The sequence below is a fragment of the Micromonospora sp. A200 genome (assembly GCF_029893845.1).
GTDB classification, from domain to species: Bacteria; Actinomycetota; Actinomycetes; order Mycobacteriales; family Micromonosporaceae; genus Micromonospora; species Micromonospora purpureochromogenes.
Map to the genome: position 1 here is coordinate 1 of NZ_JARXXY010000035.1, position 57329 is coordinate 57329.

The following is a 57329-nucleotide window of genomic DNA, read 5'->3' on the forward strand; positions in this document are numbered from 1 at the left end:
AACCCACGCCAGCGGGGCGCCTGGCCAAGGCTCTGGCGAACGCTGTCGTGCAGGCCGATTCCAGGGGCGATGTCCGGCAGGCCGTCCGGATCCTCAACAGCGCACTGGCCCGCCCCCAGGCCGGGGACGATCCGGTCGCACAGATAGAGGTCCTCGTGTACCGCGCCGAACTCGCGATGGTGCTGCACGACCTTGATACCGCAAGCGAGATGCTGGCCCGTGTCGAACGCGTCGTGCTGAACGCGGATGAATCAGAACGGGCGGCCTCCGCGTTCCGGAACGCCGCCGAACTCGCAGCGGCGCTCAGGTGATTCGGCAACGCAGGCGGGTTTCGCCGGCCAGTCAACCTTCGGGCTGTACCCGTCGTCCTTGGTGGGGACGGAAGGAGATCGGGTGCGGCGGAAGAAACGCTTCGACGGGTTGGACGTCCTCGTCGCCGAACGCGGCGGTGCGCTCCTCGCGACGGCGGTACTGCTGACCGGCAGCCGGGTCGCTGGGGAGGACCTGTTGCAGGTGGCGCTGGAGCGGCTGATGCGGAATTGGAGCCGGGTACAGGGCGACAAGGAGGGGTACCTGCGTCGCACGCTGTACCACCTTGCGGTTGACCGGTGGCGGCTCCGCGGGCGCCGGCCGGAGGTGTTGGCCGAGAACGAGCCGCCGGGCCAGGCGGACGGTACCGAGGCGCTGCACCTCCGGCAAGCACTCATCCAGGCGCTGGCCATGCTGCCGCCGCGGCAACGGGCCGTGCTGGTGCTCCGTTACCGGGAGCAGTTCAGCGAATCCGAAGCCGCCGAGCTGCTCGGCTGCTCGGTTGGCACCGTCAAGTCGACCGCCTCCCGGGGGCTGGCCCGGCTACGCGAGCTCACGGCCGCCTGGGCGCTCGAAGACGCAGGCATGAACGGAGTGGGTAGATGACCACTGACTTGGAAGATCAGCTGACCGTCGGGATGCGGGATGAGGTCGCCGGCTTGGCGTTCACCCGTGACGTACTGGGGGAGGCGACTCGACGGCACCGGCGGCGCACCGCCTTGCACCGCACCGCGTACGCCGTTGGCGCCGTCGGTGTGGCCGGGGCGCTTGCCGCGGCCATGACCGTGGGCACCGGCGGCACGGCAGTCTCGCCCGGGCCGGTTGCCGAGCGGCCCACGGCGACGACGGCCGACACGCCGCGGCTGCGGCTGGCCGCAGCTGCCGCGGCCAGCGAGAACATCAGTTACCGGGTGAAGGTCACGACCACCGTGAAGGACAAGCTCCCGCCGAAGAATGAACTGCCCGAGCCGGTGAGCCCGAGCTGGGTCACCAAGGGAGCCTTCGATCCGGCGACGGCCACCGGCTACCTGGAATCGCCGTACACGGGTCTGCGTCCCATGGTCGCCGCAGGTTTCGAACATGAGCGGCTGGTCAACGGCGTCCGGTACATCGGTACCCGGGACGGCTCCGCGCCTGACAACGGCAAGATCGTTTGGAGCCGATACCCGGGCCAGCAGGCCAACCTGGACTACGACCTCGTGTTGGGCGGTGGCCTGGCCGCTTCGGCGGATCCGCAGGGGCTGTTCGGTGCCCTGCGGCGGGCCGGGGCCAAGGTCACCGAGACCCCCGATGGCGCCTACCACTTCGAGGTCCAGGTGAAGGACGTTCCCTCGCGGGGCGCCGTCGACCGTCTCGTGGGCGAGGTGACGCTCGGCGCGGACAAGCGAATCGCGAAGGTGGCCTACGACCGTAAGGTTTCCGTCACCAGGGGTAAGGTCTTCACCTACCACCTGCACGTGGTCACCGAACTGTCCGACTACGGCACGCCAGTGCAGGTCGAACCCCCGGCCCACTTCCATACGTGGTCGTCCAAGTAACTGATTCGGGACGAAGCGCCTCGGCGATGACGACGGCCGTACCCGAGCGAGCCGAGCAGCACCTGTGTCTGATGATGCCGCTCTGAAGGCCCTATGCGGCCAGCCTCGTGACCCCAAGGACAAACATGAAGGAGACAGGCCCGACTACGAGCCCAGACAGGTACCCGATACCGAGCGCCCGTGTCTGCCGGAAGAACAACGACACAAGTGCGCTCACCAGCAGGAAGCCGCCGAGCGCTAAGCAGGCCAGCGCCCCGAGGGTGTAGATGTTGAACCCGCTGTCCGGTGTGGCGGTGGCCGCGAACACCTCCACGTACTGATGAATGAGTGCCAGCGGAGCAAGCGACAGGGCCGCTCCGGGAACAGCCCCGATCAGGCACGGCACCACCGCTGCCACGGTTGGGCGCGGAGGTGTCGGCACCGGTGCCGCCTGGTTTCCGGCTGTGGGCCCGAACCAGTGCCAACGCTCGTCTGATCCGGACATTCGCGGAGCCTCCCACGCTAACCGTACCAATGGCATGGCAGCCAAGGAGGGACGCAACGACCGATGCTGAGTGACTTTCTGGGTGACCACGGGCGCGAGCAATGTCGGACGCTGGTGGACCTTGGACAGGCGAGTCGCAAGGCTCAAGCAGTTCATCGACTGCTGGTGGTCTCTTCCGGACGAAAGGGGCCAACCACGTCAGCGGGGTCGCCGGCGGAGGTTGACCGCCATGGGAGTGAGCATCGAAGGGCAAGACGTAGCCTCAGTGCACGCGGGGAGCGTCCATCATCCCTGGTGGCACGACGCCGGCGACGTAGGACGTTACGCCGACTATCCACAGCAGAATCAGGACGGCGACTCCACTCAGCGCTCCGACGCCAGCGCCGCGAAATCTGGTGCGTAGTAGAAGCATTGCCACCACAACGGTGACAACCGCTGGACAGAAACCGACGAACGCCAGAGCGAAAAACCACTCTCCAACGTTGTCGTTTCCTACCGGCCCCCACCCGAGTCTCCGCAGCGACAAGGCGTGGGGAAGCACGGCAACAAATGCCCCACAGACACGCGATATCCACCCGTCGCGCAACAGGGGGATCTCCACGCGCTTCAACGTACGGTACGCGGCTAGGTCCCGTCCGGAGGCCGGCGGGCGGGGCCGTGCCCGCCGCGTGCCCGATGCAGCGGTCAACACTGGCCCACACAACGTCTGATTCCGGCCCCTTCCCGCAGGTCAGGCGGTTGGCTACGTCCGTTTTGAAGGCTGACGGGAACGGAAAGCGGCCCTATTGCGTGCGCTCAGGGTGCATGTCGCCCGGCGTCACTGGGCGGCCAGGGACGCTCATGCACAATTGTCCCGGCTCAGCACCGCACACCGGGCAGGGGCGGTACGACTCGACGGGCCCCGGATCGAGGTCCCTCGCCTGGGCCGCTCGGGCGATGTCGTCGGCCGCCTGGTGCAGCTCAAGGTCGCGATGTCTCACGGCAGCCTTGTGGATTCGCTGGAGCGCGCTTCGCGCCAGCTCCCCTTGGTCAGTCATCCGACTGACCTTCCCGCCGTGCGCGCCGTCACACACGCTGTTGGCCTGCGGCAACGCGCGGTGCCGGCCTGCTCCAGCAGGTCGAAGCACTACTGCTCGCAGCACCGATGCGCGAGGTGGACCAGGTCGGCACAGGTGACGGGAGGGCCGGCCAAGTTCCGCCTCGACGTCCGATTCCGGCCTCTTTCCCCTGGTCGGGCGCGCTGGGCGGGGTGGTCGGTCTGCCAGCGGACGTCGGGCAGGCAGCGTGGCCCGACGCTGATGAATGGCTGCTGTCCCATCGGGTACGCGGATTGCGGTACGCGAAGGATCAATTGTCCGGTGCGGAAACGCGCACGACTGATCTGACGTACGCGAGAGGGGATGCCGGCGATGAAGGACAGGATCCTGAAGGGGTTGCGGAGGAAGGCGAGCGCGATCGTGGTGCGCCGCCGAGCCAAGGATTCCGTGATCAGCAAGCCGACCGGCGCCAGAAGGCCCGGTAGGCGTTTCCAGTGAGAGCGCGACCGGCCGGGGGCTGAATGGCCACCCGGCCGGTGGCGAGGAGCTGTGTCCTTCCCGGTCGTCGGCCACTATGGCGGGATGCCGGACCTCGTGTGGGAGGAAGTCAAGAACTTGGTGCCAGCGGCCGCCGCAGAGCCGCTCCACTGTGACCCACCCGTGGCCGGGCGTCTCTAGGCTGAGGAGAGCCGTACCCCTGGGGGGACGAGATGCGGATGCGCCCGGTGGCTGTCACGACGGCCCTGATCCTGGTCGTGTGGGGTCTCGCGGGCTGCACCCCGCGCCTGCGCGGCGAGCTGGGCGTGACCGTCGACCCGCAGGGACGCGTCGTCGGCCTGATCGCGGTCTGCCCGGATGCCCAGTTGGACCACCTCACCCTGACCGACGTCTCGCAGGGCGGGGTACGGGTGACGCTCCGGCCGGCGGGCGACGCGCGCCCCGACAGCATCGCGTTGAGCGATCCGGGGGACGCCTGGACGGACGATTGGCCGCAGCAGCCCACGCCGGGGCAGGAGCCCCGGGCGTTGACCGCCGACCACGAGTACGTCCTGGCCGGCGTCCTGACCGGTACGGGCTCCGGTGACGGAAAGCTGGACGGCGTCAGCTTCGTACCCGAGCAGGTGCTGGCCGACCCGCAGATCCGCTCGGGAATGGTGCGGACCTGGCGCGCGGGGGAGGTGGTCTCCGTCGACGAGTTCCGCCGCCTCGACCAGTGCTGACGGTTATGCCGAATGCCGTCGCGTGGCGCCCGGGCACGCCGCCTGGACCGGCCCCGTCCCTCAGTGGCAGAGGGACTCGATGAACGGCTCGAAGTCGGGGAACTCGGCCCGCACCGCCTCGATCACCTCGGGCGCGGTCTGTCGCGCCTGCGGCGCGTACCGCTCGGCGATCGTGGTGCGACGGGCATCCGGGCGGGGCCGGTGCTCGTGCTGCGGCCACATCGTCGCCTCCATCGGGCCGAAACCGCCCGCGAGCAGCCAGAGGTAGGCCGCCAGGTCGCGGGCGACCACGGACATCTCACCCTCGGAGCCGAGGAACACCACCGGCTGGCGCTCGATCGGCTCGCCGGGGCGGACCAGCCAGCAGGCCGCCAGCCCGCCCGTGCCGTCCTGGCCGAAGATCCGGAAGTCGACCCCGTCCATCGAGGGGTTGCCGCTCCACGCCTGCCACCATTCGGCGGTCTCGGCGAGGGTGAGGAAGGCGTCGTACGGCTCGAAATCGATGCCGTCGCCGCCGGCGTAGTCGAAGCCACCGTCGTGGGCCTCCCGCAGCGGGGCGGGGAGCGTGAGCTGTTCTCCGGTCACCGCCGCACCCTAGCGGCGGCCCCCGACCCGCCCGCTCAGCTCGTAGCCTCGGCCGGGCGCCGGACCAGCAGGTAGCAGCGCTGCGTCTCGCCCTCCTGCGGGTGGTGTGCCCGTTCCAGCCGAGCCTCCTCGGTAAAGCCGGCCTCGCGCAGTGCTCCGGCGACGGTCTCCACCTCGTGGTAGTGGAAGTCGACATCGACCTGGTGGCCCCACCAGTCGGTCAGCCGCTGCACCTCGGCGCCGATGTGGAACGCCACCAGCAGCGAGCCGCCGGGCCGCAGCACCCGCCGCATCTCGGCGAACGCCGGCCGCAGCTCCGCCGGGCGCAGGTGGATGACCGAGTAGAGCGTCACCGCCGCGCCGAAATCGCCGTCCGCCGCCGGCAGGCTCAGCAGGTCGCCCTGGCGGAACTCCACCTCCGGGTACCTGCGCCGGCCGGCGGCGACCATCGCGGGGGAGAGGTCGACGCCGACGGCGCTGACGCCGCGCTCCGCCAGCCAGGCCGCCACGTGCCCGGGCCCGCACCCCAGGTCGGCCACCGGAGCGTCGCCGGCCCGCTCGACGAGGGCCGCGAGCAGCGCCCGGTCGAGGGGCTTGCCGGCCAGTTCGTCGCCGATGCGTTCCCAGTACGTCTCGGCCACCGTGTCGTAGCTCCGGCGTACCCGGTCATGGTCGGTCGCGCGGGGCACGCCGTCGGAACTGTCCGGGACGCTCACCGGTCCACGACCTCGACCATCCGGCCGTTCTCGTAACGGAACCGGCGGGGCGGCCGTAACAGCTCCAACATGGCGGCACGCTCGGCGGCCTCACGGCCGGTCGGGTCCACCACCCGGAAGCCGAGCAGGGCGACACTGTCCGCGTCCAGATCGTCGGGCTGCCGGCGACCCTCCAAGACGAAGCCGAACAGGTGGCGCAGCGCCTCCTCGCCCAGCGTCAGCGGGTGGTAGGGCAGCGGGTACGGCTTGTCGTCGCTCCACCCGGGCACGGGCCGCACCGGGTGCTCGCCCGCCCGGTACGGCAGCTCGAAGGCGTACGGCGTGCCGATGTCCTCGCCGACACCGCCGCCGGGGGAGACGCTCAGTGAGCGGACCAGCTCGCCGTCCTCCCAGACCGCGAAGGCCAGCCAGTCGACGACCGAGTGCATCGCGTGCAGGACGACCCGCCGGCCGGCGGCCAGCCCCAGCAGGTGGGCCGGCAGCTCGGATGGACGGTCCACCATGAACCGCTGGTCGCAGAGGATGTCCACGCCGGGCAAACTCGCCGCGTAGGTCACGTCGTCCGGCGGGTAGCTGCCGTCGGAGAGGGTGCTGCCATCGGTGGCGCGCACGTCGAAACCCGGGTGCGCGCGGCGGACCAGTTCGGCCGTGCGGCGAGTGTCAGGTGTGCCGCCGCGCCGGAGTGCGGTCGGCACGTCCCCGTCGGCGAAGGCCAGCAATCCGGTCTTGGCACCCATCCACCACTCCCCGTCGGTCTTACGCGATGCCGGCGACGCTAGCCGGAAGCTACGACAGCTGGGGGGTCAGGAAATGTAGTGGAGGATCACGTTGTGCACGTGGTGGCTCTTCTGCGCGCCCCGAAACTCCACCTCGTAGGTGTGCGTGCCCACGTGGACGGCGATCGCTCCGGTGGAGAAGAACGAGCCGCCCCACGACTTGTTGCTCACCACGCTCACGCTGGTGATCTTTGAGTACGGGATGCTGGTGATGGCGTACCGCTTGCCGATGAACGACCGGTCCTGGATGATCACGCGCCGGTCGGTGAGCCCGATGAACCCGGTGCCGGTGCCGACGGCGTCGTAGACGGCGATGATCTGCTCTCCGTCGAGCAGTCCACTCTGGATCTGTTGGAACTGCTCCTTGCGGTCGTACGTCGCATTGGCCATGGATCCCACGGTAGGAAGCGGACGCCAGCCGGCCCGGTCGACTAGTCTGCACGCCGCACGGGGGACACGGGGGAAGGAACGCGACATGACCACGGACGACACCAGGTCGAGGCAACCGGCGTCGCCCGGCCTCGCCGAGGCGGCCGCGGGCGAGTGGGAGCCGTGGGCGGGGCCCCGGCCGTCGCACGGGCGGATGAACCGCCTGGCGGTCGCCGCTTTCGTCCTCGGCCTGCTCGGCGGCGTGCTGGGAGCGGTGGTCGGGGTGGTCGCGCTGCACCGGATCAGGCGGACCGGGGAGCGGGGCCGGGGTCTGGCGGTCGCCGGCCTGGTGCTCTGCGGCGTCTGGGCGCTGGCGCTGGTGCTGGTCCTCACCGGGGTGGTGTCCCGGCCCGACCCGGCGGTCGGCGTCCGGGGGCTGCGGGCGGGTGACTGCTTCCGCGTCGACGACACCCCCACGGGTACGCGCACCGCGCCGGAGGAGGTCACCACGGTCCCGTGCACCGCGCCGCACGACGCGGAGCTGGTCGACCGCCTGCCCGCCTACGTTCGGCACGCCGGCGAGGCGTACCCGGGCACGGCCGCGCTGTCGGCGCGGGCCGAGACGGCCTGCCGGCAGCAGCAGCGCAGCTATGTCCTCGACCCGCTCTCGCTCCCGCCGGACGTGCGGCTGCGCTGGTACGTCCCGTCGCGGGTCGAGTGGCCGACCTATCCGCAGATCACCTGCTATCTGGCCGCCGGGTCGACGCCGTTGACCCGGCAGCTGCGCCAGGACGCCACGGTGGTCCGCCCCGAGCAGTTGGCCTACCTGATGGCGACCCGCGAGCTCGACGAGGCCCGGGCCGTCCTCGCCGCCCAGGGCCCGACCGCCCCGCCGGCCGAGCTGCGCGCCATGGTGGCTCGGACGGCGACGGCCAACGGCCGGTTCTGGCTCGCGCTCAGCGCCCAGGCGTGGCCGGCGCAGGTCAAGGAGCCGATGGAGAAGCTGATCGCCGAGGCGCAGGAGGCCGCGGCGTACTGGCGGGACGCCGAGAAGGCCGCCGACCGTGACCAGACGCTCCGGCTGGTGGCGCAGGCCGAGCAGCGTCGCGAGCCGCAGACGGAGCTGGCCGTACGCCGGGCCCTGGGTCTGTCCACCCTGCAGGGCGAACCGGCCCGCTGACACGCGCGAGCCCCGCCGGTCGCATCGGGGGACGCGGGGCGGCGGGGCTGCGGAGGTGCGGTCGTCAGTGGTTGGTGCGCGGGTCGTCGTCGCGGCTGCGGCTGCCCGGCTTCGTCAGGCCCCGGCTGACCAGGTAACCGATGGTCAGCAGGGTCTCAGGAGGGGACGACGGACCGTCGCCGACCGGCCACTCGGCCGGCCCGGTCCCGCACGTTCCGGCGAGGCCGGGCGGCACCGGCGAGCCCTAGGCTGGGAGCGCCGCCGCCGATCACCCCGGCGGTGGGGGACGGGGGCCGACGATGGAGACGTGCCACCAGGCTGCGGCCTCGACGGGTGGCGCTCAGGAGGCGGTGACCGCCCGGTACGCGTCCTCGATGCGGGCCGCCAGCAGGACCTCGCCCTCGGTCAGCGGCTCACCGTCGCCGTGCCCGACCCGGATCTGGGTCTCCTCGTCCCGGCGACTGATCTCGGGACGTAGCCGGAGCGCGTCCGCGACCACCTTGACGCGTTCGGTCAGCGCCGCGTGCTGGGTGTCGTCCATCACGAGGGTCCGCCGGATCTGCTCACCCTCGCGGGTCCACCCGGTGAGGAGCGTCAGCGCGTCGCTGAGGTAGTCGTGCTTCGACCGGCTGTTGAACAGCCCGCGCATCACCGCACCTCCCAGGCGTCGTTGCCGGCTTGTGGCCAAATCGTCGCCGTCCCGTGTCCTCGCGATGTCCCTAGTCTGTCGTCAGTGAGACGGTGTGTCCACGCCCACACTTCCGTGTTCTGCTGACCTACCGGTCGGGGACGGTACCCAAACCGACGATTGATCTGGCACGCTGGACGCCCGTGCGGACCGAACGGGTAGGCGGAAGCGGACAGGCCGAGCGGCGCGAGCCGAAGGTGGTCGTCGGGGCGGCAATCATCCGCGACGGGCGGGTGCTGGCCTGCGCCCGGTCCGCGCCGCCCGAGGTGGCCGGGATGTACGAGTTCCCCGGTGGCAAGGTCGAGCCGGGCGAGAGCGAGACCGCCGCGCTGGCCCGTGAGTGCGCCGAGGAGCTGGCCGTACGCGTCGAGATCGGCGACCGCGTGGGTCGCGACATCCGGATGGCCCACGGCCGCTCGGTGCTCAAGGTGTACGCGGCCCGGCTCCTGCACGACGACCAGCCGAAGGCGCTGGAGCACCAGGCCATGCGCTGGCTCTCCGCCGCCGAACTGGACACCGTCACCTGGCTCCCCGCCGACGTTCCCATCGTGGCCGCCCTCCGCCCCCTCCTGCTGACCGCCCCCTGACCGCCGGGGTCCGCCCGGCGGAGTTGTCGCCCCGACACGCCGACCCGGGCGACAGCTTCATGATCAACGAGCTGGACGACCCCGGGGGAAAGCGACAGGGGGGCGAAAAGGGGACGGGGGCCGGCGGCTGTCGCCGCGGCCCCCGTCGATGCTCGTCCTGATCAGTGCTTCTCGTCCTGGCTCGGGTGAGCGAAGTTGAGGTGCTCCGGCGGCAGCGGGAAGGTGACGTCGTCGCCGAACGGCGACGGTGCCGCCGCCCGGTCGAAGGTCAGCTCCGTCAGCGGCAGCCGGCCGGTGGCGTCGACCGCCGCGGCGGTCGGGTGCGGGACCTCGCGGTGCCAGTTCACACCCTGCTGGGCCTGCACCTCGGCGAGCGGATCGTGCGAACCCCCCGCGTGCGAGTGGACCCCAGCCTGACGAGCGCCGCTGTGCACCGCGGACTCCTTCCCCGCGCTGCCCGCGGTGCTCTGGGGCGTGTCACCCCGACGGAAGATCTTGCTACCAAGCCACACGAGGGGATCGTACCTGCGGTCGACGATCCGCTCCTTCATGGGGATGATCCCGTTGTCGGTGATCTTGATGTGCTCGGGGCAGACCTCCGTGCAGCACTTGGTGATGTTGCAGAACCCCAGCCCCTGCTCGGCCTGCGCGTGATCCTTGCGGTCCGTCTTCGCGTCCAGCGGGTGCATGTCCAGCTCCGCCGCCCGGATGAAGAACCGGGGGCCGGCGAAGGCCTGCTTGTTCTCCTCGTGGTCGCGGATCACGTGGCAGACGGTCTGGCACAGGAAGCACTCGATGCACTTGCGGAACTCCTGCGAGCGCTCCACGTCGACCTGCTGCATCCGGTAGTCCCCGGGTGCCACGTCGGCCGGCGGCGCGAAGGCCGGCATCTCCCGGGCCTTCTCGTAGTTGAACGAGACGTCGGTGACCAGGTCCCGGATGACCGGGAAGGTGCGCAGCGGGGTGACCGTGACCGTCTCGGCCTCCTCGAAGGTCGACATCCGGGTCATGCAGCTCAGCCGCGGCTTGCCGTTGATCTCCATCGAGCAGGAGCCGCACTTGCCCGCCTTGCAGTTCCACCGGCAGGCGAGGTCGGGCGCGTCGGTGGCCTGGAGCCGGTGGATGACGTCGAGGACCACCTCGCCCTCGTTCACCTCGACCGTGTAGTCCTGCAGGTCGCCGCCGGTCTCGTCGCCCCGCCAGATCCGGAACTGTCGCTTGTTGCCCATTACTTGCCCGCCTCCTCAGCGAGGGCGTCGAACTCCGCGAGCTCCTCGTCGGTCAGGTACTTGGCCAGCTCGGCACGGTCGAAGAGGCCGATCAGCTCCGGCCGCATCGTCGGCAGCGGCTTGTGGTCCAGGCGTACGGTGTCGTCGTCCAGGGAGCAGACCAGGTTGACCTGCCGCCACTTCGGCTCCATCGCCGGGAAGTCCTCCCGGGTGTGCCCGCCGCGGGACTCCTGCCGCTCCAGCGCCGCCTTCGCGGTGCACTCCGACACCACCAGCATGTTGCGCAGGTCCAGGGCCAGGTGCCAGCCCGGGTTGTAGCGCCGGCCGCCGCTGGCGCTGACCTTGGCCACCCGCTCGCGCAGCTCCGCCAGCCGGCGCAGCGCGTCGACCAGCTCACCCTCGCGCCGGATGATCCCGACCAGATCTCCCATTACCGCTTGGAGGTCCTGCTGGAGGCTGTACGGGCTCTCACCGGTGTCCCGCTGCAGGGGCGCCAGCGCCGTCTCCACCGCCGCCTCCACCGCGCCGATCGACACCTTCGGCCGCGCGCCGAGCTGGTCGGCGTACGACGCCGCGTGCCCGCCGGCCCGCTTGCCGAAGACCAGCAGGTCGGACAGGGAGTTGCCGCCGAGGCGGTTGGAGCCGTGCATGCCCCCGGAGACCTCACCCGCGGCGAAGAGCCCCCGCACGGTGCCGTACGCGGCGCCCGAGTCCGGGTCCACCTCCACGCCACCCATCACGTAGTGGCAGGTCGGGCCGACCTCCATCGGCTCGGCGGTGATGTCGACGTCGGCCAGCTCCTTGAACTGGTGGTACATCGAGGGCAGCCGGCGACGGATCTCCTCCGCCGAGCGGCGCGAGGCGATGTCCAGGTAGACGCCGCCCGCAGGCGTACCTCGGCCGGCCTTGACCTCGCTGTTGATCGCGCGGGCGACCTCGTCGCGGGGGAGCAGCTCCGGCGGGCGCCGGTTGTTGTCCGGGTCGGTGTACCAGCGGTCCGCCTCCTCCTCGGTCTCCGCGTACTGCTTGCGGAAGACGTCGGGGACGTAGTCGAACATGAACCGCTTGCCCTCGGAGTTCTTCAGCACGCCACCGTCGCCGCGCACCGACTCGGTGACCAGGATGCCCTTCACCGAGGGCGGCCAGACCATGCCGGTGGGGTGGAACTGGAGGAACTCCATGTTGATCAGCGTCGCCCCGGCGCGCAGCGCCAGCGCGTGACCGTCCCCGGTGTACTCCCAGGAGTTCGAGGTGACCTTGTAGGACCGGCCGACGCCGCCGGTGGCCAGCACCACCGCCGGCGCCTCGAAGAGGACGAACTCGCCGGACTCCCGGTAGTAGCCGAACGCGCCGGCGACCCGGTCACCGTCGAGCAGCAGCTCGGTGATCGTGGTCTCGGAGAAGACCTTGATCCGGGCCTCGTAGTCGCCGTGGTCGCGCTTGTCCTCCTGCTGGAGGGAGACGATCTTCTGCTGGAGGGTGCGGATCAGCTCCAGGCCGGTGCGGTCGCCGACGTGCGCCAGCCGCGGGTACTCGTGACCGCCGAAGTTGCGCTGGGAGATCTTCCCGTCCTTGGTGCGGTCGAAGAGCGCCCCGTAGGTCTCCAGCTCCCAGATCCGCTGCGGCGACTCCTTCGCGTGCAGCTCGGCCATCCGGAAGTTGTTGAGGAACTTGCCGCCGCGCATGGTGTCGCGGAAGTGGACCTGCCAGTTGTCCCGGTTGTTCGCGTTCCCCATGGCGGCCGCCGCGCCGCCCTCGGCCATCACGGTGTGCGCCTTGCCGAAGAGCGACTTGGAGATGATCGCCGTCTTCTTGCCCGCCAGCCGGGCCTCGATCGCCGCGCGCAGGCCGGCGCCGCCGGCCCCGATCACGACGACGTCGTAGTGGTGTCGTTCGATGCGAGTGGTAGTCGTCATGTCCAGGCGCCCTCTAGTTGATGAACCGCAGGTCGTTGAACCAGCCGGCCGCGACCGCCATGACGTAGAAGTCCGTCAGGGCGAGGGTGCCGAGGGTGATCCAGGCGAGCTGCATGTGCCGGACGTTCAGGGCGGAGATGAAGGTCCAAGCCTTGTAACGCATCGGAGCCTTCGAGAAGTGCTTGAGCCGCCCGCCGATGATGTGCCGGCAGGAGTGGCAGGAGATCGTGTACGCCCACAGCATCACCACGTTGCCGAGCAGGACGATGTTGCCCAGCCCGAAGCCGAAGCCCTTCGGCGAGTGGAAGGCCAGGATCGCGTCCCAGGTGTTGATCAGCGAGATGATCGCGGCGGCGTAGAAGAAGTAGCGGTGCAGGTTCTGCCCGAGCAGCGGGAACCGGGTCTCGCCGCTGTACGCCTTGTGCCCGTCCGGCACCGCGCACGCCGGCGGCGACAGCCAGAACGAGCGGTAGTACGCCTTGCGGTAGTAGTAGCAGGTCAACCGGAACAACAGCAGGAACGGCAGGGTCAGCGCGGCGTCCGGGATGATCCACCAGCCGGGCAGGAACCGGCCGAAGTGCGAGGCACCCTCGATGCACCGGTCGGTCACGCACGGGGAGTAGAACGGGGTCAGGTAGTGGTACGCGTCGACCCAGTACCACTTGTGCATGAAGACCCGGACCGTCGCGTACGCGACCCAGGCGCTGAGCCCGAGGAAGGTGAGCAGTGGGGCGAGCCACCATCGGTCGGTCCGCAACGTCTTCGCCGCGATGGCGGCGCGCGCCCGCGCCCCCAGCGGCTTCGTTGCCGTTGATGTCATTCGAGTCGTCTCCCTTACGGGGCCCTCGCGGGCGGCGGATCACGTTCCGTTCGGTCAGCGGACCGGTGGGACTGGGTCCACTGCCACGTCTTTGCGCACACCAACGACCGCACCGGCATGACGGCGCAGCTAAGTGACACACGTTACGCCGATCTCCACGGCCCGGCCGCGCAACGCAGTGTCCCGTGTGTCCCGCAGGTTGGAAAGACCCGGAGCATGATCAATGTGCGCTGGCCGGAAAAGATCGTCTCCGGTTGACGCCGAACGGTCAGCCGGAGACCCCGCCGATGGTCCTGCCGGCCAGCGCGGTCACCGCGTGCCGCTCCGACTCCAGGCAGGATTCCACCAGATCCGCCATGGCGGCGAAGAGCTCCTGCCGGCCGACCGCCCCGAGCTGGTCCTCGGCGGTGAACTCCTCGGTGAGTTCGGCCAGGCGCCGGGTCAGCTCCCGGATCTCGGCCTCGGCGTCGCGCCCCCGGCTGAAGACCAGCGCCATGCGCTGCTCGGCCACCTCGGTGTACGCGCCGAGTCCCCGCACCGTGTCCAGGGCGAGTGCCGCGAGGCGCGACCACTGTTCACCGGAGTGGCGAAACAGCGCTGCGGCCTCGGTGAGCCGGTCGCCGACCAGGGGTGCGGCCTCGTCGAGGAAGTCGGCGTAGACCGGCCGGGTGGCGCCGGGCGCGGTGTACTCCACCTCCAGGCACTCGTACAACCGGCGCACCCCGTGGAAGAAGGGCACCGGGGCCCCGAAGCGCCGGGCCCAACCGGTTCTGGTGCGGGTGTCGCGCAACTGGTGGGCGAGCTTCGCCATGCCGCTGAAGCCGAAGTTGGTGTCGAAGCTGTTGTGGAGGACCGGACCGGTCAGGTGTGCGACGGTGGTGGCGACGGCGTCGCGGATCGCGGTCGGCAGGTCGGTCCGCTGGCGGGTGGCGGTGACCGTGACGGCCTGGTGGCGCCCCTTGCGGTGGGCCGACCAGGCGGCGGCGAACGTCTGCACCGGGAGCTGGCGGGGATGCGGCCCCTCGTCGTCCAGGTGGAGGACATCCCCGTCGACGCCGGCGACCACCACCGGATAGGGGTCGTTGCCGGGCCCGGTTCCAGTCCGTGCCACGGGAGTCGACTGCGGTCCACGGTGGCGAAGACAGGTCGGCCTCCGCCCAGCGCCGTCCGGAGCCGGTCGATCGCCGGTCCCGCCTTCGAGCTGTGTTCCTCGACGTACGGCAGGCCCAGCCGGTCCAGCGCGGCCGGCACCCAGGGCTGTGGATGGTGCTGGGCCACGATGGTCAGCAACGGGGGCAGGTCGCGGTACTCGAACACCGCGTACATGAATCCCACACCGCCGCCGAGCCCGGCGAGCATGGCCTCGGTGTACGGGGCGTCGGTGTGCGGCGCGCGCACCCCCTGTGCCGCCAGCACGTGGGCGAGCAGCCCCGACTCGCGGTGCTGGCGGGGACCGAAGGTGCGGTAGCCGGGCACGAGGCCCGGCGGGAGCACCCGGTCCGCCGACGGCTCGGCGTGGGCCAGCACCTGGCGGCGGGCGCTGGTCCAGCTCTCGCCGGTGGCCGCCATGCGGGCCCGTACCCGCTGCTTGAGCTTCTTCTGTTCGGTCATGAGCTACGCCTTCTGGACAGCGCGACCGCCGTACCCCACGCCAGCGTCGCGTCCATCCGGCGGATCGGCCCGAACGACACGCGTCACTCGCGATGGCAACGGGCCACCTTCGCCCCCGCTCGGCCAGGCGGCGTGGGCGCCAGGTCAGGAGGTCCGGCACGCGAGCGTGCCGGCGACCACGATACCCGAGGTCAGCCGGAGGCGCCGCCGGTGAAGTTCCACGCCGCCAGGCGCAGCGCCGGCGCCTCCCACCAGACCCCGTCCAGCCGGTCCGGCTGGCGGACCGGCCGTCGCCCGAGGCCGAGCACCGCGCCCGGCGCCAGCGCCCGCGGGTACGACTCGGTGAACCGGAAGTCGCGAACCGCCCGGGTCGGCACGCCGTCCTCGACCAGCCACACCCCGTTGCGGGTCAGCCCCGTGATCACCAGGCTCTTCGGATCGAGCACCCGGGTGTACCAGAAGTCGCTGACCAGCAGCCCGCGCTCCATCCCGGCGACCAGCGCGGCAGTGTCCCCGTCCGTCACCGCCCCGGGCGTGACCTCGGCGCCGCCGTCGGGCCGCCCGACCGGGCCGGTGGCGGCGAGCAGGCGGAGGTTGCGCGGGATCGGGCCGAAGGTGGAGGCGCCGACCATGCCGTGGCCGGTGGACCCGGTGCCCACCTCGGCGCCGCTGCGCCGGTCGTGCGCCACCGCGCGGGTCACCCCGGCCTCGACCAGCGTCAGCGCCCGCCGGGCGCTGCCCTCCAGGTCGTACGGGAGGGCGGAGGCGTGCAGCGGGTCGTCGACCAGGGTCACCGACGGGTCGAACTGGGCGGTGCCCAGCTCGGCGAAGGACTGCCGCTCGGCGTACCGCTTGCCGTTGAAGCCGTACCAGGAGAAGTTCTGCAGCAGATCGCCCACCGCGGCCGGCTCCAGCACCACCTCGTACCGGCCCGGGGGCAGCTCCACCGGATCGGCGGCGGCGCGCGCCTTGCCGGCGGCCCGGGTGCCCAGCGCCGCCCCGTCGAGGTCGGCCAGGCGGTCGGCGCAGAGCCGCGCCACCCCGTCCGCGCCGCCGGCCCGGGCGATGCCGTCCATCGCCGCCTCGGTGGTGCGGCCCTGCGCGGTGTGGCCGGCGGAGTTGGCGAACGCCCCGGACCGGTACGACGTCCGGCAGTAGCCGGCCGCCTCCAGGCCGCCCACCGCGTCGACGAAGGCGCGGACCCGGTCCGCCCGCGCGTCCGGCTCGGCGTAGGCGGTGTCCTCGTCGAGCAGGCCGCTGGAGCGCACCGCCATGGGCGGGGTCAACCCCGGCCAGGCCGGGTCCGGCGGGCAGAGCCGCGCTGCCGCCACCGTCCGCTCGACCAGCGCGTGCAGGCCGTCGGAGTCGACCAGGCTGCCACCGCCGGCGGCGGTCCGGCCGTCGACGTGCAGCCGCAACCGCACCGAGATCCCGGACTCGGCCACGTTCTGGTGGATGAAGGAGTTGGCGAACCGGGTCAGCGCCAGGTCGTGCCGGGTCACCGCCACCTCGGCCTGCGCGTCGGGGCCGGCCAGCCGGCGGACCAGCTCCACCACCTGACCGGCGACGTCCAGCTCGGTCATGCTGCCACCCCTCCGTTCGCGACTGCGGGACTCGCTCGCTGCGCTCGCTCATTCCTCGCGCTCACGCACGGACCCCCACTCGGACGTCGCGGAAGCGGGCCGGGGCGGCCGGGTGGCCGGTGTGGCCGACCTGGCCGGGCTGGCCCTTCCCGCAGTTGGGCGTGCCCCAGGCGACGGTCTCGGAGGAGAGCATGTCCATCGAGCGCCAGAAGAGCGGGCCGATGCCGGTGTAGGTGGGGTTGCGCAGCATCCGCCCGCGCCGGCCGTTCTTCACCTCCCAGCCGATCTCGCAGCCGAACTGGAAGTTGAGCCGCTTGTCGTCGATCGACCAGGAGCGGTTGACGTCCATCAGCACCCCGTCGTCGGTGGCGGCGATGATCTCGTCGAGCGTGTGCGGGCCGGGCTCCAGGCCCACGTTGGTCATCCGGACCATCGGCAGCCGGGCCCAGCCGTCGGCCCGTACGCTGCCGCCGTGGTCGAGACCGGCGACGGCGGCCGAGTCCCGACCGGCGAGCACGCCCACCCAGCGCCCCTCGCGGACCGCGTCCCGGCGGACCGCTGGGGAGCCCTCGTCGTCGAAGCCGAAGCTGCCCAACGCGCCCGGGATGGTCGGGTCGATGGTGACGTTCATCAGCTCGGAGCCGTAGCGCAGCGAGCCGAGCTGGGCCAGGTCCAACCAGGACGTGCCGGCGAAGGCGGCCTCCCAGCCGAGGATGCGGTCCAGCTCGATGGCGTGGCCGACCGACTCGTGGATCTGCAGGGCGAGCTGTTCGCCGCCGAGGATGAGGTCGGTCTCGCCGGCCGGGCACTCGGGCGCGGTGAGCAGCGCCCGGGACTCCTCGGCGATGCGCGCGGCGTGCGCGGTGAGGTCCAGCGACTCGACCAACTCCCAGCCGGTGGTGCCGTACTGGCCCCGGTAGCTGGGGTAGGAGCGGCGCTGGGTCTCGCCGTCACCGATGGAGGTGGCCGAGATGCCGCCGCCGCACTCGCGGATGCGCTGGTCGATCCGGTGCCCCTCACTGGAGACGAACCACTTGGCGGTGTCCCAGATCTGGTAGAGCCCCTCGGCCAGGTCGGCACCGTGCTCCCGCATCGTCGCGGTGGCCCCGACCAGCAGGTCGCCCTTGTCGGAGAGGGCGACCCCGAGCGGGTCGACCCGGCACGACGAGGCCCAGCTCGCCACGGCCGTTCCGGTCGGCACCAGGTCGATCGGCGGGCCGGGCACCCGCGCGCTCGCGGCGGCGATCGCCGCGGCGCGCCGGCCGGCATCGCGGGCCGCGGCGTCGGACAGCTCCGGTACGGCGTGGAAGCCCCAGCTCGATCCGACCAGCGCCCGCACCCCCAGGCCGATGCTCTCGTCCTGGACCAGCTCCTCGATGGCGCCGTTGCGGGCCGACATCGACTCGTAGCGGCGGTGCATCACCCGGGCGTCGGCGTACCGGGCGCCCGCGTCGAGGGCGGCCTGGACGGCGGCGGAGGCCGCGTCGAACTCGGTCATGCGCCCGACCCTAGGCGAGCCGGCCGACGTTCGTCAGCCGACGACGCCACCCCTCCCGCACCTGCCCCGTGCTCGGCACCGTTTGCGGCGTGTCGCGGTATCGACCTGCGGTGATGCCGCGACACGCCGCAAACCCTGTGGATCATGCCGGCGGTGCCGGTGGGTGCGCGCCCGTTGTCGACTCGTTACGCTGTGGGCCGCTGACAGCTCCGCGGCTTGTAGCTTATTTTCACCCTCGAAGCTTTGTTGTAGGTTCTCTACAACCTGAGGGAGGCGGTCGTGGACAGTCCGGAACCCGTGCCGTCCGGGCAGTCGGAGGACCGCCCCGGCGTGCCGGAGCAGCGCGTCGCCGAGGCGCCCCACCTGCGCGTCGACGACCTGCGGGTCAGTTTCGCCACCACCGACGGCGTGGTCCGAGCCGTGGACGGGGTCTCCTTCGACGTGGCGCGCGGGCGCACGCTCGGCATCGTCGGCGAGTCCGGCTCGGGCAAGAGCGTCACCTCGCTGGCCATCCTGGGCCTGCACGACGCCAAGCGGACCACCATCACCGGGGAGATCACCCTCGGCGGTCGTCAACTGGTCGGCCTCGGAGACGAGGAGGTGCGCCGGCTGCGCGGCCGGGACATGGCGATGATCTTCCAGGACCCGCTGTCGGCACTGCACCCCTACTACACGGTGGGCCGGCAGATCGCCGAGGCGTACCGGGTGCACCACCCGGGGGCGGGCCGGCGGGAGGCGCGTACCCGGGCGGTCGACATGCTCGGCCGGGTCGGCATCCCGCAGCCGGCGCGCCGCTTCGACCAGTACCCGCACGAGTTCTCCGGCGGCATGCGGCAGCGGGCGATGATCGCGATGGCGCTGGTCAACGACCCGGACCTGCTGATCGCCGACGAGCCGACCACCGCCCTCGACGTGACCGTGCAGGCGCAGATCCTGGACCTGCTCACCGACCTGCAGGCCGAGTTCCACTCGGCGATCATCCTGATCACCCACGACCTGGGTGTGGTCTCCCAGGTCGCCGACGACGTGCTGGTGATGTACGGGGGTCGGGCGGTCGAGCGGGGCACGGTCGAGCAGGTGCTGCGGCGCCCGCAGCACCCGTACACCTGGGGGTTGCTGTCGAGCGTGCCCTCGCTGCACGGCGACGCGGACGCGGACCTGGTGCCGATCCCCGGCACGCCGCCCTCGCTGATCAACCTGCCGTCGGGCTGCGCGTTCCACCCGCGCTGCCGGTACGCCGGCCGCAACGGTGACCGTTCGCGCACCGAGGTGCCCGAGCTGGGTCCGGCGGGCGAGGCCGGCCATCTGGTCGCCTGTCACCTGTCGGCGCAGGAGCGCACCCGGCTCTACCAGGAGGACGTGGCACAGGTGGGGGTGGCCCGATGAGTGAGACCGAACCCCTGCTGCGGGTACGCGGGCTGACCAAGCACTTCCCGGTGCGCACCGGACTACGCAGCCGGGGGCTGGTGCGGGCGGTCGACGGGTTGGACTTCGACGTGCGGCCGGGGGAGACCCTGGGCCTGGTCGGGGAGTCCGGCTGCGGCAAGACCACCACCGGCCGGATGCTGGTGCGGCTGCTGGAGCCCAGCGCCGGGACCATCGAGTTCGCCGGCCGGGACATCACCCACGCCCGGCGGCGGGAGCTGCGGCCGCTGCGGCAGGACCTCCAGATCATCTTCCAGGACCCGTACGCCTCGCTGAACCCCCGGCACACCGTGGGCCGGATCGTGGCGATGCCGTTGCAGGTCAACGGCATCGACCCGCCCGGCGGGGTGCGCAAGCGGGTGCAGGAGCTGCTGGAGCTGGTCGGGCTGAACCCGGAGCACTACAACCGCTACCCGCATGAGTTCTCCGGCGGGCAGCGGCAGCGCATCGGCATCGCCCGGGCGCTCGCGCTGCGGCCCAAGCTGATCGTCGCCGACGAGCCGGTCTCCGCGCTGGACGTCTCGATCCAGGCGCAGGTGATCAACCTGCTCCGGGACCTGCAACGCGACCTCGACCTGGCGTTCGTGTTCATCGCCCACGACCTGGCCGTGGTGCGGCACTTCTGCCAGCGGGTCGCCGTCATGTACCTCGGCCGGATCGTCGAGGTCGGCGACCGGGCCGACATCTACGAACGGCCGCAGCATCCGTACACCCGGGCCCTGCTGTCGGCGATCCCGGACGTGACGGCGCTCGGCCCGGCCGGGCGGATCCGGCTGGCCGGCGACGTCCCGACGCCGCTGGACCCACCGTCGGGCTGCCGGTTCCGGACCCGCTGCTGGAAGGCGCAGGACGTCTGCGCCACCGAGGAACCGGCCCTGGTGCCCCGGGACGGCGGCCGGCAGGCCACCGCCTGCCACTTCCCCGAAGGGGAACCGGCTGGCACGAGCCCCGAAGGGGAACCGGCCGGCACGAGCCCGGAGGCCGGCCCGGTGGCCGCCGCCGGCCCGGTGGTCCCGGTGCGGCCGGCGGAGTCGGTGGAGTCGGTGGAGTCGGCGAGTTCGACGGCTCCGGCCGGGTCGACGCCCCCGGCCGGGTCGGTGGGCGCGAGCGGCGAGGAGGTGGCGAAGTGAGTCTGTCCCCGATCGAGGGCGTGGCGCTGGCGGAGATCGAGTCCGGCGGCGACGGCGACGCGCCGCGGAGCAGGGGCGTCGTCGGCCGGTCACCCGGCCAGCTCGCGCTGGCCCGGCTGCGCCGGGACCGGACCGCCCGGGTCAGTGCCGCCCTGCTGGTCTTCTTCGTGGTGGTCGCGCTGGTCGCCCCGCTGCTGTCGATGGTGTACGGCGTCGGTCCCGGCGAGGACTTCAAGGACAAGCTGGACCGGTGCTGCGGCATGCCGCTGGGCTACCTGGGCGGCATCTCCGGCGAGCACTGGTTCGGGCTGGAGCCCGGCACCGGCCGGGACATCTTCATCCGGATGGTGTACGGCCTGCGGACCTCCCTGCTGATCGCCTTCTCGGCGGCGGTGCTCAGCACCGCGCTCGGCGTGACGCTCGGCGTCGTCGCCGGCTACCTGGGCGGCTGGGTCGACGCGGTGATCACCTGGATCACCGACCTGGTGCTGGCCATGCCGTTCCTGATCATCGCGCTGGCCCTGATGCCGACGCTGGTGCTGCGCTTCTACGGCGAGCGCGCCGCGGTGCCGGAGGCGTTCGGCGTGGCGATGCTGATCGCGATCTTCGCGGTCTTCGGCTGGACCAGCACCGCCCGGCTGGTCCGCGGGCAGGTGATCGCGCTGCGCGAGCGGGAGTTCGTGGAGGCCGCCCGGGCCAGCGGCGCCGGCCTGGGGCACATGCTCTTCCGGCAGCTGCTGCCGAACATCTGGGCGCCGATCCTGGTGGCCTTCTCGCTGGCGGTGCCGCAGTTCATCACCAGCGAGGCGGCGCTGGCCTTCATCGGGGTCGGCCTGACCGACGAGACGCCCAGCTTCGGCCGGATGATCTACCGGAGCCTGGACTACCTCCAGACCGACCCGGCGTACGTCTTCTTCCCCGGCGTCACCATCTTCGCGCTGGTGCTGGCCTTCAACCTCTTCGGGGACGCGCTGCGCGACGCGCTCGACCCGAAGTCGTCGCGGTAGGGGTGCCGACATGGCCCGTTTCCTGATCAAGCGGATCTTCTCCGCCGCCCTCACCCTCTTCGTGGTGAGCGTGCTGACCTTCCTGATGTTCTTCGCGCTGCCCCGCGACCCGGTCAACGGGATGTGCCCGAAGAACTGCAACCCGGAGCGGCTGGAGCGGGTACGCCAGGAGCTGGGGCTGCGCGACCCGCTCGTCACCCAGTACGCCGGCTACATGAAGGGCATCTTCACCGGCCGGGACCTGGGCAGCGCCCAGGGCGGGCGGTGTGACGCCCCCTGCCTGGGCTGGTCCTACGTGGCCAACGAGGCGGTCTCCGACACCATCGCCCGGGTGCTGCCGGTGACGCTGAGCATCGTGATCCCGGCGGCGATCCTCTGGTTGCTGCTCGGGGTGGGTCTCGGCATGATCTCCGCGCTGCGTCGGGGCACCTGGGTGGACCGGGCCGCGATCGGCTTCTCGCTGACCGGCGCCTCGTTGCAGCTCTACTTCGTCGGCGCGGTGCTGCTGCTGGTCTTCGTCTACACCACGCGGCTGCTGCCGGTGCCCGGCTACACGTCGATCCTCGACAACCCGCTGAAGTGGGCGAGCGGGCTGGTGCTCGCCTGGGTCGCGCTGGCCTTCCTCTTCTCCGCCATCTACGCCCGGCTGTCCCGGGCGCAGATGCTGGAGACGCTGTCGGAGGACTTCGTCCGGACCGCGCGGGCCAAGGGCCTGGCCAAACCCCAGGTGTACGGGCGGCACGCGCTGCGCGCGGCGATCACCCCGGTGGTGACCATCGCCGGGCTGGACGTCGGCGGGGCGCTGGGCGGCACGGTGATCACCGAGCTGACCTTCGGCCTGACCGGGCTGGGGCGTACCGCCGTGGACGCGGTCAAGGGCGGTGACCTGCCCACCATCATGGCCACCGTGCTGATCTCGGCCTTCTTCGTGGTGGTCGCCAACCTGGTGGTGGACCTGCTCTACGCCGCGATCGACCCGCGGGTCCGGCTGGGCTGACGCCGTCGCGGGTCGGGAGCGGACACCCGCTCCACGCGTCGTTGAAATTTATCGACAACTGTTACACAACTCGAAGGTTTTCTTCTTTACGATCCTCGGGACGTCGGCGGGTCCCCGCCCGGCGCCCGCAGAGCACACGGTGGAGGAGGTACGACATGCGACCACGGGTGGCGGCAGCCGCATCCGGCGCTATCGCACTGGTTGTGGCGTTGGGCGCGTGCACGAAGAACACGGACGACGGCCCGGTGGTGGACAACAACCGGAAGCAGACCGGGGTGATCGCGACCGACCCGAAGGACTCCCAGGGGCCGGCGGCCGAGGTCGAGGGGGCCCAGAAGGGCGGCACCTTCAGCATCATCCGGGAGACGCCGATCTCCCACCTGGACCCGCAGCGGACGTACTCGTTCGCCGGCCTGATGGCCAACCCGCTCTTCGCCCGCTACCTGACCACCTGGAAGGACGACGGCAAGGGCGGCCTGGTGCTCGTCGGCGACCTGGCCGAGACGCCCGGCACCAACGTCAACAACGACTGCAAGGTCTGGGAATTCAAGATCAAGGACGGGGTGAAGTTCGAGGACGGCAGCGCGATCACCGCCAAGGAGATCGCGTACGGCATCGCCCGCTCCTTCGACCCGGACCTGCCCGGCGGCCCGACCTACATCCAGGAGTGGCTGGCCGACAGCCCGCAGTTCGACACCAAGTGGGACTTCAAGAAGAACAAGACCGGGCTGCCCCCGGGCCTGACCACGCCGGATGCGAAGACGCTGCGCTTCGAGTTCGCCAAGCCCCGCTGCGACCTGCCGTTCGCCGTCTCGCTGCCGACCACCGCGCCGCTCAAGCCGGAGATGGACACCGGCGTCAACCTCGACCAGAAGCCGTTCTCCTCGGGCCCGTACAAGGTCGCCAAGCACCAGGTCGGCGTCCAGCTGACCCTGGATCGCAACCCGAACTGGGACCCGAAGACCGACCCGGTGCGGCATCAGTACCCGGACCAGTTCGTCTGGACGTTCGGCCCGACCGCCGACGCCGCGAACAACCGGGTGATCGCCGACAACGGCGCGGACCAGAGCGCACTCGCGTGGAACTTCGTGCCCGCCTCGCTGGTGGCCAAGGTCGCCGGTGACGCCAACCTGAAGTCGCGGACCATCCTCTCCCCGACGCCGAGCGCCAACCAGCTGGTCATCAACACCCAGCGGGTCACCGACCTCAAGGTCCGGCAGGCGCTCAACTACGCCATCGACCGGGACGGCCTGATCAAGACCATCGGTGGCTCCACCGTGGCGGCCCCGCTGACCACGCTGATGCCGCCGGCGACGATCGGCTACAAGGCGTACGACGCGTACCCGGCGGGCGCCAGCGGCGACATCGACAAGGCCAAGGAGCTGCTCGGCGGCCAGACCCCGCAGCTCGTCCTCGGCGCCTCCGACGACTCGGAGGAGCAGGAGATGGCCACCCAGATCAAGAGCAACCTGGAGAAGGCCGGCTTCAAGATCACGATCCGGAACATCCCGGACGACGCCAAGCTCGACGAGATCAAGAAGAAGAACAATCCCTGGGACCTGTACATCGGCAACTGGGCGGCGGACTGGCCGAGCGGCGCGTCCATCCTGCCGGTGCTCTACGACGGCCGGTCGATCAAGGCCGAGGGCAACAGCAACCAGTCCTACTTCAACGACCCGGCCATCAACGCCGAGTTCGACCGGATCCTGGCCATGTCCCCGGCCGACCAGGGCCCGGAGTGGGGCAAGCTCGATGAGCGGATCATGAAGGAGCACGCCCCGGTGGTGCCGCTCTACGTCGACGTGGCCTACGTCGTGCACGGCTCCAAGGCCGGCGGGGTCTTCATCTCCAGCGTCTTCGGCTACCCGTCCTTCGTCAACGCGCACGTCAAGCAGTAACTCGCGGTAGGGACGGGCCCCGGTCGACAACGGTGTCGGCCGGGGCCTTCCGCGTGTCAGAGGTGCGTACGCAGGAAGTCCAGCTCCAGCCGGAGCAGCCGCTCGGACAACCCGTCGGCGGCCAGGTGGCTGGCCCCGGTCAGCGGCAGCACCGCGTGCGGGCGCCCGGTGGCCAGCAGCGCCGCCGACAGCCGCAGCGTGTGCGCGGCCACCACGTTGTCGTCGGCCAGGCCGTGCACCAGCAGCAGCGGCCGGGCCTGCTCCGACCCGACCAGCGGCTCGGCGGCCAGCTCCACCAGCGAGTGGTGGCCGTACACGTCGATCCCGTCGTCCGGCAGGCCCAGGTAGCGCTCGGTGTAGGCGGTGTCGTACAGGTGCCAGTCGGTGACCGGGGCGCCGGCGATGCCGCAGCGGAAGAGCTCCGGGTGCCGCAGCACGGCCAGCCCGGCCAGCCAGCCGCCGAACGACCAGCCCCGGATCGCCACCCGGTCCAGGTCCAGGTCCGGGTGCTTGCCGGCCAGCGCGGTCAGCGCGTCCACCTGGTCGGCCAGGATCACGTCGGCCAGCCGGCGGTGCACCGCCTTCTCGAACGAGGGCGCCACCCCCGGGGTGCCCCGGTTGTCCACGGTCACCACCGCGAAGCCGGAGTCGGCCCACCACTGCCGTTCCAGCCAGGCCGCCCGGGCGGCCACCACCTCCTGGTGCCCCGGACCGCCGTACACGTCCAGCAGCACCGGCAACCGGGTGCCCTTGACGTGGTCGCTCGGGTAGAGCACGCCGGAGGGCAGCCGCCGGTCGGTCACCCGGACCAGCATCGGGCGCGGGGCGTACGGCGGGGTGGCGGCCAGCGAGCGCAACTGGGCCACCTCCCGGTCGCCGCGCCAGACCGACCAGCTCGTCCCCGCGTCGTCCAGCGAGGCGGTGCCCACCACCAGCACGTCCCCGCCGACCGCGGCGGTGTGCCAGCCGGGGGTGCCGCTCATCCGGCGGGCGTCCACGCCGCCGCCGATCACCGTGCGGACCCGGTACAGGTGGCGCTGGCTCGGCTCGCCCTCGCTCGCCTCGACCAGCAGGTCCGCCGGGCCGCCGCCGGTGGGCAGCCGCCCCACCACCCGGCGGACGTAGAGCGAGGGCGGGGTGAGCAGGGTGCCGTCGGCGAAGAGGCAGCGGGCGTCGTACCCGTCGTGGGCCAGCTCCCCGCCGACCAGGACCCGGCCGTCCGGCAGGTGCGCCGGGGTGCCCGGGATCGGCTCCACCCAGCGCGGGTCGGCCAGCTCGGCGTGCACCTGGGTCTCCCCGGTGCGCGGGTCCACGGCCAGCACCAGGCCGTGCTGCTGCGAGCGGCGCAGCACCGTGATCAGCGGCCCGCCGTCGGCCCAGCCCACCGAGGCCAGGTAGGGGTAGGTCTCGCGGTCCCAGTGCACGTCGACCCAGCCGTCGTCGAGGTCGAGCAGGTGCAGGCTGACCTCGGCGTTCGGCCCGCCCGCCCGGGGGTACGCGACCGTGGTCGGCGGGCTCGTCGGGTCGGCCGGGTCGTGCAGGTGCCAGCGCGGCAGCCGGGACTCGTCCACCCGGGCGGCCAGCACCGACCGGCCGTCGGGTGCCCACCAGTAGCCGCGGAACCGGTCGAACTCCTCGGCCGCGACGTGCTCGGCCAGCCCCCAGGTCACGCCGGAGTCCTCGCCGGCCAGCAGGGTGTCGGTGCCGTCGGACTCGACCACCCGCAGCTGGCCCCGGCGGACCCCCTCGGCGGCGTCGGTGACGTACGCCAGCCGCTCGCCGGTCGGGTCCGGCCGGGGGTCGATCACCGGCCCGACGGTCTCCACCTCGACCACGTCGCCGTGCACCAGGTCGGCCCGGAACAGCCGCCCGGCCAGCGCGAAGACCGCCACCCGGCCGGCGGCGTCCAGGGCGTACGAGCCGATGCCGGCGCTGCTGAGCCGCAGCCGTTCGCGCAGCGCCCGCTCGCCCGGGGCGAGCGCGCCCGGTTCGGCGTCGGCGCCGAGCAGCGCGGCCGGGTCGGCGATCAGCCGCTCCTCGCCGCTGGCGACCTCCAGCGACCAGAGTTGCTCGGCCGGGTCCTCGGGACCGCCCGAGCGGAGGAAGACCACCCGGGAGCCGTCGTCGGCCACGGAAACGGCGCGCGGCGCCCCGTGGCTGAACCGACGGGTGCGGGCGGCCAGCTCGGGAAAGTCCACAGCTCCAGATCGTAGGGCGGCTCGCGACGTGATGTGGCCGACCTGGGCGGACGCGTCAGGGTCGGCCGGCGAGGACCGCCGGTTAGAGTGACGGACGTGACGACGCTGCCCGATCGACGCCTTCTGCTGGTTCACGCGCACCCCGACGACGAGTCCATCGGCACCGGGTCGACGATGGCCTGGTACGCCGCCAGCGGCGCTCACGTCACGCTGGTCACCTGCACTCTCGGCGAGGAGGGCGAGATCCACGTGCCGGAGCTGGCGCAGCTCGCCGCCGCCGAGGCCGACCAGCTCGGCGGCTACCGGATCGGCGAGCTGGCGGCCGCCTGTGCCGCGCTCGGCGTCACCGACCACCGCTTCCTCGGCGGCGCCGGCCGCTACCGCGACTCCGGCATGATGGGACTCGCCACCAACGAGCACCCCCGGGCCTTCTGGCAGGCCGACCTCGACGAGGCCGCCGGGCACCTGGTGGAGATCATGCGTGAGGTCCGCCCGCAGGTGATGATCACGTACGACCCGAACGGCTTCTACGGCCACCCCGACCACATCCAGGCCCACCGGGTGGCGATGCGGGCGCACGAGCTGGCCGCCGCCGAGGGCTGCGCCCCGGCCAAGGTCTACTGGACGGCCATGCCGCGCAGCGCGCTGGAGGCCGGCCTGACCGCCTTCACGGAGGCCTCCGACAACCCCTTCGACGGCATCGACAGCGTCGACGAGCTGCCCTTCGGCACGCCCGATGCGCAGATCGCCGCGCGGATCGACGCCACCGACCAGCATGCCGCCAAGGAGGCGGCGATGCGCGCGCACGCCACCCAGATCCCGGCCACCTCGTGGCTGTACTCGATCGCCGGCAACTTCGGCGCCGAGTTCATGGGCGTGGAGTACTTCACCCTGGCGGTGGGCGAGAAGGGCCCCGGCAGGGGCCCGTACGGCTGGGAGGACGACATCTTCGCCGGGCTGGCCGCGGACGGCACCGACCGCTCCCCGGTCGCGGTGGCCGGGCTCCGGTGACCCTGCCCGCCGCGCCGATGACGGTGGTCGAGGAGCAGGTCACACCGCCGCCCCCGGGCCGGTCCACGCGGCTGCTCGACGTCGCCCTGCGGATCGCCGGCGGGCTGGTCTCGGTGGTCGGCGGGGTGCTGGTGGCGCTGCTCGGGCTGCTGCTGTCCACCGTCCGGGTGGGCGGTCACCTGATCGGGGTGTCGGTGCTGGTCACCATCGGTGCGGCGATCGCGGTGAGCTGGTTCGCGTACGCCACGGTCGGCCGCAAGTGGGCGGTGGCGCTGCCGGCGTTGCCGTGGTTCGTGCTGATGGCCGTGGCGGCGGTCCGCACGACCGAGGGCGACCTGCTCGTCGCCGGCGACAACTGGGTGGGGCTGGGCATGATCACCGCCGGGGCGATGACCTTCGCGGTGATGGCGTTCCGGCAGATCCTCAGCCCGCCGCAACGACGTCACGACGGGTGATGACGCCGCACAGCCTGTGGTGGTAGACATTCCTGCCAGAAGGCTCGCCGGTGGGGCGGGCGATACGGCGGGAGGCGTGCGATGGGGAATCGGTGGCGCGCGGTCGGCGTGCTCGCGGGGGCGCTGTTCGCGGTCAACGTGGTGGCTCGGGTGATCATCAAGCTCGGCTTCGACGGGAACGACACCGCCGCCGACCGGGTCTCGCTGGGCATGTTCGTGGTGATCGGGCTGATCCTCGCCGGGGTCGTCTTCGTGCAGGGCCGTACCCGTCCGGTGGGCGCCTGGGGCACCGACGTGGGCGCGGGGGTGCTGGTGGCGCTGCTGCTGACCGTGCTGGTCGGGCCGCTGCTGGTCGGCAACAACCCGTTCGGCGGGGGTGCCGGGCTGTTCTTCGCCCAGATCTGGCTCTACCTGCTGGCCGCCGGGGCCGGCGTGGCGGTCGGCTACCTGCTGCTCACCGCGCTCGGCCTCGACCACCGCTCGCAGCAGCTCAAGCGGTACGCCGAGATCAAGTCGGCCAAGCCGCGCCGGGTCGTCCGCCGCTGAGGCGTCGAGTTCTCCGGTCCCGATCGGCCGGGCTTGGGTCCCGGCGTGTCGTGGCGTCGGTGGCAACGTCGGTGTGAGCGATATGCCTGAGCGGCATATTTATGACTCTCAGGCATATCGCTCGTACGGGTGTCCGTCCTCCGGCCGGCCCCTTCTTTGGTACCCCGAACGACCTGCGGGAATCGTCCCTGTGCTCAGCCCGGAGCGACCCGGGTCAGGTAGGTGTGGTGGGTGGTGAAGCCCAGTCCCCGGTAGAGCGTCACCGCGGCGGTGTTGCGCTGCTCCACCTGGAGGAAGGCGTGCGTCGCTCCCTCCGCCACGCCCCAGTCGACCAGGGCCCGGACCACCCGACCGGCCAGCCCGCGCCGCCGGGCCTCGGGCACCACCTCGATCAGGCTGAGCCCGAGCCAGCGTCCCCGCCCGGTGACGGTGCCCCGGCCGATCGCGACCAGCGTGCCGTCGGCGTACACGTGGGCGAAGCGGACCCGGCCCACGGCGGTGAGCACGTGCCGGGCGGCGTCCGGGAGGCCGCCCTTGCGGCCGGCGGCGATCGCGAGGCAGTCGTCCGACGGCGCGGCGGCCAGCTCGACCGGCGGCGAGCCGGCCGGGGCCGACGCGGCCGGCGGCAGCGCGGCGAGGGCGACGGTCTGCACCAGCACCGGTGGCCGGCTGCCCCAGCCCCGGGCGTCCAACTCCGCGCCGACCGGCGCGGCCAGCGGGAGCGGGGTGTTCACCATGGCAGGTTGCCCCTGGTCGGCGTACCAGCGCTCCACCGCGTCCAGCGCGGCCGGCAGCGGCCGGTCCGGGTCGCCCACCGGCAGCGCGGAGTTGGCCCGGCCGGACCAGCCGGCGGCGGACCGCAGCAGCCAGTCGCCCAGCCGGTCCCGGACGGCGGCGGGCCACGCCTCGTCGGAGGCCAGCTCCAGCTCGATCACGGCGGAGGCGGTCGGCCGGCGGGTCGGCGGCACCCGCTTGGCCCGGTGCACCTCGGTCACCGGCACCCGCAGCCGGCCCTGCGTGGTGGCGAGAGTGAGATGGGTCTCGGTCAGCTCGACCAGCTCGCCGAGAGCGTCCGAGAAGAGGGCACGGCCCTCGCGAATCCCCACAATGCGGCGCACCACGATCCGGTGGCCCACGTCCTGCTGTCGGAGCACGATCGACCTCCTCCCCGGCGAGATACTAGGCTCTTACCGTCGCGGGTGATCGCGGCGAGTCTTGCGGAGGAGAAGACCGGTGACCTACATCATCGCCGAGCCGTGCGTGGATGTGCTCGACAAGGCATGCATCGAGGAGTGCCCGGTCGACTGCATTTACGAGGGCAACCGGATGCTCTACATCCACCCCGACGAGTGCGTCGACTGTGGTGCCTGTGAGCCGGTCTGCCCGGTCGAAGCGATCTTCTACGAGGACGACGTCCCGGAGCAGTGGAAGGACTACACCGGGGCCAACTACGAGTTCTTCGAGGACCTCGGCTCGCCGGGTGGCGCGTCGAAGATCGGCAAGGTGGAGAAGGACGCGACGTTCGTCGCCGCCCAGCCGCCGCGCGGAGAGGGCCACTGAACCGGCCCGCGCCGGTCTCGTCGCGGCTGCCCGAGTTCACCTGGGACACGCTGGACGCCGCGGCCACCGTGGCCGCGGCGCACCCAGATGGTCTGATCAACCTCTCGATGGGCACGCCGGTCGACCCGGTGCCCCCGGTGATCCGGCAGGCGCTGGCGGACGCGTCCGACGCCCCGGGATACCCGCTGACCGCGGGCACCCCGGCGCTGCGCGACGCCATCGCCGGCTGGGTGGCTCGCACCTGTGGGGCCGGGATCGACGGGCTCGGCGTCCTGCCCACGATCGGCTCCAAGGAGCTGGTCGCCTGGCTGCCCACCCTGCTCGGGATCGGCCCCGGTGACGTGGTCGTGGTGCCGTCGATCGCCTACCCGACGTACGAGGACGGGGCCCGGCTCGCCGGCGCCACCACCGTCCGCGCCGACTCGCTGACCGCGGTCGGCCCGACCTCCCGGGTACGCCTGGTCTGGGTCAACTCGCCCGGCAACCCGACCGGTCGGGTGCTGCCCGCCGCCCACCTGCGCAAGGTGGTCGACTGGGCCCGCGAGCGGGGCGCCGTGGTGGCCAGCGACGAGTGCTACCTGCCGCTGGGCTGGACGGCCGACGCCGAGCCGGTCTCGGTGCTCTCGCCCGAGGTCTGCGGCGGGTCGTACGACTCGGTGCTGGCGGTGCACTCGCTCTCCAAGCGCTCCAACCTGGCCGGCTACCGGGCCGGTTTCGTCGCCGGCGACCCGGCGCTGGTGGCCGAGCTGCTCAAGATCCGCAAGCACGCCGGCATGATCGTGCCCGCGCCGGTGCAGGCCGCCATGGTGGCCGCGCTCTCCGACCAGGCGCACGCCGACGAGCAGCGGGAACGCTACCGGGCCCGGCGGGAGACGCTGCTCGCCGCGTTCACCGGGGCGGGCTTCACCGTGGAGCACTCGGAGGCCGGGCTCTACCTGTGGATGACCCGGGGCGAGGACTGCTGGGCAACGGTGGACTGGCTGGCCCGCCGGGGCATCCTGGTCGCCGCCGGCGTCTTCTACGGCCCCGGCGGGGCGCAGCACGTCCGGGCCGCGCTGACCGAGTCCGACGCGCACGTCGCGGCGGTCGCCGCGCGGCTCGCACAGGCCTGACGGGCCGATGGGCGGGGCCGGCGGGGTGGTCCGGGCGGCGGTGGTCGGCACCGGGCTGATCGGCGGTTCGGTGCTGCTCCGGCTGCACGCCGCCGGGCTGGACGTGGCCGGCTGGGACCCGGACGAGGCGACCCGGCGGCAGGCCCGGCGGGTGGGCGTACCGGCACCGGACCGTCTGGTCGACGCGGTGGCCGACCGGGACGTGGTCTTCCTCTGCGGGCCGCTGCCCACCCTGCCGCGGACCCTGGTCGAGGTGGCCGCGGCGACCGCCGAGGACTGCCTGCTCACCGACGTCGGGAGCACCAAGGCGGAACTGGCCGCGTTCGCCGCCGCGCAGGGGCTGACCCACCGCTTCGTACCCGGCCACCCGATGGCGGGCACCGACCGGGCCGGCCTGACCGCTGCGCTGCCGGGGCTCTTCGACGATGCGGCCTGGGTGCTCTGCCCCGCGCCCGGCCCCGGCCTGGCCGCCTTCCGCCGGCTCACCGTGCTGGTGATGGAGGTGTTCGCCGCCCGGGTGGTGCCGATGGCGGCCGACCGGCACGACGCGGTCGTCGCGCTCGCCTCGCACGTGCCGCACCTGCTCGCCGGCGCCCTCGCCGGCGCGGCCGAGCGCTCCCCGCTACGTGACGCCGTCCTCGGCCTCGCCGCGGGCAGCTTCCGCGACGGCACCCGGGTCGCCGGCACGCCACCGGAGCGGACGGCGAACATGCTGCTCGCCAACCGGGCGGAGGTGCTGGCCGCGCTGACCTCGGTCACCTCCTTCCTGGACGAACTGGCGGCCGCGCTGCGCGACGACGACCGGGCCGCGCTCACCGCCCGGCACGGCGAGGGCCGCGACGCCCGGGCCGCGCTGGCCGGCCGCGCGACGGTCGAGCTGCGGCGGGCCTTCCCGCTGGCCGGCGGCGGGGACGCGGAGCTGCGCTTCCTGCTCGAGCTGGGCGCGGCCGGCGGGTACCTCGACGGGTGCCGGACGACCCGCGACCAGGTCGAGTACGTGGCCCGCCGGTTGGCCGTGGAACCGGGCGGCACACCGGGCCCGCCGCTAGGGTGAGGGCGTGACGGACGGACCGGTCGTGGCGGTGCGCGGTGAGGCGTACCGGGAGGTCGCGCCCGAGCTGGCCCGCTTCCAGGTGACCGCGACGGCCCGCGAGCGGGACCGGGAGGTCACCCTGACCCGGCTCGCCGAGCGGGCCGCCGCGGTGCGGGTGCTGCTCGACGAGCACGCCGCCGCCGTCGACCGCCGGGAGGCCGGCGACCTGCGGGTACGCCCCGAGACCAACCGCTCCGGCGAGCGGGTGGTCGGCTACCACGGCAGCGTCACCACCAGCGTCACCGTCACCGACTTCGCCGTCCTCGCCGAACTGATGCTCCGCCTGGCCGACCAGGAGCAGGTCGAGGTGGCCGGCCCCTGGTGGGCGTTGCGGCCGGACAGCCCGGCCCACCGGGAGGCCCGGCACGCCGCCATCGCCGACGCGCTGCACCGGGCCCGGGAGTACGCCGAGGCGTTGGGCGCCCGGGTCACCGCCCTGCTGGAGCTGGCCGACGCGGAGGAGGGGTTCGCCCCGATGGCCGGCGCGGCGTTCTCCCACCGGATGGAGAAGGGCGCGCCGCCGGAGCTGGAACTCGACCCGCAGCCGCAGACCGTGCACGCCGTGGTGCGGGCCCGGTTCACCGTCAGCGACCCGGTGCTGCCCTGATGCCCGAGGCCACCCCGCTCTCGCTCGACGACCTGGTGGCCCGGGCCCGTGCCCTGGCCGAGGCGGGGCCCCGGCAGTTGCTCGGCATCGCCGGGGCGCCCGGGGCGGGCAAGTCCACTCTCGCCGAGCGGATCGTCGCGGCGATCGGCCCGAGCGCCCGGCTGGTGCCGATGGACGGCTTCCACCTGGCCCAGGCCGAGTTGGAGCGGCTGGGCCGCGCCGCCCGCAAGGGCGCGGTGGACACCTTCGACGCCAACGGGTACGTCTCGCTGCTGCGCCGACTGCGACGGCTGGAGCCGACCGCGGTCTACGCCCCGCTGTTCCGCCGGGACCTGGAGGAGCCGGTGGCCGGGGCGATCGAGGTGCCGCCCTCGGTCCGGCTGGTGGTGACCGAGGGCAACTACCTGCTGTTCACCGACCCGCCGTGGGACGACGTGCGGGCGCTGCTGCACGAGGCGTGGTTCGTCGACCTGGACGCGGAGTCGCGGCTGCGCCGGCTCGTCGCCCGGCACAAGGCGTACGGGCGGACGCCGGAGCAGGCGACGGCCTGGGCGTACGGCAGCGACGAGACCAACGCCGCCCTGGTCCGCGGCACCGCGAACTACGCCGACCTGGTGGTCCGCCTAACCGACCCCCCGCCGGGGTGACGGGACGCCGCGTCGCAGCAGCCGGGCGACCATGGCTCGTTCCTATTCGAGGGTGCGCACCGGGCGGGCGGGATTGCCGACGGCGACCACGTTCGGTGGCACGTCCTTGGTCACGACGGCGCCGGCGCCGACCACGGTGTTCGCGCCGACGGTCACCCCGGCGAGCACGATGGCCCCGCCGCCGAGCCAGACGTTGTCGCCGATGGTGATCGGCTTCGCCGCCTCCCACTTCTCCCGGCGCGGGCCCGGCTCGATCGGGTGGGTGGGGGTGAGCAGCTGCACGTTGGGTCCGACCTGGACGTCGGCGCCGATGGTGATCCGGGCGACGTCGAGGAAGACCGCGTTGAAGTTCACGAAGCAGCGTGGACCGAGGTGGATCTGCCAGCCGTAGTCGCAGTAAAAGGGCGGACGGATCGAGGTGTCCTCGCCGAGCGAGCCGAGCAGCTCACGCAGCGCGGCGAGGCGGCCCTGCGGGTCGGTGGCGGCGGTGGTGTTGAAGCGCTCCATCAGCTGGGCGGCGCGGTCGAGGTCGGCGATGATCTCGGGCTCGTTGGCGATGTAGGGCTCGCCGGCCAGCATTCGTTCCCGCATGGACGTCACCCGGCGATCATCGTTGGCCCGGCCCCCGCCAGGGGCGGGGACCGTCATATTCCGGACTTTCCTTATGCATACCCGGTATGTAATTCTGGTCCCCGTCAATGCGACTCCCGTCTATGAAGACGCTTCCCGAGGAGGATCCGTTGCACAGAACCAGAAGGAAGACCGTCGCGCTTGGGCTGGTGCTCGGCCTGGCGCTCGGCGCCCCGGCCACCGCCTCGGCCGCCGCACCGACCGCACCGGCGGGCGCCGAGGCGTCCCGGCCGGCCGGGAAACCGTCCACTCCGACCGGTGGGTCGACCACCGTCACCCTGGTCACCGGGGACCGGGTCACCGTCACCGGCTCCGGCGACGCCGCCGTCCAGCCCGCCGCCGGCCGGAGCGACGTGCGATTCGTGGTACGCCGGGAGCGCGGGCACCTCACCGTGGTGCCCCAGGACGCGCTGGCGCTGATCCGCGCCGGCCGGGTCGACCGGCGACTCTTCGACGTCACCGAGCTGATCTCCGCCGGCTACGACGACGCCCGCCGCGACGACCTGCCGCTGCTGGTGTCGTACGCCTCGGGGGAGGCCCGACGCGGCGTGGCCGCGCTGCCCGGCGCCCGGGTGACCCGGGACCTGCCGGCGATCCGCGGCGCCGCCCTCACCGCCGGCAAGTCCACCGCCGGTCAGGTGTGGTCGGCGGTCACCACCGGCTCCACCGGCACCCGACTCGGCGCGGCGGGGGGCGTCGAGCGGATCTGGCTCGACGGCCGGCGTCGGGTCACCCTGGACCACAGCGTCCCGCAGATCGGGGCGCCCACCGCCTGGTCGGCCGGCTTCACCGGCAAGGGCGTCAGCGTCGCGGTGCTGGACACCGGCGTCGACACCACCCACCCCGACCTGGCCGGCAAGGTGGCCGAGTCGCGCAACTTCACCGAGGTCACCGACGACCGGGACACCGTCGGCCACGGCACCCACGTCGCCTCGACCATCGCCGGCAGCGGCGCCGGGTCGGGCGGCAAGTACAAGGGCGTGGCCCCGGACGCCACGCTGCTCAGCGGCAAGGTCTGCGAGGACATCGGCTGCTCCGACTCGGCCATCCTGGCCGGGATGCAGTGGGCCGCCGTCGACAAGCGGGCCACCGTGGTCAACATGAGCCTCAGCGGCTGGGACTTCCCCGAGGTCGACCCGCTGGAGGAGGCGGTGCAGACGCTGACCGCGCAGACCGGCACCCTCTTCGTCACGGCCGCCGGCAACGCCGGGTCGGACGCCTCCGTCGGCTCCCCGGCCAGCGCCGACGCGGCGCTCGCCGTCGGCGCGGTGGACCGCGACGACCAGCTCGCCGAGTTCTCCAGCCGGGGCCCCCGGGTGGGCGACGACGCGGTGAAGCCCGACATCACCGCGCCCGGCGTCGACATCGTCGCCGCCCGGTCCGCCACCGGCAGCATCGGCGACCCGGTGGGGGAGAAGTACGTCGCGCTCTCCGGCACCTCGATGGCCACCCCGCACGTGGCCGGCTCGGTGGCGCTGCTGGCCCAGCAGCACCCGGACTGGAAGGCCGGCCAGTTCAAGGCGACGCTGATGGCCGCCGCGAAGCCGCACCCGGCGCAGACCGCGTACGAGCAGGGGGCCGGCCGGGTCGACCTGACCCGCGCGATCGGCCAGCAGGTGACCAGTGACCCGGTGAGCGTCTCCTTCGGCCGCGCGCTCTGGCCGCACGGCGACGACGCGCCGATCACCCGCACGGTGGCCTGGCGCAACACGGGCCCGACCGCCGTCACGCTCGACCTGAGCACCGAGATCACCGGTCCGGGTGGCCAGCCGGCGCCGGCCGGGATGTTCCGCCTCGGCGCGACCCGGGTGACCGTGCCCGCGGGCGGCCGGGCGGAGACCACCGTCACCGCCGACACCCGGCTCGGTGCCGCCGACGGCTACTGGACCGGCCGGGTGGTCGCCCGCTCCGGCGCCACCGTCGCGGTGACCCCCGTCGCGGTCAACCGGGAGGTGGAGAGCTACACCCTGACGGTGACCCACCTGGACCGGTCCGGCGCGACGACGGCGGACTACTACACCAGCCTGGCCAGCCTGGACCGCTTCGACGTCCGGGACGCCTACGACCCCGACGGGGTGGCCCAGGTACGGCTGCCCAAGGGGCGCTACGGCCTGAGCACGCTCATCTTCGAGCCCGCCCCCGAGGGCGAAGCCGGCGGGCTCACCATGTTGGCCCAGCCCGAGCTGACCGTCGACCGGGACCTCTCGGTCACCGTGGACGCCCGGCGGGGCAAGCCGGTCCTGACCACGGTCCCGAAGCGGGACGCGACGCCGCAGTTGATCGACGTCAGCGCGGTCTTCTTCGGCGACGATGGCAGCAGCTACGGCTTCGGGCTCTGGGCCGACAGCTTCGCCGGCCTGACCACCGCCCAGCTCGGCAGCCCGGTCTCCGCGGACCGGTTCGTCTCGACGGTCAGCAGTCAGTGGGCCGACCGGGAGGCCGCCAGCAGCTCCTACCTGTACGCGCTGAGCGAGGCGGTCCCCGGCCGGATGCCGACCGGTTTCGTCCGGCACTACCGGGCCGGTGACCTGGCCACCGTGGTGCACCGGTTCCGGGGCGGCTACCCGGGGATGGTCGCCGAGCGGTTCGTCATGCCGGAGCTGGAGTACAACACCGGCGCCTCGGCGATCATCCTGCCGACCGAGGTGCCCGGTGAGCGGGTGGAGCACTACAACACCAGGGGCGTGCGGTGGGAGTCCGAGATCGACTTCGGGGTGGTCGGCGAGGACGGCTGGCTGGAACCGAAGGCGGCGCTGTTCTCCGTGCCGACCGCCTACAAGGCGGGCCGGACGGTCCACGAGACCTGGAACCAGGCCCCGTACGGGCCGTCGTTCCCGGCGCCGCGCTGGCCGGAGGAGAGCGTCAGCCGTACCGGTGACCTCATCTTCGTCGGCCTGCCGGTGCACAGCGACGCCGCCGGGCACCCCGGCGGGTCGGTCACCGACATCGCCCGGACCGCCCTGTGGCGCAACGGGAAGCTGGTCGGCGAGAGCGAGTACGCCGGCTACGGCCAGTTCACCGCGCCGCCCGCGGCGGCCGACTACAAGCTGACGGTGTCGGCCACCAGGAGCTTCACCGACCTGAGCACCGAGGTGGAGTCGACGTGGACCTTCCGGTCCGGTCACGTCGCCGGTGACACCCCGGCCCGGCTGCCGCTGATGGCGGTGCGCTTCGCCCCGCCGCTGCGGGTCGACAACAGCGCGCCGGCCGGACGACTCTTCGCCGTGCCGGTGCAGGTGCAGCGGCAGCCCGGGGCGCCGGCCGCCGGGGTGGAGAAGCTGACCGTCGACGCCTCGTACGACGGCGGGAAGACCTGGCGCAAGGCCGCCGTGCTGCGGGTGCCCGGGAAGGGCTGGGTCGCGCTGCTGCGGCACCCGGCCGGCCCCGGTCACGTGTCCCTGCGGGCCACCGCCCGGGACACCGCCGGCGACACGGTGACCGAGCGGATCGTCCAGGCGTACCGGCTGCGGTGAGCAGGCCGGGCCCGCGGTCTCCCCGCCGTGGGCCCGGACGCCGGTCGGGGTCGGGGCGGTTCGCCCCGGCCCCGACCGGTCCGTCAGTCGTTGGCGTGCAGGGCGGCGTTCAGCTCGATGCCCTTGCCGGTGCGCTGCTTCGCCTCCAGCGCGCCGGTGACGGAGTTGCGCCAGAAGAGCAGGCCGTCCACGCCGGAGAGCTCGCGGGCCTTGACCACCCGCCCGTCCGGCAGGGTGATCTTCGACGCGGCGGTGATGTAGCAGCCCGCCTCGACCACGCAGTCGTCGCCGAGCGAGATGCCGACGCCGGCGTTCGCGCCGATCAGGCTCCGCTCGCCGATGCTGACCTTCTCTTTGCCGCCGCCGGAGAGGGTGCCCATGATCGAAGCCCCGCCGCCGATGTCGGAGCCGTCACCGACCAGCACGCCCTGCACGATCCGCCCCTCGACCATCGAGGTGCCCAGCGTGCCGGCGTTGAAGTTGACGAAGCCCTCGTGCATCACGGTGGTGCCGGCGGCCAGGTGCGCGCCGAGCCGGACCCGGTCCGCGTCGGCGATCCGGACCCCGGAGGGGACCACGTAGTCGGTCATCCGGGGGAACTTGTCCACTCCGTACACCGCCAGGTACCGGCCGGCGGCCCGCTCGATCACCCGCAGCTCGTCGACCCGCTCCGGCGGGCACGGCCCGGCGGACGTCCAGGCCACGTTCGCCAGCTTGCCGAAGATGCCGTCCAGGTTGACCTCGTTGGGCCGCACCAGGCGGTGGGAGAGCAGGTGCAACCGGAGGTACGCGTCGGCGGCGTCCTTGATCGGGTCGTCCAGCGCGCCGATCACGGTGGTGACCTCGACGGTACGCAGACCCGGCAGCGCCCGCTCGCCGATCGCGCCCGGCGGCAGGTCGAGCACGTCGCCCTGGTCCTCGCCGGGGACCAGCGGCAGCTCGCCGAGTCCGAGCTTGCCGGTCGGGTACCAGGTGTCGAGCACCTGGTCGTCAGCGGTGACGGTGGCCAGGCCGATGCCCCAGGCGGGTACTGCGGACGTCACTGTTACACCTCTCGTTAGCGGCTGCGGGGCACGCGGGCGCACTCCCCGCGCACACCGAATTTGACGGTACCGTGCCCAGCATGGAGAACCCGCTGACCCCCGAGGTCTTGGCTGATCCGGTGGCCCTGACCCGCGCCCTGGTCGACATAGAGTCCGTCTCCCTGAACGAGAAAGCCATCGCCGACTGCGTCGAGGAGGTGCTGCGGGGCGTGCCGCACCTGGCCACGTTCCGGCACAACAACACGGTGATGGCCCGTACCGACCTGGGCCGGGCGTCCCGGGTGGTGCTCGCCGGCCACCTGGACACGGTGCCGCTGAACGACAACTTCCCGTCGACGATGCGCGGCGACCTGATGTACGGCTGCGGCACCTCGGACATGAAGTCCGGCGTGGCGTTCGCGCTGCACCTGGCGGTGACCCTGCCCGACCCGCGCTACGACGTGACGTACTTCTTCTACGAGGCCGAGGAGATCGAGTCGAGGTACAACGGGCTCACCCTGGTCTCGCAGGCGCACCCGGAGTGGCTGGAGGCCGACTTCGCGGTGCTGCTGGAGCCGACGTACGGGATCGTCGAGGCCGGCTGCCAGGGCACCATGCGGGCGGTCGTCACCACGTACGGCGAGCGCGCCCACGCCGCCCGGTCCTGGCACGGGGTGAACGCCATCCACGGCGCGGGCGAGGTGCTGCGCCGGCTGGGCGGCTACGAGGCCCGACGGGTCACCATCGACGGCTGCGACTACCGCGAGGGACTGAACGCGGTGCGGATCGTCGGCGGGGTGGCCGGCAACGTCGTCCCGGACCGCTGCGAGATCGAGATCAACTACCGGTACGCACCGGACCGTGACCCGGCCGCCGCGGAGGCGCACCTGCGGGAGGTCTTCGCCGGCTTCGACCTGACGGTGACCGACGCGGCGGCGGGCGCGGCCCCCGGCCTGGAGTCGCCCGCGGCGCAGGAGTTCCTCGCCGCCGTCGGCGCCGCGCCGATCGGCAAGCTGGGCTGGACGGACGTGGCGCGGTTCGCGGCGATGGGCATCCCGGCGCTGAACTTCGGCCCCGGTGACCCCAACCTGGCCCATCACAAGGACGAGCACGTCGAGATCACCAAGATCCGCGACGGCGCCGCCACCCTGCACCGCTGGCTCGCCTCCGCCTGACCCCGCGCTCCCGCTCCCGCTCCCGCTCCGGCTCGGCTCGCCTCGGCCACGTGATCAAGAGGTTTGCGTCAAGGGAGGCCCTTCGGGTGACGCAAACCTCTTGATCACCGCCGAGCGCCGGTGGGGCCGGCTGGTGCGGTGGGTGGTTGCGGTGGGTGGTCAGGCGGTGGTGAGGGCAGGGGAGTCGGTGGTCTCGGGGTCGGCGGTCGGTGCCGCCGGGGACTCCAGCTGTCGGGCACGGCGGCGCTCGGCCACCACGTCCCGGATGCGCCGCTGCATCTGCCGGCGGATCCGGATCCGCTCGTTGTTGTTGATCACGCTTGCTCCTCCCCCGAAGGCGCGTGGCCGGGGCATACCCGGTATGTGAATAGTAAGACGTACGGGCGACAGAATTAGTTGCCCAAGATCGCGAACTTTTTCTCCGGCTCGCCTGGCACCGCACCCGGCCGGTGCCGCTCCACTACGGTTGCTCCCATGAGCCAGAGCAACGGGCGGCAGCCGGGCCGCGATCCGGAGCGGCACCGGGGCGCGGTCACGCTGCGCCGCGGCGCGATCCCGACCAGCACCGCCGACCAGCGGCTGCTCGACTCCCGGGGCCGGGGCGACTGGAAGACCAAGGACGCCTGGCGCGCGTTGCGGATCCTCTCCGAGTTCGTGGAGGGCTTCGACACCCTGGCCGACCTGCCGCCCGCCGTCAGCGTCTTCGGCTCCGCCCGCAGCACCCTGGACAGCCCCGAGTACGGGCTGGCCCGGGAGCTCGGGGCCGCCCTGGCCCGCGCCGGCTACGCCGTGATCACCGGTGGCGGGCCGGGCGTGATGGAGGCGGCCAACCGGGGGGCCAGCGACGCCGGTGGGCTCTCCGTCGGGCTCGGCATCGAACTCCCCTTCGAGCAGGGACTCAACGACTGGGTCGACCTGGCCATCGACTTCCGGTACTTCTTCGCCCGCAAGACCATGTTCGTCAAGTACGCCCAGGCGTTCGTGGTGCTGCCCGGCGGCTTCGGCACCATGGACGAGCTCTTCGAGGCGCTCACCCTGGTGCAGACCGGCAAGGTCACCCGGTTCCCGGTGGTGCTGATGGGCAGCGCGTACTGGCGGGGGCTGCTGGACTGGCTGCGGGACAGCATGGCCGCCGAGGGCAAGATCGGGCCGGTCGACCTGGACCTGATCTGCCTCACCGACGACGTGGACGCCGCCGTCCGGCACATCGTCGAGGCGGAGGCCGCCCTCTCCGTCGAGCAGGAGGCCGTACGCGAGGAGGCCGTCGCGCGGACCGCCGCCGACCAGCAGGCCGCCGCGGACAGCGCGGGCAACCGCGCACAGGGCGGCGGGCCGGCCGGCCCGACCGGGTCGGGCGCGGGCCGGAAGGGCTGAGCCGTGGCGGCGATCTGCGTCTTCTGCGCCTCCTCCCGTACCCTCGACCGGCGCTGGCTGGAGTTGGCGGCCGAGACGGGTGCGGAGCTCGCCCGGCGCGGACACACCCTGGTCAGCGGCGGTGGCTGCGTCGGGATGATGGGTGCCCTGGCCGACGGCGCGCGGGCGGCCGGCGGGCGGACCGTCGGGGTGATCCCGCAGGCGCTGGTCGACCTGGAGGTCGCCGACCTGGCCTCCGACGAGCTGCTGGTCACCGACGGCATGGCCAGCCGCAAGACGCTGATGGTCGACAAGTCGGATGCCTTCCTCACCCTGCCGGGCGGACTGGGCACCCTGGACGAGCTTTTCGAGGTCTGGACCACCGCCACGCTGGCCCTGCACGCCAAGCCGATGGTGCTGGTCGACACCGACGGCTTCTACCGCCCGCTGCTGGACTGGCTCGCCACCCTCGCCGACCAGACCTTCCTCAAGCCCGCCGGCCTCGACCTCCTCCTGATCGCCGACACCGTCCCCGCCGCCCTCGACCTCCTCGAATCCCGCCTCACCTGACACCGGGTCCGCCCGTTGATCATGAAGTTGTCGCCGTCGATGCCGGCGTGTCGTGGCGACAACTTCATGATCGACAAATGTCCGGCGGGGTGGGGGCGGGGTGGGTGTCGTAGGGGCGTGGTGGGATGTGGGGGTGCAGGGGTACCGGCTGGTGCGCCGGCCTGCCGGACCGGGCCCGGGGGCGGAGCGGTCCGCCGCGACGGTTCGGGGGGACCGGCCAGCCGGCGGAGCGATCCAGGGACACGGCCGGGCGGGCGCGGGCGTCGAGGGGGAGCCGCGGTCCGAGGGGTCGGCGGTCGATGGCGCGCAGCCCGGTGCCCGGCTGAGCGACCCGCTCCAGGCGGAGATCGTCGGCCACACCGACGGGCCGATGCTGGTGGTCGGCGGCCCGGGCACCGGTAAGACCAGCACTTTGGTCGAGGCGGTCGCCGCCCGGGTGGCCGAGGGGGTCGACCCCGAGTGGATCCTGGTGCTCACCTTCGCCCGGCGGCAGGCCACCGACCTGCGCCACCGGATCGAGGCGCGGATCGCCGGCGCCGGCCAGCTCCCGGAGAACGGGCGGGCGGCCAGCAACCCGCCGGCGGGGAGCAGCACCGCGACCCGGCCCGCCCGGGTGGTCCGTGAGCCGCTGGTGCGCACCTTCCCCGCGTACGCCTTCGGGCTGCTCCGCCGCGCCGCCGCCGAGCGGGGCGAGCCGTCGCCCCGGCTGCTCACCGGTCCCGAGCAGGATCTGATCATCCGCGAGCTGCTCGACGTGGTGGGCGAGGAGCCCGGCGACGACCCGGTCGGCTGGCCGGAGGACATGCGCCCCGCGCTGCGTACCCGGGCCTTCGCCGGCCAGCTGCGCGACCTGCTGATGCGGGCCGCCGAGCGCGGCGTCGGGCCGGTCGAGCTGGCCCGGCTCGGCGAGAAGCTCGGCCGCGCCGACTGGCCGGCCGCCGCCCGCTTCCTCCGCGAGTACGTCGCCGTGCTCGCCCTGCGCGACGTCGCCAACCGCGGCTCGATCGCGTACGACCCGGCGGAGCTGGTCCGCGCCGCCACCGGGATGCTGCTGGACGACCCCGAGCTGCTGGCGGCCGAGCGGCGCCGGCTGGCCCACGTCTACGTCGACGAGCTGGCCGACACCGACCCCGCCCAACAGGAACTGCTCGCCGTCATCGCCGGCGGCGGCAAGCCCCTGGTCGCCTTCGCCGACCCGGACTCATCCACGTACGCCTTCCGGGGTGCCGACCCGGCCGTGGTGCACACCTTCCCGCACCGGTTCCGGACGGCCTCCGGCGCGCCGGCCGCGCATGTGGTGCTGACCACGTCGTACCGGGCCGGGGCGGGGCTGCTGGCCGCCACCGGGCGGCTGGCCCGGCGGCTGCGCGGCCCGGCCGCCCACCGGGCCCTGCACCCGCTGCCCGACGCGCCGCCCGGCAGCGTGCAGGTGCGCACCTTCCGCTCCAACACCAGCGAGTCGGCCTGGCTCGCGCACGCGCTGCGGTCGGCGCACCTGCTCGACGGGGTGCCCTGGTCGCGGATGGCGGTGCTGGTCCGCTCGACCAACCTGCACCTGCCCTCGCTGCGCCGCGCCCTGCACACCGCCGGGGTGCCGACCGTGGTGCACGGCGAGGACCTGCCGCTGCACCTGCAACCCGCGGTGGCGCCGCTGCTGCTCCTGCTCCGCTGCGCGCTGGAGCCGGACCGGCTGGACGAGGAGACCGCCGTCGCCCTGCTCCACTCGCCGCTGGGCGGCGCCGACCCGCTCGCCGAGCGACGGCTGCGCCAGGGGCTGCGGGCGCTCGCGCTGGCCGCCGGGGACCGCCGCCCCTCCGGCGAGCTGATCGTCGAGGCGCTGCGTGACCCGGCGGAGCTGGCCGCGATCGACCGGCGCTGGGTCGAGCCGGCCCGGACGGTGGCCGAGCTGCTGGCCACCGCGCGGACGGCGGCGGCCACCCCCGGTGCCACCGCCGAGGACGTGCTCTGGGCGGTGTGGCGGGCCAGCGGCCTCGCCGAGCGCTGGGCCGGGGCGATCAACCGGGGTCGGGCCGCCACCGGCGAGCACGAGACCGCCCAGCGCTGGCGGGCCGAGGCCGCCGACCGCGACCTCGACGCGGTGATGGTGCTCTTCGACGCCGCTGCCCGCTTCACCGATCGGCTGCCCGGCGCACGTACCGAGGTCTTCCTCGACCACGTCCTCGGCCAGGACCTGCCGGCCGACACCCTGGCCGCCAGCGCGGACCGGGGCGAGGCGGTCCGGCTGCTCACCGCCCATGCGGCCAAGGGACTGGAGTGGGACCTGGTCGCCGTCGCCGGGGTCCAGGAGGGGATCTGGCCCGACCTGCGGCTGCGCGGCAGCCTGCTCGGCTCGGAGCGACTGGTCGACGTGCTCGCCGGCCGGGCCGACGGCGCCGGCACCCGGGCCAGCCTGGTCGGCCAGACCTCGGCCCTGCTCGACGAGGAACGTCGGCTCTTCCACGTCGCGGTGACCCGGGCCCGGCGCCGGCTGCTGGTCACCGCGGTCGCCTCGGCGGCGGTCGGCGGCGACGACCACGAGGAGCAGCCGAGCCGTTTCCTGCACGAGCTGGGCACCACCGAGCCACCCGCGACCGGGGCGGGCGGCCCCGCGCCGACCGACCCGGTGCCCGGCCCGAAGCCGACCGGCCCGGTGCCCGGTTCCAAGCCGACCGACTTGACGCCGACCGGATCGAAGGCGACCGGCCGGACGCCGGATCGACCGGGGGACGGCGCGGCAGCGACCGCCCCGGCAGCGGACCGGCCGGGCGACGGTGCCGCGGTGACGAGCCCAGTCGCCGACCGACCGGGCGACGGCGCCGCAGCGACCGCCCCGGACGGACCCAGCGACCGTGCCGCGGTCACTGGCCGGGTCGCCCCCGACGGGCCGGGCGACGGCGCCGCCCTGACCGCCTCGGCGGCAGCGGCCCGGCCCGGCGCTACCGTGTCGTCGGCCGTGGACGACGACGAGCCGCACCAACCCGGGGAGCTGCCGCTCGGGCGTCCGCCCCGGGCGCTCACCCTGTCCGCGCTGGTCGCGGAGCTGCGTACCGCGGTCACCGACCCGGCGGCGCCGCCCGCCCGGCGGCGCGCGGCGGCGGCCGAGCTGGCCCGCCTGGCCGCCGCCGGCATCCCCGGCGCCCACCCGGACGACTGGTGGGGCCTGCGCGGTCTCTCCGACGACCGGCCGCTGGTCGACGAGGGCGAGCCGGTCCGGGTCACCCCGTCGGCGATGGAGAGCGCGCTGCGGTGCAGCCTGCGCTGGCTGCTGGAACGGCACGGCGGGAGCGGCCCGGCCAGCGCCGCGCAGGGCGTCGGCAACCTGGTGCACGCCGCCGCGATGCTCGCCGAGGACGCCAGCGCCGACCGCACCGCCCTGCTGGAGTACGTCGCCGCCCGGTTCGACGCGATCGAGCTGGCCGCCCGGTGGATGGTCGGCTCGGAACGCTCCCGCGCCGAGGCCATGGTGGACAAGCTGCTGCGCTGGCTCGCCGGCAACCCGCGCCGGCTGCTCGCCATCGAGCACGAGTTCGCCGTCCGCCTCGACGACCCGACCCGCCCGGTCGAGCTGACCGGCCGGGTCGACCGGCTGGAGGTCGACGCCGACGGCCGGCTCGTGGTGATCGACCTGAAGACCGGTAAGTCGACGGCGGTCACCGAGCGGGAGGTGGCCGAGCACCCGCAGCTCGGGGCGTACCAGGCGGCGGTGGAGGCGGGGGCGTTCGCCGAGTTCGGCGAGGAGTCCGGCGGTGCCGCGCTGGTGCAGCTCGGCACGGGGGCGAAGGACGCCAAGGAGCAGGCCCAGGCCGCCGCCGGAGAGGGGCCGGAGGCCGGCTGGGCCACCGCCCTGGTCCGGCGCACCGCCGATACGATGGCCGCCGCCACCTTCGCCGCGGTCGCCAACTCGAAGTGCCGGGTCTGCCCGGTGCGCACCAGCTGCCCGGTCTCCGGGCAGGGGCGCCAGGTCGTCGAGCCCCCGGCGACCCGCAGCCCGGAGGAACCGTGACCGCGCGGGGTGGGCGAGCCAGGCAGGCGCGAGCAAAGGCGGAACGGTGACCCAGCCGACCCTGTTCAACACCGCCGCCCCGGCCCCCCGGGCCGCCGACGCCGGGCCCCGCTACACCCCGGTCGAGCTGGCGAAGCTGCTCCGGCTGCCGGCCCCGACCCGGGAGCAGGTGGCGATCATCGCCGCGCCGGTGGAACCGCTGCTGGTGGTGGCGGGCGCCGGATCGGGCAAGACCGAGACGATGGCCGCCCGGGTGGTCTGGCTGGTCGCCAACTCGTACGTCCGGCCGGAGCAGATCCTCGGCCTCACCTTCACCCGCAAGGCGGCCGGTGAGCTGGCGCACCGGGTGCGTACCCGGCTCGACCAGCTGGTCCGACGACTGGGCCGGCGCGGGCGCGACCCGCTGGACGACCCGCTCGCCGGCGAGCCGACCGTCTCCACCTACCACTCGTACGCCGGCCGGATCGTCACCGAGCACGGGCTGCGCGCCGGGTACGAGCCGACCACCCGGCTGCTCACCGAGGCGTCCCGCTGGCAGCTGGTCGACCTGCTGGTGCGCAACTACGACGGCGACATGTCCGAGGTCGACCGGATGCCCAGCACCATCACCGACGCGGTGCTGGCGCTGGCCGGGGAGCTGGACGAGCACCTGGTCGACCCGGACGAGCTGGCCGCCTGGACCGGCCGCTTCTTCGCCGACGTGCAGTCCCGCCCCGGCCGGGTCTACGCCGACGTGCGCAGGGCGTTGCAGCTCCAGCAGACCCGGCTCAAGCTGCTGCCGCTGGTGCGGGCGTACGCGCGGCGCAAGGACGACTTCGAGGCGATGGACTTCGCCGACCAGCTCGCCCGGGCCGCGCGGGTGGCCCGCGACCACCCGGCGGTGGGCGCGGTCGAGCGGGACCGCTTCCGGGTGGTGCTGCTCGACGAGTACCAGGACACCAGCCACGCCCAGGTGGTGCTGCTCAACGCGCTGTTCGGCGGCGGCCACCCGGTCACCGCGGTCGGCGACCCGTGCCAGTCCATCTACGGCTGGCGCGGGGCCAGCGCCGGCACCCTGGAGCGGTTCCCGACGGAGTTCGCCCGAGCCGACGGCACCCCGGCCGAGGTGCTGAGCCTCACCACGAGCTGGCGCAACCGACCGGAGATCCTCGGCGTGGCCAACGCGCTCTCCCTGCCGCTGCGCGCCGCCGGCGCCCGGGTGCCCGAGCTGCGCGCGGCGCTGAGCGTCCGGGACCCGATTCCGCACCGCAGCCCGGGCGGCCACGCCGCCGGCACCGTGCACTGCGCGCTGCTGGAGACGTACGCCGACGAGGCCGACTGGATCGCCGACAGCGTGCTCGCCGCCTGGCGGGGCGCCGCCCGGCTGCCCGGGGCGCTGCCCGAGCACATCCCGGTGCCGCAGCGCCCCACCACCGCCGTGCTGGTCCGGCTGCGCAGCCAGATCCCGGCGATCGAGGCGGCGCTGCGGGCCCGCGGCCTGCCGGTCGAGGTGGTCGGCCTGGGCGGCCTGCTGGACACCCCCGAGGTCCGCGACGTGGTCTGCACCCTGCGGGTGCTCGCCGACCCGACCGACGGCGCGGCGCTGCTACGGCTGCTCACCGGCGCGCGCTGGCGGATCGGGCCGCGTGACCTGGTGGCGCTGCACCGGCGCGCCCGGGCGATCGCGCGGGCGCGGCACCGGCTCACCGGCGACGACGGGCCGGAAATCGCGGTGGACGTCCTGGACGAGGCGACGCTGGTCGAGGCGCTGGCCGACCTCGGGCCGGCGCAGGCGTACTCGGCCGAGGGCTACGCGCGGCTGCGCGCGTACGGGATGGAACTGGCGCTGCTGCGCTACCGGCTGGACCAGACCCTGCCGGAGCTGATCGCCGACATCGAGCGGACCATCGGCCTGGACGTGGAGGTGGCGGTCCGGGCCGGCCGGGACGGCGCCGGCGACGCCGGGCTGGCCCGGGGCCACCTGGACGCCCTGGGCGACGTGGCCGCCCGGTTCAGCGGCGAGACCCCGGGGGCCACCCTCGCCGGGTTCCTGGCCTACCTGGCCGCCGCCGAGGATGAGGAGCGCGGCCTGGCCCCCGGCGAGGTGGAGGTGGTCGAGGGCGCTGTGCAGGTGCTCACCGCGCACGCCGCCAAGGGGCTGGAATGGGACGTGGTGGCGGTCGCCGGGCTGACCCGGGGAGGCTGGCCGGGGCCGGTGCGCAACTCCGACCACTGGCTGGGCGGGCTCGGCGTGCTGCCGTTCCCGCTGCGCGGCGACGCCGACGGGCTGCCCGAGCTGGGCCTGGCCGGGGCGGAGGACCAGCGCGGGGTGGCCCGGGCTGTGGAGGACTTCACCGACGCCTGGCGGGCGCACGACGAGCGGGAGGAGCGCCGGCTGGCGTACGTGGCGGTGACCCGGCCGCGTCGGCTGCTGCTCTGCTCCGGCTACTGGTGGGGGGAGGGGACCAAACGCTTCCGTGGCCCGTCGGTCTTCCTCCGCGAGGTGCACGACGCCTGCCTCGACGGGGCGACCGGGCACCTGGTCGACGCCTGGGCGCCCGAGCCGGCCGGGGACGCGGTCAACCCGACCACCGAGATGGTGCTGCGGGCGGAGTGGCCGGCGGACCCGCTGGGCCCCCGCCGGCCGGCGCTGGCCGAGGCCGCCGGGCTGGTCCGCCGGTTCCTCGCCGACCCCGCCGCGGCCCGCCACGAACCGGCTGGCGACGCCGTGGCCGCGGCGGTTCCGGCCGGTGGGGAGGCCGACGTCGAGGACCCGGAGGTGGTGCGCTGGCGGCGGGAGGCCGACCTGCTCCTCGCCGAGCGGGCCGAGCTGCTCCGGCAGGCCGAAGCCGTGGAGGTGGCGTTGCCCGGGCACCTGTCGGTGACCCAGCTGGTGGCGCTGCGCCGCGACCCGGAGGCGCTGGCCCGGACGCTGCGCCGGCCGATGCCGACCGAGCCCAACCCGTACGCGCGGCGGGGCACCGCCTTCCACACCTGGCTGGAGCAGCGCTTCGGCGCCGACCGGCTGCTCGACGTGGACGAGCTGCCCGGCGCGGCCGACGCGGACGCCGCGCCGGACGAGGCGCTGGCCGAGTTGCAGGAGCGCTTCCTGGCCAGCGAGTGGGCCGAGCGGGTGCCGGTGGAGGTGGAGGTGCCGTTCGCCACAGTGCTCGCCGGGGTGGTGGTCCGGGGCCGGATGGACGCCGTCTTCACCCGCCCCGGTGGCCGCTACGACGTCGTCGACTGGAAGACCGGCCGCCGGCCCACCGGCCGGGAGGCCGAGGTGGCGGCGGTGCAACTGGCCGTCTACCGGCTGGCCTGGGCCGAGCTGGCCGGGGTGCCGGTCGACCGGGTCGGGGCGGCCTTCCACTACGTCCGGGAGGGCGTGACGGTGCGGCCGACGGACCTGCTCGACGCCGACGGGCTCACCGCGTTGATCGGCGGCGTACCGGAATTTCCGCCCGGGGGTGGCGTGCCGGGAAATCCGTGATAGGTTCGTCCCGTTGCAGTTTTGGTTTCCAGAGACTCTGTGTGCGCCTGGCGGATTGTGGCCCCAGGCGCTCTTTGTTGTGTCCGGAGTTCTCCGGGCGGGGCGACCAGAAGCGACAAGCGATTCGCGCATTCCCGCGCGGAGCGCTCCTCTTCGAGTCCGCAACAGGTGCGGGTTCGACGTTCCGTCAAGGAGACAGAACACATGGCTATTGGCACCGTCAAGTGGTTCAACGCTGACAAGGGCTTCGGCTTCATCACCCCGGACGGCGGCGGCGCTGACGTCTTCGCCCACTTCTCGGCGATCCAGTCCTCCGGCTACCGGAGCCTGGACGAGAACCAGCGGGTCGAGTTCGAGGTGACCCAGGGCCAGAAGGGCCCGCAGGCGGAGAACATCCGCCCGCTCTGATCCTCGGATCAACCCGTAACACCCTGATCTTCGGATCGACCCGTAACACCCTCCGCGCCCTCCGGGCGCGGTGACGGGACCGGTCCGCCGCGCCGCCCCCCGCTCCGGCGGGAGTGGCGTGCTGCGGCGGACCGGCCTGTACCCCTTCGGTTCGTGCTTGTGAGTCGCGGCGGATCCGCTCCGCCGGCGACAGCGCCGATTCACCCGGCGCCCTCCCTCGACACGTGCCGCGTCGAGGAAGGCATTTCCGCATGACCATGACCATTCCCACCTTCGCCGCGACCGGCCTGGCGCCGGCGCTGCTCACCGAGCTGACGGCGCAGGGCATCACCGAGCCGTTCCCGATCCAGACGGCCACCCTGCCGGACTCGCTCGCCGGCCGCGACGTGCTCGGCCGCGGCCGTACCGGCTCGGGCAAGACGCTCGCCTTCGGGCTCCCGCTGCTGTCGCGTACCGCCGGCCGCCGGGCCCGCCCCGGTCGCCCGCTGGCGCTGGTGCTGGTGCCGACCCGTGAGCTGGCCCAGCAGGTCACCACCGCGCTCGCCCCGTACGCCCGCGCCGTCGGGCTGCGCTGCGCCACCGTGGTCGGCGGCCTGTCGTTGCAGCGGCAGGCGGACGCCCTGCGCTCCGGCGCCGAGGTGGTGGTGGCCACCCCCGGCCGGCTGCACGACCTGATCAACCGGGGCGACGCCCGCCTCGACCAGGTCGCCATCACCGTGCTGGACGAGGCCGACCAGATGGCCGACATGGGCTTCCTGCCGCAGGTCACCAAGCTGCTGGAGCAGGTCGCCCCGGACGGCCAGCGGATGCTCTTCTCCGCCACCCTTGACGGCGGCGTGGACAAGCTGGTCCGCCGCTTCCTGAGCAACCCGGTCTCGCACTCGGTCGACCCGGGCACCGCCACGGTGACCGCGATGACGCACCACGTGCTGCACGTCGACGCGGCCGACAAGCCGGCCGCGCTCACCCAGATCGCCGCCCGTGAGGGCCGCACCATCATGTTCATGGCCACCAAGCACCGCGCCGACCGGATGGCCCGCCAGCTGCTGGCCAAGGGGGTACGCGCCGCCGCCCTGCACGGCGGCAAGTCCCAGCCGCAGCGCACCCGGATCCTGGAGCAGTTCCGCACCGGCCAGGTGACCGCCCTGGTCGCCACCGACGTGGCGGCCCGCGGCATCCACGTCGACGGGCTGGACATGGTGGTCAACGTGGACCCGCCGACCGAGGCGAAGGACTACCTGCACCGGGGCGGCCGTACCGCCCGGGCGGGGGAGTCCGGCACCGTGGTCACGCTGGTCCTGCCCGAGCAGCGCCGGGACGTCTCCCGGCTGATGAGCGTGGCCGGGATCAAGCCGCAGTCGACCCAGGTACGCCTCAACGACGGGTCGCTGGCCCGGGTGACCGGTGCCCGGGAGCCGTCCGGCGTGCCGGTGACCATCGCCGTCCCGCAGCCGGCACCGGCCGCGCGTAGCGCCAGCGGTGGCGGGGAGGGCGCGCGCTCCGCGCACCGCACCTCGGGCCGCTCCCGGCGCCCGCGCCGCCCGCGTACCGCCTGACCTTTTCCGGCCCGCAGCGGCCGCGCACCGCCCGACGGCGGTCGCGCGGCCGCTGTTTCCGTTTCCCGGCACGTCCCGTCCGGCCCGGAGTCCCTGGCATCGGTGGAGATCGTCGACCTGGCGGGGCCGGACGGCCACGCTGGGTAACGTTCGGCCGGCTGAGTCGGCAAACAGGCGAGGTTGGGTCCGATCGGCGACTGTCCCGAGGCCCCTGCCTGGTCGAAGCTGGTAGCCGGGGGGAAGATCCGGCCGGGGGCGGCCGGGCACGGGAGGGGTGACCATGGCGGGCGACGCCGATTCGGGGGCGGTGCGCGAGCTGCTGGTGGTGTTCGCGGTGGCGGGCGCGGGGCTGGTGCTCGCCATGGTCGCGGCGTTCGCGCCCTGGCACCCGAGGCCGGGGCGCGCCGCCCCGGCCGGGCTGGTGGAACTGCGCAGCCCGGCCGGCTCGGCCGGCCCGGCGGTCGAGTTGACCTCCGGCTAGCCGGAGGATGGTCCCGGGACCGCGGCCGGCGAGGGGCCGGCACGCGGGGGACCGGCCTCCGGCTGGCCGGGGGCGGTCGCGGGACCGCGGCCGGCGAGGGGCCGGTACGCGGGGGTGGCCGGTCGGGCTCCGGGGGGAGGACCGACCGGCCGTCACCCGATGGCGGAACGCTCGCGACGGACCAGCAGGTCGGCCAGCGTGGTCCGGTCGACCACCACGGCGATCGCGCCGTGCACCGCGAGCCAGACGTCCCGCAGCCCCGTCGCCACGCCGTGGTAGCCGGCGTTCTCCGCCGGCAGGCCGCGCACCGTGGTCAGCGAGCCGCCGACGGCGCGCAGCACGTCCCCGACGCTGATCTCCCCGGCGGGCCGGGTCAGCGCGTACCCGCCCTCGGTGCCCCGGTGGCTGTGCAGCAGCCCGGCCCGGCGCAGGTCCAGCAGGATGCCCTGGAGGAAGCTGAGCGGAATGCCCTGACTCTCCGCCAGGGCCGCCGCCTTCACCAGCTCGCCACCGGCCCCGCCCGACGCCCCCGGGCCGCCCGCCGGCCCGGAGGACGGCCCGGACCGGAAACCGGCCGAAGCAGCCGAGCCCCCCGCCGCGACGGGCGCCGTCGGCGACCCGGAGCCGGTCGGCCCGCCGTCGCCGCCGGTCGAGGCGGCGGCGACGGCGAGCATGGCCCGGAGCGCGTAGTCGCTGCGCGCGGAGACGTACACGTCATTGACCTGCCGGGTCCAACACGCCCCAGCGCCGCCGGACCGCCTTGTCCGCCGCGCCGAAGAGCGAATCCACCACGAGGCCAAGGACCAAGATAATGATCATGATGGCCATCAGCCGGGGTGCTTCGTTGAGTTCGCGTGCGTACGTGAGCTGGGCGCCGATCGAGGTACGGGTCGCGATGACGACCAGCAGCTCCCCGGCCATCAGGCTGCGCCAGGCGAAGGCCCAGCCCTGCTTGAGGCCGGCGATGATCGCCGGCAGCGCGGCGGGCGCGATCACGTACCGGTAGAGGTTCAGCCGGCGGGCGCCCAGGTTGCAGCCGGCCCGCAGCAGCAGCGGTGGTACGTAGTCCACGCCGTGAATGACACCGTTGGCGATCGACGGTGCCGCCCCCAGCACCACCACGAAGAAGATGGCCTGCTCGGTGAGCCCGAAGAGCAGGATCGCCAGCGGGAACCACGCGATCGAGGGCATCGTCTGCAACGCGGTGATCATGGAGCCGAGGGCGGCGCGCAGCACCCGGACCCGGGCCACCGCGAGGCCGAGGGCCAGCCCGATCACCAGAGCGGCGGCGAAACCGAGGGCCGCCCGCCGGCCGGTGGTGGCCAGTCCGTCCCACAGTGCGGCGCTGATCACGTACTGACCGAGGTCGGCGAAGACCGGGCCCGGCGGTGAGAGTGCCCACTTCTCCTTCCAACCGCTCCACACCGTCACCTGCCACAGAGCGATCGTCAGCGCGAGCGCGGCGAGCTTCGGCCAGGTGGCGGCCCAGATTCGGGCCGGGCGGGAGGTCTCCTTCTCCCGGCCGGCGATCTCCAGCGCGTCCAGGCCGGAGATCTCCGCGTCGCTGCGCTGACTGGTCGTGAGGGTGTCACTGGCCATGGCGGCCCACCTCCGTACGGAGCCGGTCGGTGACCTCGGCGGCGATCGCGGCGATCTCCGGAGAGTCGATGCGCCGGGGCCGGGGCACGGCGACCCGGGTGGAGTAGATGATCCGGCCGGGGCGACTGGACAGCAGGATGATCCGGTCGGCCAGCCGGGCGGCCTCGCGGACGTTGTGTGTCACGAAGAGGACGGTGAGCTTGCGCTCGCTCCAGATCCGTTCCAGCTCGTCGTGCAGGATGTCGCGGGTCATGGCGTCGAGGGCGCCGAACGGCTCGTCCATGAGCAGCACCGGGGTGTCCAGCGCGAGGGTACGGGCCAGCGCGACGCGCTGCCGCATGCCGCCGGACAGCTCGTGGGGACGCTTGCGGGCGAACTCGGCGAGGTGCACCGTACGCAGCAGCTCGGCGACCTGCTCGCGGCGTGCGGCCCGGGGCAGCCCGCGCAGCTTCAGCGGCACCTCGACGTTGCCCTCGACGGTCAGCCACGGGAAGAGCGCCGGCTCCTGGAACATCAGCCCCGGGTTGACGCCGTCGGGCAGGTCGATCCGTCCGCCGCTCGACCGGTCCAGCCCGGCGACGAGGTTCAGCAGGGTGCTCTTGCCGCAGCCGGACGCGCCGACGAGGCAGACGAACTCGCCCGGCGCGACGTCCAGGGAGACCCCGTCCAGGGCGAGGACGGCGTTCGCGCCGCGCCCGTACACCTTGGTCACGCCGTGCAGCGCGACCGGAGCGGTCGCGCTGCGCGGCGTCGTCGTGGTCGACGTCATGGTTGGACGACCTCGGGCTTGCCCTGGTTCTTCAGGGCCTTGTTGAGGTAGCTCAGGTCGTAGAGGCCCTTCAGGTCGACCGGCTGGGTCAGCTCGACCGCGACGGCGTGGTCGAGGCCCGCCTTCAGCGACGAGGCGATCGGGTCGTTGGTGAACTCCAGCGTGGGCCACGCCTGCTTGATCAGCTTGAGGTCCAGCGGCTTGCCGGTGATCTTGCCGATGTGGTCGGCGATGGCCTGGTGGGCCTCGTCCGGCTTGGTGTTGACGAACTCGTTCGCCGCGACCTGGCCGTCGACCAGCTTCTGCACGACGTCCGGGTGCTCCTTGAGGAACTTCGTGCTCACGATCAGGTTGGTGATGACGAACTTCTTGTCCGGCCAGAGGTCCCGCTCGTCGACGAGCACCTTGCCACCGGCGTTGACCAGCCGGGAGACGAACGGCTCGGGCACCCATGCGCCGTCGATCGCGCCGCTGCCGAAGGTCTCCACCGTCTGGGCGTTCTCCTGGGGCACGATTGTGACGTCGCCGCCGCCCTCCTTGGTGGTCTTCAGGCCCTTCTCCTTGAGCCAGTAGCGCAGCGCCACGTCCTGGGTGTTGCCCAGTTGCGGGGTGGCGATCTTCCTGCCGCGCAGCTGCTCCACCGAGGTGATCTCCGGCTTGACCACCAGGGCCACGCCGCCGGAGGCGGCGCCGGAGATCACCCGGACCGCCTCGCCCTTTGACTTGGAGAAGGCGTTCACGGTCGGGTTCGGACCGATGTACGTCGCGTCGAGCGCGCCGGAGAAGACCGCCTCGATCGCGGCGGGGCCGGCGTTGAAGGTCTTGGTCTCCAGCTTGGCGTCGGTGCCGAGCCTCTCGGTGAAGATGCCCTTCTCCACGCCGACCACGGCCGGGGCGTGGGTGATGTTGGGGAAGTAGCCCAGCCGCAGGGTGACCGGGCCGGAGCCGCCGGCCTCGCTGTCGTCGCCGCACGCCGCCGTGGTCCCCGCCGTCGCCACGCCGATGACGGCGAGGGTGGCGAGGGAGACCAACCGACGGAAGGGGAGCCGTCTCATCGTCCATCCAATCCGCAGTATTCCTACTTGATTGGTAGGAAGAGTGGGGCAGCGGTCGGTCGGCGTCAAGACCCATTCACGATCCGGGACGGCCTGCCCGGGAAATCTCGGCAATTCCCACCTGTTCGGTGGGGTTGTCGGCGTCGGTCGGTCGACCGCCGTACCGCCGTCCGGCGGCGCCCCCGCCGGAGCACCCGCCGGTGCCGACCGCTTCTGAGCGGAGGTCGCCGGTGTCGGGGGTGCCGACGCGTTAGGGTCGATCTCGTGCCGACGCGCAGAGTGAAAATCCCCGCGACGAAATATCCGGTCGAGCGGTACACCCTCGACAACGGCCTGCGGGTGGTCCTCACCCCCGATCGCAGCGCCCCGGTCATCGGGGTCGCGGTCGTCTACGACGTCGGCATCCGGTCCGAGCCCGAGGGGCGTACCGGCTTCGCCCACCTCTTCGAGCACCTGATGTTCCAGGGCTCGGAGAACCTGGAGAAGCTGGCCCACTTCCGGCACGTCCAGGGCGCCGGCGGCACCTTCAACGGCTCCACCCACCTGGACTACACCGACTACTTCGAGACGCTGCCGAGCAACGCCCTGGAACGGGCGCTGTTCCTGGAGGCCGACCGGATGCGCGGCCCCCGGCTGACCGAGGAGAACCTGCGCAACCAGGTCGACGTGGTCAAGGAGGAGATCCGGGTCAACGTGCTGAACCGGCCGTACGGCGGCTTCCCGTGGCTGACCCTGCCGCCGGTCATGTTCGACACCTTCCCGAACGCGCACGACGGCTACGGCTCCTTCGTCGACCTGGAGTCGGCCACCGTCGCCGACGCCGCCGACTTCTTCCGCCGCTACTACGCCAGCGGCAATGCGGTGCTGGCGGTCAGCGGGGACATCGACGTCGCCGAGGCGATGACTCTGATCGAGCGGCACTTCTCCGACGTGCCGGCCCGACCCGCGCCGCGGCGGCCCGACTTCACCGAGCCGGACCTGACCGTCGAGCGGCGCAGCACGTACACCGACACCCTGGCGCCGCTGCCGGCGGTCGCCGGGGCCTGGCGGGTCCCCGACCCGATCGACGACTTCGCCGGCTACCTGCCCTACGTGGTGCTGGCCGAGGTGCTCACCGACGGCGACGCCTCCCGGCTGGTCGAGCGGCTGGTCCAGCGGGACCGGACAGTCACCGGCCTCGGCGGCTACCTCGGCTTCATGGGCGACCCGTTCGACGTGCGCGACCCCACCGCGCTGCTGCTCCAGGCGCACCTGCCACCCGGCGGGGACGTGGACAAGGTGCTGCGCACCATCGACGAGGAGATGGACCGGCTGGCCACCGACGGGCTGATCGAGGGCGAGCTGGCGCGTACCCAGGCCAGGATGGCCACCCACCTGCTGCGGGACACCGACGCGGTGCTCGGTCGGGCGCTGCGGATGGCCGTGCTGGAACAGCAGCGCGGCGAGCCGGGCCTGCTCAACGAGCTGCCCCGGCTGGTCGGCGAGGTCACCGAGGAGCAGGTCCAAGCCGCCGCCGCCACCCTGCGGCCGGAGCGCCGCGCCGCCGTCGAGGTTATTCCCGGAGGTGCCCGGTGAGCGCGAGGAGTGAGCCGGGGTTGCGAGCCCCGCAGTCGCGAACGGAAGACGCCCCGGTGAGCGCGAGGAGTGAGCCGGGGTTGCGAGCCCCGCAGTCGCGAACGAAGGTGACCCGGTGACGACGACCGCCCCTGCCACGCCGCGCGCGCTGCCGCCGCTCGGCCCCACCCGCAAGCTCAAGGTGCCGAAGCAGGCCGAGCGGCGGCTCGCCAACGGGCTCACCGTGATCGCGGTACGCCGCCCCGCCGTGCCCCTGGTCGAGCTGCGGCTGTGGATGCCGTTCGGCCGTACCCACCTGGCGCGCGGCGCGGTGCTCTCGCAGACCATCCTCTCCGGCACGCAGACCCACACCGCCACCC

The 57329-nt window shown here is 73.1% G+C and carries 53 protein-coding genes and 1 pseudogene (1 of these 54 running past the window's edge); 30 read left to right on the forward strand and 24 right to left on the reverse strand.

The window, feature by feature from the left end:
- The 3 genes and pseudogenes from M2302_RS26530 to M2302_RS26540 all read left to right on the forward strand — a co-directional run.
- Window positions 1–311 (forward strand): annotated as a pseudogene (locus tag M2302_RS26530) (VOC family protein); the annotation flags it as partial.
- A gap of 82 nt (window positions 312–393) precedes the next feature.
- Entirely contained in the window at window positions 394–915 is a 522-nt protein-coding gene (locus M2302_RS26535; protein WP_280840565.1) for a SigE family RNA polymerase sigma factor, read from the forward strand.
- Window positions 912–1847, forward strand: a complete 936-nt coding sequence (locus tag M2302_RS26540; RefSeq protein ID WP_280840566.1) for a hypothetical protein — start codon at window positions 912–914, stop codon at window positions 1845–1847. The genes M2302_RS26535 and M2302_RS26540 overlap by 4 nt, the downstream gene beginning before the upstream one ends.
- Before the next feature lie 91 nt (window positions 1848–1938).
- Here the strand turns inward: M2302_RS26540 and M2302_RS26545 are convergent, their stop codons facing one another.
- Together M2302_RS26545 and M2302_RS26550 are read right to left on the reverse strand one after the other, a co-directional pair.
- Window positions 1939–2244 (reverse strand): hypothetical protein, encoded by a 306-nt coding sequence (locus M2302_RS26545; protein ID WP_280840567.1) that lies wholly within the window; start codon window positions 2242–2244, stop codon window positions 1939–1941.
- 349 nt (window positions 2245–2593) lie between these two features.
- Complete coding sequence (locus M2302_RS26550; protein WP_280840568.1) at window positions 2594–2932, reverse strand: hypothetical protein; 339 nt, start codon at window positions 2930–2932, stop codon at window positions 2594–2596.
- A gap of 1161 nt (window positions 2933–4093) precedes the next feature.
- Here M2302_RS26550 and M2302_RS26555 point away from each other — a divergent pair.
- Window positions 4094–4588 (forward strand): hypothetical protein, encoded by a 495-nt coding sequence (locus M2302_RS26555; RefSeq protein WP_280840569.1) that lies wholly within the window; start codon window positions 4094–4096, stop codon window positions 4586–4588.
- Between the two features lie 60 nt (window positions 4589–4648).
- On the opposite strand, the gene M2302_RS26560 is transcribed toward M2302_RS26555, so the two are convergent.
- From M2302_RS26560 to M2302_RS26575, 4 genes are all read right to left on the reverse strand, one after another.
- Complete coding sequence (locus tag M2302_RS26560; protein ID WP_280840570.1) at window positions 4649–5173, reverse strand: SMI1/KNR4 family protein; 525 nt, start codon at window positions 5171–5173, stop codon at window positions 4649–4651.
- A 35-nt stretch (window positions 5174–5208) separates the two neighbouring features.
- Window positions 5209–5889 carry a class I SAM-dependent methyltransferase gene (locus tag M2302_RS26565; RefSeq protein WP_280840571.1) on the reverse strand — a complete coding sequence of 227 codons (681 nt, stop codon included), beginning with the start codon at window positions 5887–5889 and terminating at the stop codon, window positions 5209–5211.
- Complete coding sequence (locus M2302_RS26570; RefSeq protein WP_280840572.1) at window positions 5886–6626, reverse strand: hypothetical protein; 741 nt, start codon at window positions 6624–6626, stop codon at window positions 5886–5888. Before M2302_RS26570 ends, M2302_RS26565 begins: the two co-directional genes overlap by 4 nt.
- 66 nt (window positions 6627–6692) lie before the next feature.
- Window positions 6693–7055, reverse strand: a complete 363-nt coding sequence (locus M2302_RS26575; RefSeq protein ID WP_088960401.1) for a PH domain-containing protein — start codon at window positions 7053–7055, stop codon at window positions 6693–6695.
- Between the two features lie 85 nt (window positions 7056–7140).
- Between M2302_RS26575 and M2302_RS26580 the strand changes: the two genes are divergently transcribed.
- Window positions 7141–8214, forward strand: coding sequence for a DUF4190 domain-containing protein (locus tag M2302_RS26580; protein WP_280840573.1), 1074 nt, complete (start codon window positions 7141–7143; stop codon window positions 8212–8214).
- Window positions 8215–8278: 64 nt separating this feature from the next.
- Here M2302_RS26580 and M2302_RS26585 read toward each other — a convergent pair whose 3' ends face one another.
- Together M2302_RS26585 and M2302_RS26590 are read right to left on the reverse strand one after the other, a co-directional pair.
- Complete coding sequence (locus M2302_RS26585) at window positions 8279–8449, reverse strand: hypothetical protein (RefSeq protein ID WP_280840574.1); 171 nt, start codon at window positions 8447–8449, stop codon at window positions 8279–8281.
- A 105-nt stretch (window positions 8450–8554) separates the two neighbouring features.
- Entirely contained in the window at window positions 8555–8863 is a 309-nt protein-coding gene (locus M2302_RS26590; protein WP_154942109.1) for a 4a-hydroxytetrahydrobiopterin dehydratase, read from the reverse strand.
- Window positions 8864–9045: 182 nt separating this feature from the next.
- Between M2302_RS26590 and M2302_RS26595 the strand changes: the two genes are divergently transcribed.
- The gene (locus M2302_RS26595; RefSeq protein WP_280840575.1) at window positions 9046–9489 is read left to right on the forward strand and encodes a (deoxy)nucleoside triphosphate pyrophosphohydrolase; all 444 of its coding nucleotides are present in this window, start codon (window positions 9046–9048) and stop codon (window positions 9487–9489) included.
- A gap of 161 nt (window positions 9490–9650) precedes the next feature.
- Here the strand turns inward: M2302_RS26595 and M2302_RS26600 are convergent, their stop codons facing one another.
- The 7 genes from M2302_RS26600 to M2302_RS26630 all read right to left on the reverse strand — a co-directional run bounded on the left by M2302_RS26600 (window position 9651) and on the right by M2302_RS26630 (window position 18146).
- Window positions 9651–10718 (reverse strand): succinate dehydrogenase/fumarate reductase iron-sulfur subunit, encoded by a 1068-nt coding sequence (locus M2302_RS26600; protein WP_280840576.1) that lies wholly within the window; start codon window positions 10716–10718, stop codon window positions 9651–9653.
- A complete protein-coding gene (locus tag M2302_RS26605) occupies window positions 10718–12634 on the reverse strand; it encodes a fumarate reductase/succinate dehydrogenase flavoprotein subunit (protein ID WP_280840577.1) in 1917 nt (638 codons plus the stop codon). Before M2302_RS26605 ends, M2302_RS26600 begins: the two co-directional genes overlap by 1 nt.
- Window positions 12635–12647: 13 nt before the next feature.
- Window positions 12648–13454 carry a hypothetical protein gene (locus M2302_RS26610; protein WP_280840578.1) on the reverse strand — a complete coding sequence of 269 codons (807 nt, stop codon included), beginning with the start codon at window positions 13452–13454 and terminating at the stop codon, window positions 12648–12650.
- A 268-nt stretch (window positions 13455–13722) separates the two neighbouring features.
- On the reverse strand, window positions 13723–14364 hold the full coding sequence (locus M2302_RS26615; protein WP_280840614.1) for a DUF4872 domain-containing protein: 642 nt from the start codon (window positions 14362–14364) through the stop codon (window positions 13723–13725).
- Window positions 14316–15065, reverse strand: a complete 750-nt coding sequence (locus M2302_RS26620) for a BtrH N-terminal domain-containing protein (RefSeq protein ID WP_280840579.1) — start codon at window positions 15063–15065, stop codon at window positions 14316–14318. The genes M2302_RS26615 and M2302_RS26620 overlap by 49 nt, the downstream gene beginning before the upstream one ends.
- 191 nt (window positions 15066–15256) lie before the next feature.
- Window positions 15257–16648 (reverse strand): metallopeptidase TldD-related protein, encoded by a 1392-nt coding sequence (locus M2302_RS26625; RefSeq protein WP_280840580.1) that lies wholly within the window; start codon window positions 16646–16648, stop codon window positions 15257–15259.
- A gap of 61 nt (window positions 16649–16709) precedes the next feature.
- The gene (locus tag M2302_RS26630) at window positions 16710–18146 is read right to left on the reverse strand and encodes a TldD/PmbA family protein (protein ID WP_280840581.1); all 1437 of its coding nucleotides are present in this window, start codon (window positions 18144–18146) and stop codon (window positions 16710–16712) included.
- 330 nt (window positions 18147–18476) lie between these two features.
- Between M2302_RS26630 and M2302_RS26635 the strand changes: the two genes are divergently transcribed.
- The 5 genes from M2302_RS26635 (at window position 18477) to M2302_RS26655 (ending at window position 24603) form a co-directional block, all read left to right on the forward strand.
- Complete coding sequence (locus tag M2302_RS26635) at window positions 18477–19532, forward strand: ABC transporter ATP-binding protein (RefSeq protein WP_280840615.1); 1056 nt, start codon at window positions 18477–18479, stop codon at window positions 19530–19532.
- Complete coding sequence (locus M2302_RS26640) at window positions 19529–20701, forward strand: dipeptide ABC transporter ATP-binding protein (RefSeq protein WP_280840582.1); 1173 nt, start codon at window positions 19529–19531, stop codon at window positions 20699–20701. Before M2302_RS26635 ends, M2302_RS26640 begins: the two co-directional genes overlap by 4 nt.
- Window positions 20698–21708, forward strand: a complete 1011-nt coding sequence (locus M2302_RS26645; protein WP_280840583.1) for an ABC transporter permease — start codon at window positions 20698–20700, stop codon at window positions 21706–21708. Before M2302_RS26640 ends, M2302_RS26645 begins: the two co-directional genes overlap by 4 nt.
- 10 nt (window positions 21709–21718) lie before the next feature.
- Entirely contained in the window at window positions 21719–22705 is a 987-nt protein-coding gene (locus tag M2302_RS26650) for an ABC transporter permease (RefSeq protein ID WP_238449202.1), read from the forward strand.
- Between the two features lie 155 nt (window positions 22706–22860).
- Window positions 22861–24603: an ABC transporter substrate-binding protein gene (locus M2302_RS26655; RefSeq protein ID WP_179801745.1), complete on the forward strand. Its 1743-nt coding sequence runs from the start codon at window positions 22861–22863 to the stop codon at window positions 24601–24603.
- A gap of 56 nt (window positions 24604–24659) precedes the next feature.
- Here the strand turns inward: M2302_RS26655 and M2302_RS26660 are convergent, their stop codons facing one another.
- Window positions 24660–26801, reverse strand: a complete 2142-nt coding sequence (locus tag M2302_RS26660) for a prolyl oligopeptidase family serine peptidase (protein WP_280840584.1) — start codon at window positions 26799–26801, stop codon at window positions 24660–24662.
- Between the two features lie 87 nt (window positions 26802–26888).
- Between M2302_RS26660 and mshB the strand changes: the two genes are divergently transcribed.
- The 3 genes from mshB to M2302_RS26675 all read left to right on the forward strand — a co-directional run bounded on the left by mshB (window position 26889) and on the right by M2302_RS26675 (window position 28813).
- A complete protein-coding gene (gene mshB, locus M2302_RS26665) occupies window positions 26889–27812 on the forward strand; it encodes an N-acetyl-1-D-myo-inositol-2-amino-2-deoxy-alpha-D-glucopyranoside deacetylase (protein WP_280840585.1) in 924 nt (307 codons plus the stop codon).
- 17 nt (window positions 27813–27829) lie between these two features.
- The gene (locus tag M2302_RS26670; protein ID WP_280840616.1) at window positions 27830–28267 is read left to right on the forward strand and encodes a hypothetical protein; all 438 of its coding nucleotides are present in this window, start codon (window positions 27830–27832) and stop codon (window positions 28265–28267) included.
- Window positions 28268–28348: 81 nt separating this feature from the next.
- Window positions 28349–28813, forward strand: a complete 465-nt coding sequence (locus M2302_RS26675) for a hypothetical protein (protein ID WP_280840586.1) — start codon at window positions 28349–28351, stop codon at window positions 28811–28813.
- Window positions 28814–29007: 194 nt separating this feature from the next.
- Here the strand turns inward: M2302_RS26675 and M2302_RS26680 are convergent, their stop codons facing one another.
- A complete protein-coding gene (locus M2302_RS26680) occupies window positions 29008–29967 on the reverse strand; it encodes a GNAT family N-acetyltransferase (protein ID WP_280840587.1) in 960 nt (319 codons plus the stop codon).
- 79 nt (window positions 29968–30046) lie between these two features.
- Between M2302_RS26680 and fdxA the strand changes: the two genes are divergently transcribed.
- The 5 genes from fdxA to M2302_RS26705 are packed head-to-tail and all read left to right on the forward strand — an operon-like array spanning window position 30047 to window position 33832.
- Window positions 30047–30373, forward strand: coding sequence for a ferredoxin (gene fdxA, locus M2302_RS26685; protein WP_007464872.1), 327 nt, complete (start codon window positions 30047–30049; stop codon window positions 30371–30373).
- A complete protein-coding gene (gene dapC, locus M2302_RS26690) occupies window positions 30370–31485 on the forward strand; it encodes a succinyldiaminopimelate transaminase (protein ID WP_280840617.1) in 1116 nt (371 codons plus the stop codon). The genes fdxA and dapC overlap by 4 nt, the downstream gene beginning before the upstream one ends.
- A gap of 7 nt (window positions 31486–31492) precedes the next feature.
- A complete protein-coding gene (locus M2302_RS26695; RefSeq protein ID WP_280840588.1) occupies window positions 31493–32539 on the forward strand; it encodes a prephenate dehydrogenase/arogenate dehydrogenase family protein in 1047 nt (348 codons plus the stop codon).
- A gap of 4 nt (window positions 32540–32543) precedes the next feature.
- Window positions 32544–33185: an SIMPL domain-containing protein gene (locus M2302_RS26700; protein ID WP_280840589.1), complete on the forward strand. Its 642-nt coding sequence runs from the start codon at window positions 32544–32546 to the stop codon at window positions 33183–33185.
- A complete protein-coding gene (locus tag M2302_RS26705) occupies window positions 33185–33832 on the forward strand; it encodes a nucleoside/nucleotide kinase family protein (protein WP_280840590.1) in 648 nt (215 codons plus the stop codon). The genes M2302_RS26700 and M2302_RS26705 overlap by 1 nt, the downstream gene beginning before the upstream one ends.
- Before the next feature lie 42 nt (window positions 33833–33874).
- Here the strand turns inward: M2302_RS26705 and M2302_RS26710 are convergent, their stop codons facing one another.
- Complete coding sequence (locus M2302_RS26710) at window positions 33875–34432, reverse strand: sugar O-acetyltransferase (protein ID WP_280840591.1); 558 nt, start codon at window positions 34430–34432, stop codon at window positions 33875–33877.
- A gap of 140 nt (window positions 34433–34572) precedes the next feature.
- Between M2302_RS26710 and M2302_RS26715 the strand changes: the two genes are divergently transcribed.
- A complete protein-coding gene (locus tag M2302_RS26715) occupies window positions 34573–37935 on the forward strand; it encodes a S8 family serine peptidase (protein ID WP_280840592.1) in 3363 nt (1120 codons plus the stop codon).
- An 83-nt stretch (window positions 37936–38018) separates the two neighbouring features.
- Here the strand turns inward: M2302_RS26715 and dapD are convergent, their stop codons facing one another.
- Complete coding sequence (gene dapD, locus M2302_RS26720; protein ID WP_280840593.1) at window positions 38019–38978, reverse strand: 2,3,4,5-tetrahydropyridine-2,6-dicarboxylate N-succinyltransferase; 960 nt, start codon at window positions 38976–38978, stop codon at window positions 38019–38021.
- An 80-nt stretch (window positions 38979–39058) separates the two neighbouring features.
- Here dapD and dapE point away from each other — a divergent pair, with 80 nt between their 5' ends.
- Window positions 39059–40132: a succinyl-diaminopimelate desuccinylase gene (dapE, locus tag M2302_RS26725; protein ID WP_280840594.1), complete on the forward strand. Its 1074-nt coding sequence runs from the start codon at window positions 39059–39061 to the stop codon at window positions 40130–40132.
- Window positions 40133–40291: 159 nt separating this feature from the next.
- Here dapE and M2302_RS26730 read toward each other — a convergent pair whose 3' ends face one another.
- Entirely contained in the window at window positions 40292–40450 is a 159-nt protein-coding gene (locus M2302_RS26730) for a hypothetical protein (RefSeq protein WP_172894209.1), read from the reverse strand.
- Window positions 40451–40606: 156 nt separating this feature from the next.
- Between M2302_RS26730 and M2302_RS26735 the strand changes: the two genes are divergently transcribed.
- The 7 genes from M2302_RS26735 to M2302_RS26765 all read left to right on the forward strand — a co-directional run bounded on the left by M2302_RS26735 (window position 40607) and on the right by M2302_RS26765 (window position 51972).
- Window positions 40607–41506 carry a TIGR00730 family Rossman fold protein gene (locus M2302_RS26735; RefSeq protein WP_210779815.1) on the forward strand — a complete coding sequence of 300 codons (900 nt, stop codon included), beginning with the start codon at window positions 40607–40609 and terminating at the stop codon, window positions 41504–41506.
- A 3-nt stretch (window positions 41507–41509) separates the two neighbouring features.
- Window positions 41510–42055: a TIGR00730 family Rossman fold protein gene (locus M2302_RS26740; protein WP_280840595.1), complete on the forward strand. Its 546-nt coding sequence runs from the start codon at window positions 41510–41512 to the stop codon at window positions 42053–42055.
- A 133-nt stretch (window positions 42056–42188) separates the two neighbouring features.
- Entirely contained in the window at window positions 42189–46058 is a 3870-nt protein-coding gene (locus tag M2302_RS26745) for an ATP-dependent DNA helicase (protein WP_280840597.1), read from the forward strand.
- 46 nt (window positions 46059–46104) lie between these two features.
- Window positions 46105–49527, forward strand: coding sequence for an ATP-dependent DNA helicase (locus M2302_RS26750; RefSeq protein ID WP_280840598.1), 3423 nt, complete (start codon window positions 46105–46107; stop codon window positions 49525–49527).
- Window positions 49528–49731: 204 nt separating this feature from the next.
- Complete coding sequence (locus M2302_RS26755) at window positions 49732–49935, forward strand: cold-shock protein (RefSeq protein ID WP_007464836.1); 204 nt, start codon at window positions 49732–49734, stop codon at window positions 49933–49935.
- A gap of 251 nt (window positions 49936–50186) precedes the next feature.
- A complete protein-coding gene (locus tag M2302_RS26760) occupies window positions 50187–51491 on the forward strand; it encodes a DEAD/DEAH box helicase (protein WP_280840599.1) in 1305 nt (434 codons plus the stop codon).
- A gap of 280 nt (window positions 51492–51771) precedes the next feature.
- A complete protein-coding gene (locus tag M2302_RS26765; RefSeq protein WP_154942138.1) occupies window positions 51772–51972 on the forward strand; it encodes a hypothetical protein in 201 nt (66 codons plus the stop codon).
- Window positions 51973–52124: 152 nt separating this feature from the next.
- Here M2302_RS26765 and M2302_RS26770 read toward each other — a convergent pair whose 3' ends face one another.
- From M2302_RS26770 to M2302_RS26785, 4 genes are read right to left on the reverse strand one after another with little or no spacing between them, the layout of a single operon-like run.
- Window positions 52125–52685, reverse strand: a complete 561-nt coding sequence (locus M2302_RS26770; RefSeq protein WP_280840600.1) for an Rrf2 family transcriptional regulator — start codon at window positions 52683–52685, stop codon at window positions 52125–52127.
- Window position 52686: 1 nt separating this feature from the next.
- Window positions 52687–53571, reverse strand: coding sequence for an ABC transporter permease subunit (locus tag M2302_RS26775; protein WP_280840601.1), 885 nt, complete (start codon window positions 53569–53571; stop codon window positions 52687–52689).
- Window positions 53561–54340, reverse strand: a complete 780-nt coding sequence (locus M2302_RS26780) for an ABC transporter ATP-binding protein (protein ID WP_280840602.1) — start codon at window positions 54338–54340, stop codon at window positions 53561–53563. The genes M2302_RS26775 and M2302_RS26780 overlap by 11 nt, the downstream gene beginning before the upstream one ends.
- Window positions 54337–55395 (reverse strand): ABC transporter substrate-binding protein, encoded by a 1059-nt coding sequence (locus M2302_RS26785; protein ID WP_280840603.1) that lies wholly within the window; start codon window positions 55393–55395, stop codon window positions 54337–54339. The genes M2302_RS26780 and M2302_RS26785 overlap by 4 nt, the downstream gene beginning before the upstream one ends.
- Before the next feature lie 264 nt (window positions 55396–55659).
- Here M2302_RS26785 and M2302_RS26790 point away from each other — a divergent pair, with 264 nt between their 5' ends.
- Complete coding sequence (locus M2302_RS26790; protein WP_280840604.1) at window positions 55660–56970, forward strand: pitrilysin family protein; 1311 nt, start codon at window positions 55660–55662, stop codon at window positions 56968–56970.
- 115 nt (window positions 56971–57085) lie between these two features.
- Window positions 57086–57329: the beginning of a pitrilysin family protein gene (locus tag M2302_RS26795; RefSeq protein WP_280840605.1), read on the forward strand. 1094 nt of this gene lie beyond the right edge of the window; 244 of the gene's 1338 nt are visible here — the first part of the coding sequence; the start codon lies at window positions 57086–57088; its stop codon lies off the right edge, out of view.

Coding starts and splice junctions, on each gene's coding strand:
- M2302_RS26540 (WP_280840566.1), top strand. CDS start 912: ATGACCACTGACTTGGAAGATCAGCTGACCGTCGGGATGCGGGATGAG.
- M2302_RS26570 (WP_280840572.1), bottom strand. CDS start 6,626: ATGGGTGCCAAGACCGGATTGCTGGCCTTCGCCGACGGGGACGTGCCG.
- M2302_RS26575 (WP_088960401.1), bottom strand. CDS start 7,055: ATGGCCAATGCGACGTACGACCGCAAGGAGCAGTTCCAACAGATCCAG.
- M2302_RS26580 (WP_280840573.1), top strand. CDS start 7,141: ATGACCACGGACGACACCAGGTCGAGGCAACCGGCGTCGCCCGGCCTC.
- M2302_RS26590 (WP_154942109.1), bottom strand. CDS start 8,863: ATGCGCGGGCTGTTCAACAGCCGGTCGAAGCACGACTACCTCAGCGAC.
- M2302_RS26600 (WP_280840576.1), bottom strand. CDS start 10,718: ATGGGCAACAAGCGACAGTTCCGGATCTGGCGGGGCGACGAGACCGGC.
- M2302_RS26605 (WP_280840577.1), bottom strand. CDS start 12,634: ATGACGACTACCACTCGCATCGAACGACACCACTACGACGTCGTCGTG.
- M2302_RS26610 (WP_280840578.1), bottom strand. CDS start 13,454: ATGACATCAACGGCAACGAAGCCGCTGGGGGCGCGGGCGCGCGCCGCC.
- M2302_RS26620 (WP_280840579.1), bottom strand. CDS start 15,065: ATGACCGAACAGAAGAAGCTCAAGCAGCGGGTACGGGCCCGCATGGCG.
- M2302_RS26625 (WP_280840580.1), bottom strand. CDS start 16,648: ATGACCGAGCTGGACGTCGCCGGTCAGGTGGTGGAGCTGGTCCGCCGG.
- M2302_RS26630 (WP_280840581.1), bottom strand. CDS start 18,146: ATGACCGAGTTCGACGCGGCCTCCGCCGCCGTCCAGGCCGCCCTCGAC.
- M2302_RS26640 (WP_280840582.1), top strand. CDS start 19,529: ATGAGTGAGACCGAACCCCTGCTGCGGGTACGCGGGCTGACCAAGCAC.
- M2302_RS26650 (WP_238449202.1), top strand. CDS start 21,719: ATGGCCCGTTTCCTGATCAAGCGGATCTTCTCCGCCGCCCTCACCCTC.
- M2302_RS26655 (WP_179801745.1), top strand. CDS start 22,861: ATGCGACCACGGGTGGCGGCAGCCGCATCCGGCGCTATCGCACTGGTT.
- M2302_RS26670 (WP_280840616.1), top strand. CDS start 27,830: ATGACGGTGGTCGAGGAGCAGGTCACACCGCCGCCCCCGGGCCGGTCC.
- M2302_RS26675 (WP_280840586.1), top strand. CDS start 28,349: ATGGGGAATCGGTGGCGCGCGGTCGGCGTGCTCGCGGGGGCGCTGTTC.
- M2302_RS26695 (WP_280840588.1), top strand. CDS start 31,493: ATGGGCGGGGCCGGCGGGGTGGTCCGGGCGGCGGTGGTCGGCACCGGG.
- M2302_RS26705 (WP_280840590.1), top strand. CDS start 33,185: ATGCCCGAGGCCACCCCGCTCTCGCTCGACGACCTGGTGGCCCGGGCC.
- dapE (WP_280840594.1), top strand. CDS start 39,059: ATGGAGAACCCGCTGACCCCCGAGGTCTTGGCTGATCCGGTGGCCCTG.
- M2302_RS26735 (WP_210779815.1), top strand. CDS start 40,607: ATGAGCCAGAGCAACGGGCGGCAGCCGGGCCGCGATCCGGAGCGGCAC.
- M2302_RS26755 (WP_007464836.1), top strand. CDS start 49,732: ATGGCTATTGGCACCGTCAAGTGGTTCAACGCTGACAAGGGCTTCGGC.
- M2302_RS26760 (WP_280840599.1), top strand. CDS start 50,187: ATGACCATGACCATTCCCACCTTCGCCGCGACCGGCCTGGCGCCGGCG.
- M2302_RS26765 (WP_154942138.1), top strand. CDS start 51,772: ATGGCGGGCGACGCCGATTCGGGGGCGGTGCGCGAGCTGCTGGTGGTG.
- M2302_RS26775 (WP_280840601.1), bottom strand. CDS start 53,571: ATGGCCAGTGACACCCTCACGACCAGTCAGCGCAGCGACGCGGAGATC.
- M2302_RS26780 (WP_280840602.1), bottom strand. CDS start 54,340: ATGACGTCGACCACGACGACGCCGCGCAGCGCGACCGCTCCGGTCGCG.
- M2302_RS26785 (WP_280840603.1), bottom strand. CDS start 55,395: ATGAGACGGCTCCCCTTCCGTCGGTTGGTCTCCCTCGCCACCCTCGCC.